The organism is Azospirillum halopraeferens DSM 3675 (assembly GCF_000429625.1).
In the GTDB taxonomy this organism is placed as follows: domain Bacteria; phylum Pseudomonadota; class Alphaproteobacteria; order Azospirillales; family Azospirillaceae; genus Azospirillum; species Azospirillum halopraeferens.
Genome location: NZ_AUCF01000028.1, coordinates 1 through 57,671, shown reverse-complemented (window position 1 = coordinate 57,671; position 57,671 = coordinate 1). Strand labels below are relative to the sequence as shown.

Genomic DNA, 57,671 nt, shown 5'->3' with positions numbered 1-57,671 from the left:
CCAACGAGGAGCTGCAGGCGACCAACGAGGAACTCCTCGCCTCCAATGAGGAGCTGCAAAGCACGAACGAGGAACTGCAGTCGGTCAACGAAGAGCTGTATTCCGTCAACGCCGAATATCAGGCGAAGGTGGAGGAACTGACCGAGATGACCGCCGATCTCGACAATCTGTTGCGCTCCACTGCCATCGGCGTGGTCTTCCTCGACGACGACATGGTCATCCGCCGCTTCACGCCGGCGGCGGCCAGCTTCATCAACATCATTCCCCGCGACGTCGGCCGGCCGATCGCGCATTTGTCCACCAACATCGACTATCCCGACTTTCTCCGCGACATCCGCGCCGTGTTCACGAATTCCACGCCCGTGGAACGCCACGTCCGGGTGGGCGACGGGCGATGGATCCAGACGCGAATCCTGCCCTATCTCAGCGAGAAGAACACCGTGGAGGGCGCCGTCATCACCTTCATTGACGTCACCGCCACCCGGAACGCGCAGGAGAGGCTTCGCACCATCATCGACAGCCTGCCCGAGCACATTGCCGTGCTGGACGCCGAAGGGACCATCACCATGACGAACGCGTCGTGGCAGCGTTTCGCTGCTGCCACGGCAACCGCTCCGCCGCCTGATGGCGGCGGCGACATGCCGTGCGGCCCGCCGGTTCCCGACGGCCCGAACGGGCTGGACCGGTCGCCCCTGCCGCCGGCCGTGCGCGACGGCTTGCGGCGCGTGGTGACGGGTGAGGCCGGGCAATACGGATTCGAGTACCCGTGCCGCAGCGCCGCCGGCTCCCACTGGTATCTGCTGACGGCGGTGCGCCTGACCGCACCCGTCTCCGGAGCGGTGGTCAGCCACATCGACGTGACCAACCGCAAGCTGCTGGAGCTGAGGCTGGCGGCCGACGACGACGTCGAAGGCCACGCCCCCGCTGCCGCTCCCGCCGGAGGGGACGCCCCATGAGCGAGGAGCGTCTCAGCGGGTTGCGACGGCGCGCCGAGGCGATCCTGACCGACGGCGCCTTCGCCACGTCGGACCTCTCCGCCGCCACCTTCCGCGAGGTGGTTCACGAGCTGTACGTCCACCAGGCGGAGCTGGAGATCCAGAACGAGGAGCTGCGCAACGCCCAGCAGACGCTGGAGGTGTCGCGGCGCGAGTATGTGCAGCTTTTCCGGTCGCTGCCGCTCGCCTGCTTCACGGTGAACGCCGCCGGCATCGTGGGGGAGGCCAACCCGGCGGCGGAACGGCAGTTCGGCCTGCCGCACCGCCAGCTCAGGGGGCGGCCCCTGACGCTGCTGGTCGCCACGTTCGACCATGGCCGGCTGCTCGCCTCCCTGGCGCGCCTGCGTGGCGGCGGCACCTGGATCCGCCAGGAGTTCATGTTCGTCGGTGCCGACGGCCCCATGGACGGGCTGACGGACGGGCGTCCGGTGGCCCTTGAGGATGGCGAGAAGGGGGATGTGTTGCTCACCGTCACCGACGTGAGCGAGCGCAACGCGTGGGTGCGGGAGTTGCAGGCCGCGCGCGACGAAGCCGACCGGGCGCGCGCCGCCTATCACCAGATCCTCCAATCGGTCGGTGAGGGGCTGTGCGGCGTCGACGAGGGCGGAACGGTCACCTTCGTCAACGCCGCCGCCCTGGCGATCACCGGGTTCACCGAGGCCGATCTGGTGGGCCGCCCCGCCGCCGCCCTGTTCGCCGTCCCGTTCATCGGGACCGGGTCCGCCGTCGCGGCGGCGCTGGCCCATCCGCCGGCGGACGGGGCACCGCTGATCCTGGCGCAACAGCCGATGCGCCGCCGTGACGGCGGCGTCTTTACGGCGGAGGTGAGCGTGTCGCGCCTGGCCGCCCCCGGCCGCGACGGCGGCGCGGTGCTCGCCTTCCGCGACGTGACCGCGCGGCTGGAGGCGGAAGCGGCGCTGCGTGTCAGCGAGCGGCGCCACCGCACGCTGGTGCAGTCCCTGCACGAGGGTGTGGCCATGCACGCCGCCGACGGCCGCGTCCTGGTGGCCAACGCCATGGCGGAACGGCTGCTGTCGGGACCGGCGGCGGCCCTGCTCGACCCGGGGGCCGAGGCGTTCAGGGACGGGATCGACGGCCATCCGGGGTGCCGCTACATCGCCGCCGACGGGGCGCGACTGCAGGGCCTGCCCCCGGCGGCACAGGCGCGCCGCGACGGCCGGCCGGTCATCGAACGGGTGATCGGCATCGCCCGCAGCGGCGTCGCAGGCGCGGCGGCCGGCGACGGGGCCACCTGGCTGCGCGTCAGCAGCCATCCCGTGACGGATGACGGCCCCGACGGGGCCGGCAGGGTGGAGGCGGTGGTGACCAGCGTCACCGACATCACCGCCATCAAGGCTATGGAGCGCGACCTCAATGTGGCGCTGGACGCCAAGGAGCGCTTCATGGCGTCGGCCAGCCATGATCTGCGCCAGCCGGTGCAGGCGCTGATGCTGTTCTCCGACCTGCTGCTGAAGGAATCGCTGTCCCCTGCCGCGCACCGCATCGCCGAGCAGCTTCGGGAGTGCGTCGGCTCCCTCGGTTCGCTGCTGGACTGCCTGCTGGACATTTCCAAGCTGGAGGCCGGCCTCATCGCGCCTGTCCCGGCGCGCGTCGAACTGGACGGGTTGATGCAGCGCCTGCACGCGGAGTTCGCGCCCGTGGCCGCGACCGCGGGGCTGCGTCTGACCACCGTGCCGTCCCGGCTGGTGTTGGAGACGGATGGCGGCCTGCTGGAACGGGTGTTGCGCAACCTGCTGTCCAACGCCCTGCGCTACACCCGGCAGGGACGGGTGCTGTTCGGCGTGCGGCGCAACGGCCGCACCATCCGGCTGGAGGTGTGGGACACCGGCATCGGCATTCCGGATAACCAAATCGACCGCATCTTCCAGGATTTCTACCAGGTCGCCAACCCGGCCCGCGACCGTCGTGAGGGGCTGGGCATGGGCCTGTCCATCGCCCGGCGGCTGATCGCCATGCTGGGCGGAACGATGGAGGTCCGCTCCGCGCCCGGCCGCGGGTCGTGCTTCGCCGTCCTGCTGCCGCAGGGAATGCCCGCCGACGCTCCGGCCCCCGCATCCGCAGACGGTGCCGACGATGACGGCAGCCATGCCGGAGCGCTCGTCCTGCTGGCCGAGGACGACGCCATCATCCGCATGGCCCTCTGCTTGCTGCTGGAGGGCTGGGGCTACCGCGTCGTGGAGGCGGGCAGCGCCGGCGAGGCGCTGACCCACCTGGACGAGGGGCTGGCGCCCGACCTGGTGCTGACCGACTACCGCCTGCCCGACGGCGAAACCGGCCTGATGCTGATGGACGCGGTGCGCCGCCGCCTGGGCGGCGACGTTCCCGGCATCCTGCTGACCGGCGACACCTCGTCGGACCGCCTGCGTGAGGCGTCGGCGGCACAGTGCGCGCTGCTGCACAAGCCGATCCAGCCCGCCGCCCTGGAAACCGCCGTGCGCGCCGCCCTGCGCCGCGCCGGCGACGCATAGGCCGCACGCACCGGTTTCACCCCCGCGGCGGCGCCAGCCGGTCGAGGCGCAGGCGGTGGCGGGAGTCGGTCAGCCGGGCGACCGCCGCCAGGGTGGCGGCCAGCACCGCCAGGCCGGTAGCGCCGGCGATCAGGAACATGATCAGGATCTGGTAGCGGACGGCCTCTGCCGGGGCGACGCCGGCGAGGATCTGGCCGGTCATCATGCCCGGCAGCGACACCAGCCCGGTGGCCGCCATGGCGTTGATGATGGGCATCAGGCCGGTGCGCAGGGCCTGGCGGTGCAGGGTACGCATGGCCTCCCACCGGCCGGCCCCCAGGGCCAGCCGCGCCTCCACCGCCGCCCGCTCGCGCCAGGCCGCCACGGTCAGGGCGTTCAGCGCCAGGCTGACGCCGCTCATGGCGTTGCCGAGGATCATTCCCAGCATGGGGATGGCGTAACGCGGGTCCCACCAGGGGTCGGGGCGCACCGCGGTGGACAGGGCCAGGATCAGCACCAGCGTCGCCGCGAACACCATGGGCGCCGTGCCCAGCCCGTAGGTCCACGGGCCGGCCAGCCGGCGCTCCTGCCGGGCCATGATCTCCTGCCCGGCGAACAGCGCCATGGCCAACGCCACCCCCAGCGTCAGCCAGGGCGAGCCCAGGGCGAAGATCCGCTCCAGCACCAGCCCGACGATGGCCAGTTGCACCACCATGCGCACCGCCGCCACCGCCAGCGGCCGTTCCAGCCGCAGGGCCAGGGCCAGGGAGATGGCGCCGTTCACCAGCAGCAGCGACGCCGCCAGCATCAGGTCGGGAATGCCGAGCGAGATCAGCGGCACGGCCGCACCTCCCCGTCGGCGACGACCCGCCCGGCTTCCACATACAGGGTGCGGACCGCCAGCCGTTCCGCCTGGGCGGGGTCGTGGGTGACCAGCAGCACCGCCGCGCCGCGGGCCAGTTCGGCGCGCAGGCACTCCTCCACCAGCGTCGTGGACCCGGCATCCAGCGGCCCCGTCGGCTCGTCCAGCAGCAGCACGGGCGGGCGCAGCACCAGGGCGCGCACCAGCGCCAGACGCTGGCGTTCGCCGGTGGACAGGCGGGCCACCGGCCAGTCCGGACAGTCCGCCGGCAGGCCCAGCGCCGCCGCCAGCCGCACCGCGGCGGCCGGATCCGCCATGTGGTCGCCCACCCGGTCGGCCCACCAGCCGGACTCGGCGGCGACGTAGACGACGCGCCGCCGCCATTGCGGCGCCGGCATCGCCTCGCGCGCGACGCCGTTCAGCCGCACGTCGCCGCGGCCGGGGTCCAGGTCGGCGACGGCGCGCAGCAGGGCGGACTTCCCGCCCCCCGACGGCCCGCGCACCGCCACGCACTCCCCCGCCCCGACGGTGAAGGAGGCGGGCTTCAGGATGGCGGAGTGCAGGCCGGAGACGGTCAGCATCGGGGCTCGCACGGGGACGGGGCGAAACAGGATGCGCGCCCCGCCCGCGCCCGGCAAGCCCGCCGCGCCGACGGGATCAGGCGACCGAGAGCCGCACGTCGATGTTGTTCTGCGTGGCGTGGGAATAGGGGCAGACCACGTGCGCCTTGTTCACCAGGTCGGTGGCCTTGTCCCGCTCGATCCCCGGCAGGGCGATGGTCAGGTCGACATCGATGCCGAAGCCGGTGCCGTCGTCGCGCGGGCCGATGCCGACGGCGGCGGTGACCGTGGTGTCTTCGGGCAGCTTCACCTTCTCCTTGCCGGCGACGAACTTCAGCGCGCCGAGGAAGCAGGCGGAATAGCCCGCGGCGAAGAGCTGCTCCGGGTTCGTGCCGGGGCCGCCGGCGCCGCCCAGTTCCTTGGGCGTGGAGAGCTGCACGTCCAGCACGCCGTCGGCGGTGGCGGAACGGCCGTCGCGGCCGCCCGTGGCGGTGGCGCTGGTCTTGTAGAGCACCTTCATATCGAACTCTCCCCTTCCTGGCTTGTTGAGGTGCGGCGGGCGTTCGCTCCGCCGCTGTGACGCCGCGGACCATGCCGCACAATTCGATTGCGCGCAATTTAATTCGGCGCATGACGGCTATGCAGGTCAATTGCGCGCAATCGAATTGCCCCGCCGCCGGAGAGCGCTAGGCTTATGTCGATGCGCATAGCCGAGAAGCCCCCGACCGTGACCGACGCCGCCTCCCCGTGCCTTCCCCCTCCCCTGCCGCTCGACGACCAGCTCTGCTTCGCCATCTATTCCGCGGCGCACGCCATGAACCGGGTCTACAAGCCGCTGCTGGAGCCGCTGGGGCTGACCTATCCGCAGTATCTGGTGCTGCTGGTGCTGTGGCAGACCGACGACGTCACGGTGAAGGACCTCGGCAGCCGCCTGTTCCTCGATTCCGGCACCCTGACCCCGCTTCTGAAGCGGATGGAGGCGGCCGGCCTGGTCACCCGCCGCCGCGACACCGCCGACGAGCGTCTGGTCCGCGTCACCCTCACCCCGGACGGCCGGGCGCTGCGCGACCGCGCCGGCGCGGTGCAGCAGGCGGTGGGCTGCGCCAGCGGCCTGGATGCCGCCGCCATGGGCGCGCTGCACCGGGCGCTCACCGAACTGCGCGACGGACTGAAGGGAACCTGACCCCGGAAGGACCGTCCGCCTCCGCCGGCTGTCCCCGCCCTTGCGTCCGGCCGGCGGGCGGCTATGGTGGGCGCTCCCCGCCGACGAGAGCCGGACTCCCCCATGCCGCCGTCCACCGCCGATCGCGTCACCTTCACCCATCGCGAGATCCTGGAGGTGTTCAGCGGCGTGGCGCTGGCCATGCTGATGGCGGCGATGGACCAGACCATCGTCGCCACCGCCCTGCCCACCATGGCGGCGGACCTCGGCAACCTCCGGGAACTGCCCTGGGTGGTGACGGCCTACATGCTGGCCTCCACCGCGACGACGCCGGTCTATGGCAAGCTGTCCGACCTCTACGGCCGCAAGCGCCTGTTGCAGATCGCCATCGTCCTGTTCCTGGCGGGCTCCGTCCTGTGCGCCCTGGCGCAGGACATGCTGCAACTCATCCTGTTCCGCGGTCTCCAGGGGCTGGGCGGCGGCGGGCTGATGGCGCTGGCCTTCACCATCATCGGCGACGTGGTGGAGCCGCGCGAGCGCGGCCGCTATCAGGGGCTGATCGGCGGCGTCTTCGCGCTGGCCAGCGTCGCCGGCCCGCTGGCCGGCGGGCTGATCACCGAATACGCCTCCTGGCACTGGATCTTCCTGATCAACCTGCCGATCGGCGCCGTGGCGCTGGTGATGACCAACCGGGCGCTGGGCCGGCTGCCGACCGGCGTCGCCCGGCCGCGGGTGGATGTGACGGGCGCGGTGCTGCTGATGGCGGCGGTCACCAGCCTGCTGATCGTCGTGTCGCGCGGCGGCAGCGTGCTGCCCTGGACGTCGGCGCCGGTGCTGGGGCTGGCGGCGGGGGGCGTGGTGCTGCTGGCCGTCTTCCTGTGGCACGAGCGCCGGGTGGCGGAGCCGATCCTGCCGCTGCGCCTGTTCCGCATCCCCGTGGTCGCCATCGCCAACCCGGTGGTGGCGGTGTCCGCCATGGTGCTGTTCGCCGGCATCGTCTTCCTGCCGCTGCACCTGCAACTGGCGCGGGGGACCGGCGCCACCGCCTCGGGCCTGCTGCTGCTGCCGCTGGTGCTGGGCATGACCCTGGGGGCGGTGGGCGGCGGCCGGCTGATCGCCCGCTCCGGCCGCTACAAGGTCTTCCCGATCGCCGGGCTGGCCCTGTCGGCGTCCATGTACCTGCTGCTGGGCCTGTTCGCCGGGGCGGCGGCGGACCCGCTGTTCTCCGTGCTGGTCCTGGTGCCGCTGGGGGTCGGGCTCGGGCTGGTCATGCCGGTGATGACGGTGGCGGTGCAGAACGCCGTGGACCGTGCCGACCTGGGGGCGGCCACCGCCTCCATCGGCTTCTTCCGCTCGCTGGGCGGGTCGGTCGGGGTGGCCCTGTTCGGCGCGGTGCTGAGCGCCGGCGTCACCGCCCGCCTCGCCGCCGCGGGCCTGCCCGGCCTCGACCCCCGCCAGGTGATGGACGGCGGGGTGGCGGTGCTGGACCAGCTTCCGGCGGCATCGCGCGCCGCCGCGCTGGCCGCCTTCGAAAGCGGGTTCGAGACCCTGTACCTGCTGGCCGCCGGCCTGGCCCTGGTGTCGCTGACGCTGGCCCTGTTCCTGCGGGAACTGCCGCTGCGCTCCGCCCGCACCGACGCGCAGGATTGATACCAACGGCACCTGAAGGGTGCCGTTGGTATCACCCTCTCGATCAATGCCAAGGCATTGATCTGCCGGGTTTCACGGCCGGAAAATGATGGAAGTGATCATTTTCCGGCCGTATGAGGGGCGGCGCTGGCGAGGGGGCGGCGGCGGCGCTATGTTGTGCAGGGAATCCCCATCTCCCGCACCCGCCGTTGGAGGAGGCACGCGCCATGTCCGGCACCTACGAGGGCGACTTCTACGCCTGGACCATGGAGCAGGCGGCCCTGCTGCGCGCCGGCCGGCTGTCCGAAGCCGACGTCGCCCACATCGCCGAGGAGATCGAGAGCATGGGGCGCAGCGAGCGGAACGAGCTGGTGAACCGCCTGGCCATCCTGCTGCTGCACCTCCTGAATTGGCAGCACCAGCCGAGCCTGCGCGGCAATTCGTGGCGCCTGTCCGTCAAGGAGCAGCGGCGTGCCGTCGCCCGTCACCTGCGCCAGAATCCGAGCCTGAAGGCGCGCATCGCCGGCATCATCGACGACGCCTATGGCGACGCGGCGATCAGGGCCGAACGAGAAACCGGCCTGCCGGAAGACGTGTTCCCGCCCGATTGCCCCTGGCCGTTCGACCGCATCATGGACGACGCCTTCTGGCCGGAGTGACGGGCGGCTACTACCGCACCATGCTCCCGCTGCGCCGCTCGCACCCGTTGCGCGTCAGGATTTCCGGTTCGCCGATGCTGAGCGTCAGGAAGCGGTGCAGGTCCTCGTCCGACCATCCCTTCGCTCTGGCGCTGGCCTGGATGTCGTAGCCCAGGCGCGAGACTCCGAGCCCGATCATCAGCCGCCGGCTGAGCGGTCCCCGCATGACCAGGCCGGTGCGTTCGTCCACCACCCGGTTGTCCTCGGTCACCCGGAAGCGCAGGTTGCCCAGGTTGAGCCCGACGTGGCGGCGCTCGACGTCGTCGCCGTCCCATTGGTGGAAGGTCTCGGGATAGACGCGCACCGTCACCTCCGACCCGCCGGCGCGCAGGTCGCCGGCGATGTCGCGGGCACGGCGGACCGACACGTTCTCGTCCAGTTCACCCAGCAACATCAGCACCGGAGCGCCGGTCGTCGCGGAATCGTCGAAGCGCGGCACCGAACAGCCGTAGTAGGAGGCGTGCGCGGCAAACGATAGCCCCTCGTCGGCGAACAGCTCGCGGATCTGCCGATAGGCGGCGGCCACGCTGATCATGCCGCCGTAGGAGAAACCCATCACCGCGATCCGCCGCGGATCGACGCGCGGGTGATCGGCCAGGAAGCGCAGGGCGGCGTGGGCGTCGGCCAGCATCATGGACTCGGTCACCCGCACGGCGCGGCGGTTGTGCCCGGCATCGGCCAGACCGCGCGGGCCGAAGCTGTCGACCACCAGCGCCACGTAGCCCTGGCGGGCCAGCCGCTCGCCATAGGCCGGTTCGCGGCACGCCTTGAGGCCGCCGAGCCCCTCCATCACCACCACAGCCGGCAGGTGGCGGGGCTGGCTGGGGCCGGGCGGCTCATACAACAGGCCGGCGCCGGCGATGGTTCGACGGCGCACGCGGGGGTTCGCGGCATCGCGCAGCACGTAGGGATTGTAGGTCGCAAAGCTCACCGGACGCATCGCCGCTCCTCCGTGGTTCGCAACAACGCCAACCGCGGGGAACGGCCGGGGTTCCGCCGCCCTCCGTCAGGGGGGGCGGTGGAACCGCGCCGCGGCGGGGCTCGTTCACCCCGGCAGCCACGCGCCCACCACACGGACCCTCCGGAACCGCATGCCAAAACAGACGACCGGATCTTCGCGAACGCGATCACTGCGAACGGCATGGGGGCTGGGGCGGCTGGCGGCCCGTGTCGTGCCGGCGGCCCTGCGCCGGGGGCCACCCCGGACGGTCACCGTTGCCGAACGCCTCCGGGCGGTGCCGACGCGCAACCTGCCGCTGCGCGCCCCCGTCACCATCCATTGGAACGAACACCATGTCCCCTTCATCGAGGCGGAGCATGACGCCGATCTTGCCGTCGGGCTCGGCGTCGTCCACGCCCACCTGCGGCTGGCCCAGATCGAGCTGATGCGCCGTGCCGCCTATGGCCGGCTGGCGGAGCTGCTGGGGCCGGTGGCGGTCGACCTGGACCGCACGCTGCGCACGCTGGACCTCACCCGGGCGGTGCGCCCCATCGTGGCCACCATGCCGGAGGCCACCTTCGACTGGCTGACCGGCTTCGCCCGCGGCATCAACGCCGTCATCGCCGGCCCCGGCGAGCTGCCGGAGGAACTGGCCCTGCTGGGCCACCGGCCGGAGCCGTGGACGGTGGAGGACCTGATGGCACTGGGCCGACTCGCCGCCACCGACTTCACCTGGCGGGTGTGGATCCCCCTGCTGCGCCTGCGCGCCCGCACCGACTGGCCCGACCTGTGGGAGCGGATGATGCGCGACAACGCCATGCCGGTGCCGGCGTTCGCGGGCGGCGGTGGCGGCGGGGTGGATGCACTGCTGTCCCTGCTGGGCGCCTTCGGCCGGCAGGGCAGCAACGCGTTCGCCGTGGCGGCGGAGCGCAGCGCCACCGGCAGCGCGCTCATCGCCAGCGACCCCCACCTCGGCATCATGCTGCCCAACACCTGGCTGATGGCCGGCCTGTCGGGGCCGGGGCTGAACGCGGTCGGGCTGATGATTCCCGGCGTGCCGGCGGTGGCGCTGGGGCGCAACCGCCGCATCGCCTGGGGCGGCACCAGCCTGCACGCCCAATCCAGCGAGCTGTTCGACGTCACCGACCTGCCCGAGGGAGAGATCGTCGAGCGCCGCGAAACCATCCGCGTGCGCTGGGGCAAGCCGGTCACCGTCACGGTGCGCGACACACCCTATGGCCCCATCCTGACCGACGCGCCGCTGCTGCCGGACGCCGGCGGCCGCCGCCTCGCCCTGCACTGGGTGGGGCACCTGCCCAGCGACGAGGTGACCGCCCTGCTGGGTGTCAACCGTGCCGCCGGCTGGGCGGAATTCCGCGACGCCCTCGACGGCTTCGCGGTGCCGGCCCAGAACATGGTCTACGCCGACGCCGACGGTCGCGTCGGCCAGTGCATGGCCGCCCGCCTGCCCTGGCGGCCGCCGCACCCGCCCGACGACCTGTTCGTGCCGCGCGACGCCCGCCGCCACTGGGAGCGCTTCGCCACCGCCGCCACCCTGCCGGCCGTACTGTCGCCGCCGCGCGGGTTCGTCGCCTCGGCCAACAACCGGCCGGAGGCGGCGGGCACCGTGCCGGTGGGGTTCTTCTTCTCCCCCGACGACCGGGTCCGCCGGCTGCGCGCCCTGCTGGGTCGTCCCGACCCCGTCGGGATCGCGGAGTTGCAGGCGGCGCAGCGCGACGTGCTCGTCCCCTCGGCGCCGGAGCTGCGCGACCGGCTGCTGGCGCTGGCCCGCGACGCCGGCCTCGACGCCGCATCCCCGGAGCGCCGCCGGTTCTGCGACGGGCTGCGCCCCTGGGACGGCCGCTACGACGCGGAATCGGCCGGTGCCCTGGGGTTCGAGCTGCTGCTCTACCACTTCGCCCTGGGGCTGCGCGGCAGGGCGGGACTGGAGGTCTACACCGCGGGGTGGGAGCCCTGGGCCTTCCTGCGCGACGACCTGGACCGCACCCCGCCCGATCGGCTGGCGGCGGCCCTGGGGCCGGCGCTGGACCGGGCGGCGGCGGAGGCGGGCCGGCACGGCACCTGGGGGGCGGTGCACCGCCTGCGCCTGGCCCACGTGCTGGGATCGGTGCCGGTGATCGGCCGGCGCTACCGCTTCGCCGACGTGCCGTCGTCCGGCGGCAACGAGACGGTGATGAAGACTGCGCACGGCTTCGCCGGCGGCGTCCACCGCGTGCGCATGGGGGCCAACGCCCGCCACATCTCCGACCTCGGCGATCCCGACGCCAATCGGTTCGTCCTGCTGGGCGGCCAGGACGGCTGGCTGGGCAGCACCACCTTCCTCGACCAGTTCGACCTGTGGCGCCGCGGCGAGTACGTGCAGATTCCCCTGCGCGCCGAAACGGCGCGCACCCTGTTCCGCTACAAGACGGTGCTGACACCCTGACGGACCCGCCATGCTCGACGCCACGCCGCTTCTGCGACTCTACGCCCGCGCCCGCCTGCGCCGCCTCGCCGACCGCCGGCCGGCGGCGGTCCAGGAGGACCAGCTCCTGCGTCTGGTGCGGAGGGCCGAGGCGACCCGCTTCGGCCGCGACCACGGCTTCGCCGGCATCCGCTCGGTGCGCGACTTCCGGGAACGGGTACCGCTGCGCCGCTACGAGGATTTCCGCAGGGACTACTGGTCCGACGGCTTCCCGGTGCTGACGGACGCGACCTGGCCGGGGACCATCCCCTACTTCGCCGCCACCTCGGGCACCACCACGGGAACCACCAAGTACATTCCGGTGTCGCGGGCGATGGTCCGCGCCAACACCCGCGCCGCCTTCGACCTGCTGGTCTTCCACGCCGCCAACCGGCCCGGCAGCCGGGTGATGGGCGGGCGCAACTTCATGCTCGGCGGCTCCACCGCCCTGGTGGAGGAGGCGCCGGGCATCTTCAGCGGCGATCTCTCCGGCATCGCCACGCGGGAGGTGCCGCGCTGGGTGCGCCGCTACACCTTCCCGCCGCCCGACCTCGCCCTGCTCAGCGACTGGGAGCAAAAGGTGGACCGCATCGGCCGCCGCTCCCTGGACGAGGACATCCGCACGCTGGGCGGTACCACGAGCTGGCTGCTGCTCTACCTCGACCGCCTGGCGGATCTGTTTCCCGACCGGCCGCCGACCCTGGCGGGCTTCTACCCGAACCTGGAGCTGCTGGTGCACGGGGGCGTCAGCTTCGAGCCCTACGCCGCCCGCTTCACCCGCTGGCTGGAGGGCGGCCGGGCGGAGCTGCGCGAGGTCTACCCCGCCAGCGAGGGCTTCCTGGCCGTCGCCGACCGCGGCCAGGGCGAGGGGCTGCGTCTGTTGCTCGACAACGGCCTGTTCTTCGAATTCGTGCCGCCGGAGGAGCTGGACGCCCCCAACCCCCGGCGCTTCTGGGTGCACGACGCGGAGCCGGGGGTGAACTACGCCGTGGTGCTCAGCACCTGCGCCGGCGCCTGGTCCTACGTGCTGGGCGACACGGTGCGCCTGGTCGACCGCGATCCGCCGCGCGTGCTGGTGACGGGGCGCACCTCCTACACCCTGTCGGCCTTCGGCGAGCACCTGATCGGCGAGGAGATCGAGCGCGCCGTCAGCGACGCCGCCGCCGCCATCGGCGCCGCCATCAGCGACTACTCCGTCGGCCCGGTCTTCCCCGAGGCGCCGGGAGAGCGCGGCGGCCACGTCTTCGTGGTGGAATGGGCGGGCGGCGTCCCCCCGCCCCCGGCCCTGGACGCCTTCGCGCAGGCGCTGGACGGCCGTCTGGCGGCGCTGAACGACGATTACGCGGCCCACCGGGCCGGCGGCTTCGGCATGGCGCCGCCGCGGCTGGAACCGGCGGCGCCCGGCACCTTCGCCGCCTGGATGCGCAGCCGCGGCAAGCTGGGCGGACAGAACAAGGTGCCGCGCATCATCAACGACCGGTCGCTTCTAGGGTCGCTGCGGCGCGCTGCGGCGCAGCGGCGGGGCGATCCGGTGCCGGGCGCCTGAGGCGGCGGCGCACGAACGGCCAGTTGGCGGCCAGGAACAGGATGTTCAGAACCGGCATGCCGAAGGCCTTGAAGGCCACCCAGTCGTCGGTGGGCAGCGTCCGCCACAGGATTTCGTTGAGCGCCGCCAGGACCAGGAAGAATCCGGCCACCCGCCAGGTGAGGGTCTTCCACGCCCGGTCGTCGACCCCGATGCCGGTGTCGAACACCGACTTCAGCAGCAGCCGGCGCATCGCCAGCCCGACCAGCAGGGCCAGCCCCGCCGCCAGGTTGTAGACGGTGGGGCGGATCTTGATGAAGGTGGCATCGTTCCACACCAGCGTGATCCCGCCGAACACCAGGGTGAAGGCCAGGCTGACCAGAGGGATCACCGGCACCCGCCGCGCCCGCGAGAGCGAGTACAGCACCGCCACGGCGGTGGCGGCCATCAGCGCCGCCGTGGCGGGGAGGATGCCCAGCCAGCGGCTGACCACGAAGAAGACGACCAACGGGCCCATCTCGATGAGCAGCCGTTCCAGCACCGGGCCGAGCGGGCGCGCCGCCGTCGGGATAGGCAATGCCATGCTCAGGTCCTTGCAACGGGGAATCCACGACCATCCACGGGGAACGGGACCGGGGGCGCCGGGTTTCGTCACCCCGCCCATAAGGACGTATCGCGCCTGAACTTTTTGTAATGCCGCGGCAAGGCGGGCGTCAGCGGCGGCTTTCTAAATAGGTAGGCACCGCCGGGACCGGCCCGGCGGCCCACGATACAGACGAACGCCAGCAACGGAGTCCTTCCGATGTCCAATCTCATGTCCGGGCGCGGAACGCCGACACGCCTCCTGCGGCGCGCCGTCGCCGCGGTGCTGCTCGGCACCACGGTGCTGGCCGGCGGCACCGCCCTGGCCACGGCGCAGCCGACCGCCCCCGCCGCCATCACCGCCCCCCTGCCCCCCAGCTTCGCGCCGCTGGTGGAGCGGGTGCAGCCGGCGGTGGTCACCATCACCGCGCGGCGCGAGGCGACCCCGGCGGCGGAGCGCCGCGCCGCCCCCTCCCTGCCCTTCCCGCCGGGCTCGCCGTTCGAGGAGTTCTTCCGCCGCTTCGGCGCTCCCTTCGGCGAACCCGACGCACCGCAGCCGCCGCGCGGGCGCGGCGGGTCCGCCGTGGGCTCGGGCTTCGTCATCGACGGCGAGGGGCACGTGGTGACCAACAACCATGTGATCGACGGCGCCACGGCCATCGCCGTCACCCTGACCGACGGCACCGAGCTGCCGGCCACCGTGGTGGGCCGCGACCCGAAGACCGACCTGGCCCTGCTGAAGGTGACCGGAGATCGGACCCTGCCCTATCTGGCCTTCGGCGACAGCGACGGCACGCGGGTCGGTGACTGGGTGGTCGCCGTGGGCAACCCCTTCGGCCTGGGCGGATCGGTGACGACGGGCATTGTGTCGGCGCGCGGCCGGCACATCAACGCCGGCCCCTACGACGACTTCATCCAGACCGACGCCGCCATCAACCGCGGCAATTCCGGCGGCCCCATGTTCAACCTGGCGGGGGAGGTCATCGGCATCAACACCGCGATCTATTCGCCCAACGGCGGTTCGGTCGGCATCGGCTTCGCCATCCCATCCAACCTCGCCCGCACCGTCATCGCCCAGTTGAAGGAGAGCGGGCGGGTCGAGCGGGGCTGGCTGGGCGTGCGCATCCAGGAGGTGACGCCCGAACTGGGCCAGGCCCTGGGCCTGGGTGAGGCGCGCGGCGCGCTGCTGGCCGACGTCACGGCTGATAGCCCGGCGGCCCGGGCCGGGTTGCGCCAGGGTGACGTGGTGCTGCGCTTCGACGGCAAGCCGGTCGGCGAGGTCCGCGACCTGAGCCGCGCGGTGGCCGAGGCCCGGCCCGACAGCACCGCCGAGGTGGTGGTGTCCCGCGACGGCCGCGAGCAGGCGCTGAGCGTGCGCGTCGGCGCCATGCCCGGCGAGGAGCGGGTGGCCGCCGCCCCTGACGGCTCCGGCGATGCCGCGACCGACACGGTGAAGGGGCTGCGGCTGGCCGCGCTGGACCGGAACGCCCGGGCCGGCCTCGGTCTGGACGACGGCGTCACGGGGGTGGTGGTGGCCGGCCTGGAGGACGGGGCGGGCGAGACGACCCTGCGCCCCGGTGACGTCATCGTCAGGGTCGGCGACCGCTCCGTCGCCACCCCCGCCGACGTGGCGAGCACGGTCGCCGAGGCGGAAAAGGCCGGCCGCAAGGCCGTGCTGCTGCTGATCAACCGCCGCGGCACCGAGAGCTTCGTGGCGCTGCGCCTGTCACAGGCATGACGGGATCGTCGGCGGGGACGGTGCGTTTGCCGGCGCGCCACCCCGCCGGCGCCTTGGCGCAACCCCCGCAGAGGTTTAGAATGCCGGGCATGAAGGTGCTGGTGATCGAAGACGACGCACGGGCCGCCGCCTACCTGGCCAAGGGGCTGAAGGAGGCGGGGCATGTGGTGGACGTGGCCAACGACGGTAAGGAAGGGCTGTTCCTCGCCGGGGCGGAGCATTACGACGTGCTGATCGTCGACCGCATGCTGCCCGGCCGGGACGGCCTGTCGCTGGTGGAGATCCTGCGGGCCACCGGCAACGACACGCCGGTGCTGTTCCTGTCGGCGCTGGGCAGCGTCGACGACCGGGTGAAGGGTTTGCGGGCGGGTGGCGACGACTATCTGACCAAGCCCTATGCCTTTTCCGAACTGCTGGCGCGCATCGAGGTGCTGGTGCGCCGGCGCGGCGCCGGCCAGCCGCAGACCCGCCTGTCGGTCGGCGACCTGGAGATGGACCTGCTGTCGCGCACCGTGCGCCGCGCCGGACGCGAGATCGAGCTGCTGCCGCGGGAGTTCGCGCTGCTGGAGTACCTGATGCGCAACGCCGGCAGCGTGGTCACCCGGACCATGATGCTGGAAAACGTCTGGGACTATCACTTCGATCCGCAGACCAATGTCATCGACGTGCACATCGCCCGGCTGCGCCAGAAGATCGACAAGGACTTTCCGACGCCGCTGATCCACACCGTGCGCGGCGCCGGCTATTCCCTGCGTGCGGCACCCGCGGCGTGACGCCCTTTCCCAAACTGCTGCGCACGACCACGTTCCGGCTGGCGCTGCTCTATCTCGGGATGTTCGGCGCGTCGGTGACGGTCATCCTGTGGGTGGTGTGGCGGACCACCGCCGGCTTCATGGAACAGCAGGTCGCCGACGCCATCGCCGCGGACATCGCCCTGCTGCGCCAGGAGTACCAGTTCGGCGGTCTGCCCCGGCTGATCGCCACGGTGCGCGACCGCAGCAACGATCCCCACACCAACGCCATGTACCTGGTGCTGTCGCCCCACGGCGTGCCGCTGGCCGGCAACCTGTCCGGGTGGCCCAAGGTGATGCCGGAGCAGGAGGGCTGGATGCATTTCCAGGTGGCCCCCAGCGGCGGCCCGCACGGCCAGCCGGCCACCGCCAGCGCCCAGGGCTTCGTGCTGCCCGGCGGGCTGAAGCTGCTGGTGGGGCGCGACATGAGCGTGCTCGACACCCTGCGCCACCGCATGGTGGCGTCGCTGGGCTGGGTGGTGGCGGTCACCGGCGCGCTGGGCGTGGCCGGCGGCCTGCTGCTCAGCCGGCGCGCGCTGGCGCGCATCGAGGCGATCAACCGCACCACGCGCCGCATCATCGACGGCGACCTGGCCGACCGCGTGCCGCGCACCGGGTCGGGCGACGAGATCGACCGGCTTGCCGCCAACCTCAACACCATGCTCGACCAGATCGTGCGGCTGATGGAGGGCATGCGCCACGTCAGCGAAAGCGTGGCGCACGACCTGCGCACGCCGCTGACCCGGCTGCGCTCGCGCCTGGAACTGGTGCTGATCGAGGACACCGACGACCCCGAGGTCTACCGAACCGCGCTACAGGAGACCATCGGCGAAGCCGACGCCCTGCTGGCCACCTTCCGCGCGCTGCTGTCCATCGCAGAGGCGGAGGCCGGCGGGCGGGCGGCCGATTTCCAGCCCGTCGACCTCGCCGCCATCGCCCGCACCGCCGCCGACCTGTACGAGCCGGTGGCCGAGGAGAAGGGGTTGACCTTCACCGCCGACGTGCCCGACGCCCCGGTGCCGGCGCGCGGCAACCCGCAACTGCTGTCGCAGGCGCTGGCCAACCTGCTGGACAACGCCATCAAGTACACGCCGGCCGGCGGGCGCATCGCCTTGCGGGTGGACGGGGCGGCCGGTCGGCTGGAGGTCGCGGACAGTGGTCCCGGCATCCCCGCGGACCTGCGCGAGCGGGTGCTCGAACGCTTCGTCCGGCTCGACGACGCACGGGCCACGCCGGGCAACGGGCTGGGGCTGGCGCTGGTGGACGCGGTGGCGCGCCTGCACGGCGCCCGACTGGAGCTGGGCGACGCCGCGCCGGGGTTGAGCATCGCGCTGACCCTGCCGCCGGCAGCCGAGGGCGGCGGCCCGTCCGCTCCGGCGAGCCGGGCCGGCGGTTGATGACATCCGATAACGAAGGGGCCCGCCGTGTGGCGGGCCCGGTAATGACATCAGCAAGAATGACTCCTTGGCATCGAAATCGATAAGGGGACGCCGGAGTCCTCGCGCATCAGCGAACCGGGATAACGCTTAAGCCATAGCTGGCAGCCCCACCGGTGGCGGACGGGGGCATCCGGCCAGGGGTGACGGGCCGACCGTGACCCGACCGGCCCGAAAACCGTTTCCCGTCGGAAGCGGGAGGGGAGCGGGCGGATGGACCAACCGACGGACACGAGCGGCCGGCCCCGGGGCGGCGCCTCCGGCGACACGGGGTTGCGGCCCTTCCTGTGGCGGGTGCTGATCGTCGCCGGTGTCGGCGCGCTGACCTTCCTCGCCTGGCGGGCGGCCGACGCCCTGCTGCTGGTCTTCGCCGGCGTGCTGCTGGCCATCCTGCTGCTGAGGCTGACCGGGATCGTCCGGCAATGGACCGGGCTGGGCCACGGGTGGGGGCTGGGGGTCGTGCTGGCGATGATCGTCCTGCTGGCGGTCGGCGGCGGCTGGCTGATGGGAACGACGATGGCCGGCCAGTTCGGCCAGTTGGGCAGCCGGCTCAACGAAGCGGTGGACGCCCTGCCGGACGACGTGCGCACCGCACTGTCGGAGAACGCGGCGAGCGCCCCCTGGACCAGCTACCTGCAATCGGCGGCCGGCCACCTCGTCGGTTTCCTGAGCTACCTGGTGATCGCCCTGTTTGTCGGGATCTACACCGCGGCGTCGCCCGCGGTGTACCGACGCGGCCTGGAGCTGCTCGTCCCCCGGTCGGGGCAGGCGCGCACCCGCGAGGTGCTGGATGCCTCCGGTGACGCCCTGTGGAAATGGCTCCAGGGCCAGCTTCTCTCCATGGCGGTGGTGGGGGTGCTGACCACCGCCGGGCTGATGATGCTGGGGGTACCGGCGGCGCTGGCCCTGGGGATCGTCGCCATGGTGCTGGAGTTCATCCCGCTGATCGGCCCCTTCCTGGCCGCGGCGCCGGCGGTGCTGATCGCCTTCGCCCAGTCGCCCACCCTGGCGATCTGGACCGCGCTGCTCTACCTGGCGATCCAGCAGGTGGAGGGGAACGTCATCATGCCCATCGCGCAGAAACGCGTGGTGCACCTGCCGCCGGTGATCACCATCGCGGCGATCACCGCCGGCGGCCTGCTGTTCGGCATCCTCGGCATGTTCCTGGCCACACCGCTGGCCGTCCTGATGCTGGTGTTGGTCAACCTTCTGTATGTGGAAGACCGGCTGGGGCGGAAGCGACGGTTTCCCGAGTAGCGCACTGCGCGATAACCGCGCACCCCCCCGCTACCACTTTCACGCGGCCGCGGGCGGCGGTAGGATGGTGGACGATGCAGCGGCCGGCGGCGGTGCCCGCCGTACACTCGGGACCGAGGCGCCCGGATGGGCCGCGGAGGAGGCATCATGGCCATCCCCGACGACAAACACCATGGGAGCATTGCTCCATACGACCGGCCGGCGGACATGGGCCGGTTCGACGTTCCCGCCCCCCTTACCGATGCCGAGGTCGCCGCCATCGCCGAGCATGAGCGGCTGACGCCGGAGGAGGCGGCCGTCCGGGGCGCCGCACTGATGGCGCAGCCGCACGGTGACGCGGCGCTGCGCCAGATCGTCTGGGACAACCTGGTGCGGGCCCGCCAGTTCCACGATACCGCCCGCATCACGGCCCTGGAGGAGCTGTACAGGGAAACCTGCCGGCGCCACCCCAACCCCTGCGACCGCCGCCTGGCACCGACGCGCATCACCCATCCCTTCAATCCGCCGCTCATCCAGTGATACGGCCGGAAAGAGATCCGTTCCAATGGTTTCCGGGCATGAAACCCGATCGATCAGTGCTTTGCATTGATCGATCGGGGCGGATCTGCGGCATCATTCTGACGCCGTCGGTATAATGTCGGGGCGCCGCCGCCCCGGTGTATCCTGCCGCCGGATTGCCGGCACGGAAAGGACACGGGATGGCGGGGGCGGTGGGGATCTACGCGGGCGCGGCGGTGGCGGAGATCGCCGGTTGCTTCGCCTTCTGGGCGTGGCTGCGCCTGGGAAAGTCGATGCTGTGGATCGGTCCCGGGGTGGCGAGCCTGATGCTTTTCGCCTGGCTGCTCACCCGGGTCGATGCGGCGTTCGCCGGCCGCGCCTTTGCGGCCTATGGCGGCGTCTACATCGCCGCGTCGCTGGTCTGGATGTGGGCGGTCGAAGGCACGCGCCCCGACCGCTGGGACCTGATCGGCGGCACCGCCTGCCTGCTCGGCGCCGCGGTCATCCTGCTGGGACCGCGCAGCGCCTGAACCTTGCCGGTGCCCTCACGCCCGCGGCAGCCGCGGCAAGCCGACGGCGCGACGCACCGCGTCGTTGCGGGTCTGACGGCGGCGCGCGAGCTGGCCGGGGCTGAGCAGCGTGGCCTCGCGGTAGGCGCGGTAGTCGGCAACCGTCTCGGACCACGCCGCCAGGAAGGTGTCGATCGCGCGCAGGATGCGGGACGGGGCGCGCTCGGCGCCGTTCTGGAAGAAAGTCGTGCTGTTCATGTCGTCCTCCTCACTTCGTATTGAAGTCAGGATAAACTGGTATACCCCATCCCACCACCGCCAATTTTGCATTGCAGTGCAGTCAAGGCACAGCATTCGCGAATTTTATTTGCTCCGCAAACAGATATACTGACTGTTGGTAGCTTCAGCATTTTGCATGCATATCTTCCATCGGCCGATCCGCCATCTCCGCCTTCAACGCGTCGGCGAGCCGGCGGAAGGTTTCCTTGCGGCCGGAGGTGCGGCGCCAGACCAGGCCGATGCGGCGGTAGGGGCGCGCGCCGCTCAACGGGCGCACGGCCAGGTCGAGACCGCGCAGGATACCGGTGTCGAGCGCCATCTGGGGCAGCAGCGTCACCCCCAGACCGTTGGCCACCATCTGCACCAGCGTGTGCAGGCTGGTACCCTGGAAGGCGGAATTGCGCCGCCCGGCCTCCAGGTCGCAGGCGGCCAGGGCATGGTCGCGCAGGCAATGGCCGTCCTCCAGCAGCAGCAGGTCGTCCACCGCCACATCCGCCGGGTCGGCCGCGGGCTTGCGGCACAGGCGGTGGCCGGGCGGGCAGACGACCCAGAAGCGGTCCACCGCGATGTCCACCGATTCCACGTCGCCCGACGGGTACGGCAGGGCCAGCAGGGCGGCGTCCAGCTCCCCCGAGTCGAGACGGTCGAGCAGGCGGGCGGTCTGATCCTCGCGCAGGAACAGCTTCAGGTCGGGAAAAGCGTCGCGCAGCGCCGGCATCAGGCGCGGCACCAGGAAGGGTCCGATCGTCGGAATGACCCCCAGGTGCAGCGGCCCGGCCATGGGGTCCTCCGTGGCGCGGGCGATATCCACCAGATCCTCCGCCGCCTTCAGCAGGTCGCGCGCGCGCGCGGCGATCTCGCGGCCCAGCGGGGTCGGCATCACCGACCGTTTGGTGCGCTCCAGCAGCGGCGTCCCCAGCAACTCCTCCAGTTCCTGGATGCCGGCGCTGAGGGTGGACTGGCTGACGTGGCAGGCTTCGGCGGCGCGGCCGAAATGGCAGCGGTCCACCACAGCGACGAGGTAGCGGAGCTGGCGCAACGTGGGAAGCGGTCTCATGGCCCGCCATATTAATCGACTGAGTCGATTAATGCGATCTGAATTTTCCGCTTCTTGGACCGGGCAATTCCCCCTATTTTCGCTGCGGGCAACGGGCCGACCAAGGAAAACCGCCCTCCCGATACAATAACGAATTCGGGATTGTGCGTGGTCCGAATTGTTTAACTTACGGAGCATCTCATGTCGTTGATCAACACCGAAGTCAAGCCGTTCAAGGCGACTGCCTTCAAGAACGGGAAGTTCATCGAGGTGAGCGACGCCGACCTGAAGGGCAAGTGGTCCGTGGTGTTCTTCTACCCGGCCGACTTCACGTTCGTCTGCCCGACCGAGCTGGAGGACCTGGCCGACAACTACGGCGCGTTCCAGAAGCTCGGCGTCGAGATCTACGCCGTGTCGACCGACACCCACTTCTGCCACAAGGCGTGGCACGACACGTCGCCGGCCATCGGCAAGATCGAGTACACCATGATCGGTGACCCGACCGGCACCATCACCCGCAACTTCGAGGTGATGATCGAAGAGGTCGGCCTGGCCGACCGCGGCACCTTCGTCGTCGACCCCAACGGCAAGATCCAGATCGTCGAGATCACCGCCGGCGGCGTCGGCCGTTCCGCCACCGAGCTGCTGCGCAAGGTCAAGGCCGCCCAGTACGTCGCCGCCCACCCCGGCGAAGTCTGCCCGGCCAAGTGGGAGGAGGGCCAGAAGACCCTCGCCCCGTCGCTGGACCTGGTCGGCAAGATCTGATCCGGCCGGACACCGGCCACATCTGATCCGGCCGGACACCGGCCACATCTGATTTGGCCGGACACCGGCCACGGCACCGTGAACGGTGGACGCAACCGGGGCCCGGCATCGTCCGGGCCCCGGAGTCCATCCGGGCCGCACCATCCGGCCCGCCCGACACAACAAAAGCCGCGGGGGACCATCACCATGTTGGACGATTCCGTAAAGGGCCAGCTCAAGGCCTATTTCGAACGCATCACGCAGCCGGTCGAACTGGTCGCCAGCCTGGATGACGGCGCCAAGTCGCAGGAGATGAACGAACTCCTGCGGGAGATCGCGGATCTCAGCGACAAGATCACCCTGGTCCGCCGCGACGACGACGCCCGAAAGCCCTCCTTCGCGATCAACCGCGCCGGCACCGGTATCGGCGTGCGCTTCGCCGGGCTGCCCATGGGGCACGAGTTCAATTCCCTGATCCTGGCCCTGCTCCAGGTCGGCGGCCACCCGCCCAAGGAGTCGCCGGAGGTGATCGAGCAGGTGAAGGCGCTGGACGGCGACTTCCTGTTCGAGACCTACTTCTCCCTGTCGTGCCAGAACTGCCCCGACGTGGTGCAGGCGCTGAACCTGATGAGCGTGCTGAACCCGCGCATCCGCCACGTCGCCATCGACGGCGCCCTGTTCCAGGGCGAGGTGGAGCAGCGCAAGGTGATGGCCGTCCCGTCGATCTACCTGAACGGCGAGCCCTTCGGCCAGGGCCGCATGGGACTGGAACAGATCCTGGCGAAGATCGACACCGGTGCGGTGGCCCGCGCCGCGGAGAAGATCAAGGCCAAGGAGGCGTTCGACGTGCTGGTGGTCGGCGGCGGCCCCGCGGGTGCGGCGGCGGCCATCTACGCCGCACGCAAGGGCATCCGCACGGGCATCGCGGCCGAGCGCTTCGGCGGCCAGGTGCTGGACACCATGGCCATCGAGAACTTCATCTCCGTTCCCCACACCGAGGGGCCCAAGCTGGCCGCGGCGCTGGAGCAGCACGTCAAGGACTACGAGGTCGACGTGATGAACCTGCAGCGGGCCGAGGCGCTGGTGCCCGCGGCAACCCCCGGCGGGCTGATCGAGGTGAAGCTGGCCGGCGGCGCCTCGCTGAAGGCGAAGACGGTGATCCTGTCCACCGGCGCGCGCTGGCGGCAGATGAACGTCCCCGGCGAGGACGAGTACCGCAACAAGGGCGTGGCCTATTGCCCGCACTGCGACGGCCCGCTGTTCAAGGGCAAGCGCGTGGCGGTGATCGGCGGCGGCAACTCCGGCGTCGAGGCGGCCATCGACCTGGCCGGCATCGTCGCGCACGTCACGCTGATCGAGTTCGACAGCCAGCTCCGCGCCGACGCCGTGCTCCAGCGCAAGCTGCGCAGCCTGCCCAACGTCACCGTCCTGACCTCCGCCCAGACCACCGAGGTCCACGGCGACGGCACCAAGGTGACCGGCCTGACCTACAAGGACCGGGCCGGCGGCGAGCTGCACCGGGTCGACCTGGAAGGCATCTTCGTGCAGATCGGCCTGGTGCCCAACACCGAATGGCTGAAGGGGTCGGTGGCGCTCAGCCCGCGCGGCGAGATCGAGGTGGACGCCCGGTGCCAGACCTCCGTTCCCGGCGTCTTCGCCGCCGGTGACGCGACGACGGTGCCCTACAAGCAGATCGTCATCGCCATGGGCGAGGGGTCCAAGGCCGCGCTGTCCGCCTTCGACCACCTGATCCGCATGGTCCCCGCCAACGACGCGGTGGCGGCCTGACCCGACCGGGATGGCGGCCCGGTTCCGGCCGGGCCGCCATCCCTCCACGCCACGTCAGGGCGCCGGCGCGGTGTCCCTGGCGTTGAGCTGAAGCCACGCCTGAAGCACCGCGGCCTCGTCCCCGTTGATCGGGGTCATCCGCTTCATGGCGTTGAGATTGCCGATCCAGGTGTTGGCGGCGTAGGCGTCCGGCGCGTAGGGCGCGTGGCAGAAGGTGCAGTTGGCGTCGTAAATCTCCGCCGCATAGCCCCACAGGGTGGCAAGCGCGGGGACATAGCCGTCGGCGCGCGTCCACACCGGCAGGCGGACCCGCGTCCAGGTCTGGCCGGTGTCGGCGTCCTCCACCTCGCCCAGGGGTTCCAGCCGCGCCGCCGCCGCATCGGACAGCGTCGCCAGCGGGATGCGCTTGCCCTGGAGCGCGAACAGGGTCCGGTGCGACGTGCCGCGGTACCAGCCCGTGATCTCCCCCCGCAGGAAGCCATCCTCGACCGCGGCGACCGTCACCGCCGTGGACGGTGCCAGCGTGCCGTCCCCCGCGGCGTCCGCCGTCGGCCGCTCCAGGTGCAGCGGCATGCCCGACAGGGCGTAGAGGGTGGTGCCCGGCCGGGGCTCCAGGGCCGCGGCGGCCCCGGCGAGCGCTGCGAAGCTGCGGCGGTGGCCGGCGGTGATGTCCGGCAGGGTGTGGGCGACGCCCTTGTGGCAATCGATGCAGGTCTTGCCCGCCTTCATGGCGGATTCCATGGCGGTGGCCGCCTTGGCCGTCTGCTTGTGGAAGTCCATCGCCTCGAAGGAGTGGCAGTTGCGGCACTCCCGGCTGTCGGAGGCGCGCATGCGGTCCCACTCGTTGCGGGCCAGCCGGTAGCGCCTGTCCTCGAATTTTTCGGGCGTGTCGATGGTGCCCACCGCCCAGTGGTACAACTCCCTGGTGGCCGCGACCTTGCGGATCACCTTGTGCGTCCAGTCGCGCGGCACATGGCAGTCGGCGCATTCGGCGCGGACCCCCGACGCGTTCCGGAAATGCACCGATGTCTTGTATTCCTCGTAGACGGTGCTGCGCATCTCGTGACAGGAGATGCAGAACGACGTTTGGTTGGTGGCTTCCATGACGGTGTTGAAGCCGCCCCAGCCGACGACCCCGACCACCACGCCCACCGCACCCACCAGCGCCAGCGCGCCCAACCCGCGCCGGCGCGCCTCGCGCCAAACCATTGCCATCCGCTCCCGAACCGTGTGCCCGAAGGGCCGGAGGGCGGCTGCGCCCCCCGGCCCCCTTGGCCGTATCAGTCGAACGGCTTCGGCGGCGGCGTCGTGTCGGACGACGGCGGCAGGATGGGCAGCCTGAAGTCGGGCTGTTCACCGGTCAGCGTCTTGAGGAACGCCACGATCTTGGCGTTCTCGGACTCGGAGAACTTCTTGCCCAACTGGATGCGGCCCATGACGTCCACGGCCTGCGCCAGCGTCTGCGCCTCGCCGTCGTGGAAGTACGGGTAGGTCAGTTCGACGTTGCGCAGCGTCGGCACCTTGAAGCTGAAGCGGTCGGCCTCCTCCTTGGTGACGGCGAAGCGGCCCTCGGCCGGATTGTTGGTCATGTAGGGCTCGACGATGCCCATCTTCTGGAAGGTGTTGCCACCCGCCGCCGAGCCGTTGTGGCAGGCGGTGCAGCCGGCATCCTTGAACAGCTCGTAGCCTTCCAGCTCATCGCCGGTGAGCGCCGCCTTGTCTCCTTTCAGCCACTTGTCGAAGCGGGAGTTCGGCGTGACCAGCGTCTCCTCGAAGGCGGCGATGGCCCGGGTCACCTCCTGGATGGAGATGGTGTCGTGGCCGAAGACGGCCTTGAACTCGCTCACATAGCCGGGGATCGACTGCAGCATCGACACTGCCAGCTCGTGGGTGAAGGCCATCTCGCCGGGGTTGGCGATCGGACCCGCGGCCTGGTCCTGCAGCGTCATCGCCCGGCCGTCCCAGAACTGGGCGACGTTCAGGCTGGCGTTCAGCACCGTCGGCGAGTTGATCGGGCCCTGCTGCCAGTTGTGGCCGATCGAAGTCTTCAGATTGTCCGACCCGCCCATGGACAGGTTGTGGCACGAGTTGCACGAAATGAAACCGGACTTCGACAGCCGAGGATCGAAGAACAGCTTCTTACCAAGTTCGACCAGCGCCGGGTCGGATACCGTCGCCGGCTCGATCGGCTGGATCGGTTCGTCCAACGCGGCCAGGGCGGCGCCGGTTCCGCCGACCGCGAGAGCCAGCACGGCTGCCACCGAGAGTGCGTGACGCTTGGACATGGATTGCTCCCCATTTGGTTTTAAGGCACTTCAACAAAAACCCTGATACGTTGGGACATTAGACCGATTCCAATGGTATGACCGCTCGACGACATGCCGCGCGTCAACTTGCCTCACCCCGCTCCCGCGGTTATCGCACGGGCGGCGTTGCCGGCGCGTCGCAACGTTATGAAATTAATAGCTATTCGCAAGTCGCGGCCCGCCGGCGCCTTCGGCACCGCCGGAGCGGCCGCCAGGCCGGCGGCAGATGAGACCTTTCGCCGCATTGCCCACCCCCTGCGCTTGGGTGTGAGTTTCAATCGCAAGTTCGCGCCACTCATCCGGCGCGGACGTTCCGACAGTCCGCCGGCACCGCGACCACCGCCCGCCCGCCTCCCGCAGGCCCGGCGGACATCGGCGTCGCGCCCCGGGTCAGGGGGTCTTCATGCGTTCCATTCCCGTCAGTCAGGCCGGCTCCGGCGCGTTGCGCGTCATCGGCCTTCTTCTGCCCCCCGATCAGGCCAGCCGCCTGAGCGACCTCGGCCTGCGGCCCGGCGCGGTCGTCCGCGTGCTCCGCCGGGGTGCCGACGGCGGCACGGTCGTTGCCTGCGGTGACACGCGCCTGGCGCTGGACGGCGGCACCGCCGCCCGGGTCCGCGTGGTCGCCGAAGACGGAGCCGCGCCATGAGCATCAGCGCCATGAAGCCGGGCGACCGCGCCCGCATCACCGGATTCGAGAAGGGCCGGCGCGACTACCGCGAAAAGCTGCTGTCGATGGGCATGGTTCCCGGCACCGAATTCGCCCTCACCCGCATCGCCCCGCTGGGCGATCCGGTGGAAATCCGCGTCCGCGGCTTCGCCATGAGCCTGCGCCGGCAGGAAGCCGATGCGCTGAAGGTGGAGGTGCTGTGATGAAGACCGTCGTCGTCGGCGTGGTGGGCAACCCCAATTGCGGCAAGACCACCCTGTTCAACGCCCTCACCGGTTCCACGCAGCACGTCGGCAACTGGCCAGGCGTCACGGTTGAGAAGAAGTCCGGCTCCTACCGCCTGGACGGGACGGAGTACCGGGTGGTCGACCTGCCCGGCGTCTATTCCCTCAGCCTGGTCTCCCACACCTCGGAGGACGAACGGATCGCGCGGGAGTACGCGCTGTCCGGCGAGGCGGACCTGATCGTCAACATCGTCGACGGCTCCAACCTGGAACGCAACCTGTACCTGACGTCGCAGCTTCTGGAGATGCGGGTGCCGGTGGTGGTAGCCGTCAACATGATGGACATCGCGCGCGACCGCGGCATCGCCATCGACACCGACGCCATGGCCGAACGGCTGGGCTGCCCGGTGGTGCCGCTGGTGGCCAGCCGCCGCCGTGGCCTGGACGCGCTGCACCGGGCGGTGGCGGCGATGGCGGCGGCCCCCCGCCCGCCGGACGCCACCATCCCCGCGCCCGAGGCCATGGAACCCCACCTGGCCGGGCTGGCCGCCGCCGTGGCGGAGCGCCTGCCGCCGGCCGCCGGCGATCCCCGCTGGATCGCCACCAAGCTGCTGGAAGGGGATCTCGGCGCTGGCGCCCTGATCCGCGGCCATGGCCTGGACGACCGGGTCGTCGCCGCCATTGCCGCCGTGGAGGAGGCGTGCGGCGACGAGGCCGACATCATCGTCGCCGATGCCCGGTTCGGCTTCATCACCGATCTGGTGGCGGCCTGCGTGCGCCGGCCGCGGGTCGCGTCGCGCACCCTGTCCGACAGCATCGACCGGGTCGTTCTCAACCGCGTGCTGGGCATCCCCGTGTTCCTGGCGGTGATGTACGCGATGTTCCTGTTCACCATCAACATCGGCGGCGCCTTCATCGACGCCTTCGAACAGGTGTTCGGCGCCCTGCTGGTGGACGGGCTGGGCGGAGCGCTGCGCGACGCCGGCGTGCCGGAGTGGCTGGTGGTGCCGGTGGCCGACGGCATGGGCGGCGGCATTCAAACGGTGGCCACCTTCGTGCCGGTCATCGGCGCCCTGTTCCTCTTCCTGTCGGTGCTGGAGGATTCCGGCTACATGGCGCGGGCGGCCTTCGTCATGGACCGCGCCATGCGGGCCATCGGCTTGCCCGGCAAGGCTTTCGTCCCGCTGATCGTCGGCTTCGGCTGCAACGTCCCGGCGATCATGGCCACCCGCACGCTGGAGAACCGGCGCGACCGGGTGGTGGCGGTCATGATGGCGCCGTTCATGTCCTGCGGCGCCCGTCTGCCGGTCTACGCCCTGTTCGCTGTCGCCTTCTTCCCCGTGGGCGGCCAGAACGTCGTCTTCGCCCTCTACCTGATCGGGCTGGCCTTCGCCGTCGCCACCGGCTTCCTGCTGAAGTCGTCCCTGCTGAAGGGGGACGCGGCACCCTTCGTGATGGAACTGCCGCCCTACCACCTGCCGACCGCCGGCACGGTGGTGCGCCGCGCCTGGGACCGGCTGAATGCCTTCATCCTGCGCGCCGGCCGCTTCATCGTGCCGATGGTGATGGTGCTGAGCGTCCTCAGCGCCATGGGCACGGACGGCACCTTCGGCCACCGCGACAGCCGCGACTCCGTTCTGGCCACCGCCGGCCGCACCATCATGCCGGCCTTTGCGCCCATGGGCCTGACGGAAGACAACTGGCCGGCCGGCGTCGGCCTGTTCACCGGCATCTTCGCCAAGGAGGCCGTGGTCGGCACCCTGAACACCCTGTACAGCCGCATGGGCGGCGAGGAGGAGGAGGCCGCGGAGGACAAGACCCTGGGTGAGGCTCTGCTGGCCGCCGTGGCGACGATCCCGGAGAATCTCGCCGGCCTCGCCACCGCGTTGGGCGACCCGCTGGGCCTCGACCTGTCCTACACCGCCGATCCGGAAGCTGCGGCGGAGGAACTGGAGGTCGGCGTCGCCGCCTTCGGCGCCATGGTCACGGCCTTCGACGGCGCCGCCGGGGCGTTCGCCTACATGCTGCTGATCCTGCTGTACATGCCCTGCGTCGCCGCGCTGGGCGCCATGTACGACGAGGTGGGCTGGCGCTGGGCCATGTTCAGCGCGGTGTGGACCACCGGGCTGGGCTACACCGCCGCCGTCATCTTCTACCAGGCGAGCCGGCTGTCGGTCGATCCCGCGTCCGCAATCCTGCGAATCGCCGTGGCGCTGGCCGTCGTGGCCACCGCCGGCCTGACGATGTGGCTGATCGGCAACCGGCGCACCGCCGCCGCCCCGCCGGTTCCGGCGGAATGATCCCGGACGCGCCGACCGTATGAAGCCCGGTCGCGCCGACCGTATGAAGGAGGACGCCATGGCCACCTTGTCCGACGTGCGCCGCTACCTCAGCGAGCGGCACCGTGCCTCCCTGGCGGACATCGCGCCGGGCGTCGGCACCACCGCCGACGCCGCCCGCGCCCTGCTCGATCATTGGGCGGCGCGGGGCCGCGTCCGCCACCTCACCGCCGCCTGCGACGGCCGGTGCGGCAAGTCCTGCTGCGACGGATCGGCGTACGCCGAGATCTATGAATGGGTGGACCGGCCACCGGCGGCCTGATCCCCGGCCGTTCCGCCTATCCCGATGCGCCGCAACGGTTGCGGTGGCGGGGATCGGCGCAGCGTCTATATTCCCTTGACCGGTGAACCGCGGCCAGGGGCGAAGGGGATGGTGGGTTGAAGGGGATGCGACGTGTCCTTCCGGCGGCGGCCGGTCTCGTCCTGCTGGCCGCGGCGGCCCTGGCGCAGGACGACGCCGGCGGGCGCAGCGGCGTGCGGGGCTGGATCGCCTCCACCATCGAACGGCTGGTGTCCGGCCCCGACCTTCAGGTGCGCATCGGTGAGATCAGCGGCTTCGTGCCGCTGAACTTCCGGGTGTCCGAGATCACGGTGGCCGACCGCGAAGGCGTCTGGATGCGCCTGGACGACCTGCACCTCAACCTCGCCCCGACCGCGCTGTTCTCCGGCCGCCTCGGCGCCAACGCCCTGGAAGCGGCGCGCGTGTCGGTGGACCGCGCGCCCGTCGGCTCGGCCGATCCCGCCCCGCCCCCCGAGGAGCCGGTGGGACCGGTATCCCTGCTGCCGGACCTGCCCATCGGCGTGGCCATCGACCGGCTGGCGGTGCAGGAATTGCGCCTGGGCGCCGATCTGGCGGGGGGGGAGCCGGTGGCGCTGCGGGTCGCCGGCGAGGACATCGTGCTCAGCTCCCGAGGGGCGGCCCTGTCCGCCCGGCTGGAGGTGGAGCGCCTCGGCGACCGGCCGGGCCAGGCGACGCTGGCGGCCGCCTTCCGCCCGCAGGACGAGACGCTGGACATCGCACTCCAGGCGTCGGAGCCGGCCGGCGGCGTCATCGCCCGTACCCTGGGCCTGCCCGGCCTGCCGCCGGTGGAGATCCGGGTGGACGGCGGCGGCCCGCTCAGCGATTGGGGAGGCACCCTGGTCGCCGCCGCCGGCGACCTGCTGGTCAACGCCGACGCCGGGATCCGCGCCGCCGAGGGCGGCCACCTCGTCACCGTGACGGCGGGCGGCGCCCTGGCACCGCTGGTGGAAGCCTACGCCGGGTCCGCGGCGGTGCCCCTGGTGGGCGACGAGCCGGTGCTGCGGGCCGAGGTGCTGATCGCCCCCGACGGCGGGCTGACGCTGCGCCCCCTGACCCTGGACGTGGCAGCGGGCAGCGCGCGGGTGAGCGGCACCGTCGCCGCCGGCTTCGACCGGGTCGATGTCGATTACCGGCTGGAGGTCGCCCCCGGTTCCCCCCTGCTCGCCGCGGCACCCGGCCTCGCCGGGGCCGACGCGGTGGTCACCGGCACCGCCGCCGGCCCCCTCGATGCGCTGGCGGCCACCCTGGCCGCGCGTGCCACCGGCATCGCCACCGGCGACCCGGCGCTCGACCCGCTGCTCGGCGACGCAGTGGAGGTGGCGGCGGCGGCCACCGTCGACACCGGCCGCGGCCTCATCGCGCTGGATCGCGCCACGGTGAGCGCGGCGGCCGGAACCGTCACCGCCCGGGGCACGGTCGGCAACTGGGGTGAGACGGTGGACGCCGTGCTGGCCCTCGCCCTGCCCGACCTGGCGCGGCTGTCCGATCTGGCCGGCCAGCCGCTGGCCGGCGCCGCGGACCTGGAGGGGCCGGTCGCCGTCGCCGCCGACGGCGCGGTGCGGGCGGATCTCTCCGGAACGGTGCGCGGCCTGGTCACCGGCACCCCGGCGGACCCGCTGCTGGGCGACACGGCGCAACTCGCCGTGACCGCCGCCGTGGGGACCGACGGCGTGATGCGCGTCGAGCGGCTGGCCGTGGACGGCGCCCACGCCGCCCTCACCGGCCGGGCGGAGCTGGCGGGCGACCGCCTCGACGCCGCCGCCCGCATCACCCTGCCCCGGCTGGCCGTGGTGGGCGACGCGGTGGGCACGCCCATGCAGGGGGCGGCGACGGTGGACGCCGTCGTCGCCGGGCCGCTGGACGCCCTGGACACCCGCGCCACCATCGACGCCCGCAACCTGGTGGTGGCCGAGCGCCCCCTGGGCAACACCACGCTGACGGCGACCGCCGCCGGCCTGCCGGAGCGCCCGAGCGGCCGGCTGGAGGCGCGCGCGCAGCTCTCCGGCGTCGGCCTGCGCCTGGACACGGCCTACGCGCTGGACGGATCGACGCTGCGGCTGTCGGATCTGGCGCTGGCCGGTGGCCGCAACCGGGTTACCGGCGCGGTGGCGGTGTCCCTCGACACGCTGACCGCCGACGGCCGCCTGGAGGGCGCGCTGCCCGATCTGCAAGCCCTGTCGGAGCTGGCCGGGGTGCCCCTGCGCGGCGACGCCTCCTTCACCCTGGCCCTCGACGCCACCGGCGGCGACCAGGCGGCGACGGTGGAGGCGCGCGCGGCCAACCTGCGCGTGGCACCGGAGGGGGACGAGGTGCTGACCGCCCGCCGCCTCACCCTGTCGGGGCGGGTGGAGCAGGCGTTGAGCGCACCGTCGGGCCAACTGCGCCTGCGCCTGGACGACGGCGCCCTGGCCGGCACGCCGGTGACGCGCCTGACCGCCGAGGCCGACGGCACCGCCGCCCGGGCCACCTTCCGCGCAAACGCCACGGCCCCCGGCCCGCAGGGCCTGAACGCCGAGCTGGCGGGCGCCGTCGACGCCACCGGCCCGATCACCCTGGTGCGGCTGGATCGGCTGCGCGGCAGCCTGCACGGCGAGAGCTTCCGGCTGACCCAGCCGGCGCGGCTGGAGGCGGGGCCGGACCATTACGTGATCGCCGGCCTGCGCCTGGCCAGCGGCGAGGCGCGCCTGATCGCCGACGCCTCGCTCACCAGCGGCCGGCTGGGCGGTGCGGTGCGGCTGGAGCGCGTGCCGCTGGCGCTGGCCCGCCTGGCCGCGCCGGACCTGCCCCTGGAGGGCACGCTGAACGCCGGCGCCGACCTGGGCGGCACGATCGCCGCCCCGCAACTGGATGCCGACGTCCGGGTGGCCGACCTGCGGGCACAGCAGATCGCGCAGGCCGGCATCCGCGGCCTCGACGCCACCCTTCAGGCGCGCTGGCGCGACAACCGGCTGGGCTTCACCGGCACGGTGGTGCCGCAGGGGCGCGAGGGGCAACTGGCCGTGCGCGGCTCCCTGCCTCTGGTCATGGACCCGCAGACCATGGTGCCCGCCCTGCCGCCGGACGGACGGCTGGAGGCGGCGGCCACCGGCTCGGTCCGGCTGGTTCAGTTCAACGATCTGCTGGCGGCCAGCGGCGATCGCATGGCCGGACGGCTCGACCTGAACGTGACGGCGGGCGGCACGCTCGGGCAGCCGGTGCTCGGCGGCACCATCACGCTGGCGGACGGCCGCTACGAAAACCGCGCGTCGGGTGCGGTGCTGACCAACGTGGCCGCCCGCATCGTCGGGTCCGGCGACGTGTTCCGGGTGGAGCGGCTGGACGGGCGCACCCCCGGAGGCGGGCGCTTCCGCGTCACCGGCGCGGTGGCACCGGGGGCGGAGCAGCCCCTGGACCTGAGGATCTCCCTCGACAACGCGGCGCTGCTGCAGACCGACCTGGTGACCGCCGCCCTCGACGCCAACCTGACCCTGACCGGCACGTTCGAGCAGGCGCGGCTGGCCGGGCCGGTGCGGGTGGTGCGGGCCGAGGTGCGCATCCCCGGCTCATCCCCGCCCGAAGTGGTCGAACTGGAGGTCATCGAGATCGGCCGCGGCCGCACCCCGCCCGCCGCCGCCACCGAGGCAGAGGCCGCGGGCGGCGGAACGACCATCGTGCTCGACATGGCGGTGACGGCGCGCAACACCATCTTCGTGCGCGGGCGCGGGCTGGACGCCCAGTTCTCGGGCGATCTGGCGGTCGGCGGCACGACGGCGCGCCCGGCCGTGAACGGCCGGCTGACCATGGTGCGCGGCGAGTTGGACGTGCTCGGCCGGTCCTTCGACTTCCGCCGCGGCATCATCAGCTTCGACGGCAACTGGCCGGTGGACCCGCGCCTGGATCTGGTGGCGGCGGCCACCGCCAACGAGGTCACCGCCCAGATCGAGGTGACCGGCACCGCCGGCCGACCGCGCATCGGCCTGACCTCGCCCCAGGGGCTGCCGCAGGACGAGGTGCTGTCGCGCGTGCTGTTCGGCAAGCCGCTCAGCCGCCTCAGCGCCTTCGAAGCGATCCAGATGGCCCGCTCCGCCGCCGATCTGGCGGGCGTGGGCGGCGGGGCGGGCTTCGTCGACCAGCTCCGCGAGGGGCTGGGCATCGACCGGCTGGAGTTCGTCCAGGGCACCGACGGCGGCCCCGGCGCGGTGGAGGCCGGCCGCTACGTCAGCGACCGGGTCTACGTCGGCGTCGAACAGGGATTGGGCGACACCGGCAGCGGTGCCCGCGTGGAGGTGGACATCACCGACACCATCAAGGCAGAGGCCCGCGTCGGCGCCGACGCCAACACCCGCTTCGGCGTCACCTTTGAATGGGACTATTGAACGCGGCGTCCGCCATCTGCACCTCCGCCTGATCGTACGCCCGGCGGGCTCGCAGGATGGATTCGATGTTCTCCTCCGCCCAGCGGCGCAGCGGGGTGACGGTGTCCGCCAGTGACGCGCCGATCGGGGTGATGGCGTATTCCACGGTGACCGGAACGGTCGGATAGGCGGTGCGGACCACCAGCCCGTCGCGCTCCAGGCTCTTCAGGGTCTGGGACAGCACCTTCTGGGAGATCCCCTCGACCCTGCGGCGGATCGCGTTGAAGCGCATCGGCCCGTCGCACAGCAGCCCGAGGATGAGGACCGTCCATTTGTCGGCGATGCGGTCCAGCGCCTGCCGGGTCGGGCAGAGCGCGGCGTAGGCGTTCCAGTCCATGTGATTCATGCCCGCGGGCCCCGTGGTGCGCACCGCCGCCGGTAACGCCGCGGTGACCTGGTGAGCAAAAAGTGCCTTCTTCACACCAGTACCATGTTTCGCTACCTGGTTTCCATTGGATACCGGTTACAGACACCAAAAGGGAGCCAGGGATCATGAACGTCGCACTCATCGGCGCCTCCGGGAACGCCGGCAGCCGCATCCGGGCCGAACTGGTCCGCCGCGGCCACCGCGTCACCGCCATCGCCCGCCATCCCGAGCGCATCGCCGCCGACGACGCGGTCACCGTCCGCGCCGCCGACGCGTCGGACGGCGCCGCCCTGTCCGGCCTGCTGGCCGGCCACGACGCGGTCATCAGCGCCCTGCCGTTCCGCGGCAGCGACCCGGAAACGCTGATCGGCGCGGTGAAGGCGGCGGGGGTGAGCCGCTATCTGGTGGTCGGCGGCGCCGGCAGCCTGGAGGTGGCCCCCGGCGTGCGGTTGATCGACACGCCGGAGTTCCCCGACGCCTACCGCACCGAAGCCGCCGCCGGCGCCGCTTTCCTGGAGCGGCTGCGCCGGGAGGACGGCCTGGACTGGACGTTCCTGTCCCCCTCGGCCATGTTCGTCCCCGGTGAGCGCACCGGCCGCTTCCGCCTGGGCACCGACTCGCTGCTGGCCGACGACACCGGCACCAGTTCCATCTCGTTCGAGGATTACGCCATCGCCCTGGTTGACGAACTGGAAACCCCCCGGCACGTCCGCCGGCGCTTCACCGTGGGCTACTGACCCGCGGCCGCCTACCGCTCCGCAACCAGCGTGCGCGGCGCACGGTCCGCGCCGCTGGCCAGGGGCCGGCCGGGATCGCCGATCCACTGGACGATGTCGGCCATCACCACATGCCCCTGCAGATCGCGCAGCAGCATGTGGTAGCCGTCGGGGTAGACGGCGACGCGGTGGCGGCCGGTGGCGTCGAACCGCTCCATGGCGCCCTTCACCGGACGGGGCGGCAGCACCTCCTCGCGGGCGCCGTAGAGCACGAGGGCCGGCGTCTCCAGCCGCGCCGTGGCATCGAAGGCGCGGCCCATCAACTCGGTCAGGCCGTGCAGGGTATCGACGCGCGATCCTTTGATCACCAGCGGGTCGCGGCCGAGGGCACGCAGCATCTCGATGTTGTCGGAGGGGCGGATGTTGAGTTCCCTCGGCGCGGTGACCGTCCAGCCCGGAACCAGGTTGTAGGACAGCCACAGGGCGGCGCGGGGGAAGAAGCCCATGGTTTCCGTGCCCCACACCGCGGGGGCAACCAGGATGGCCCCGTCGATGGCCGGCGCGTCCGCCCGGTCGAGGGTGGCCAACACCACCGCACCCCCCATGCTCTCCCCCAGGACGTACAGGGGAAGGCCGGGGTGGCGCGCCCGCAGCACGCCTATGGCGGTGCGCAGGTCGGCGATCAGCGTCTCGGCCCCCGGCCAGATGCCGGGATCGCGGGTGGCACCGAAGCCGCGCTGGTCGTAGGCGTAGGTGACGATTCCCGCTGCGGCGAACGCCTTGCCCGCCCCGTCGAAGGCGTTGGAGTAGTCGTTGAAGCCGTGCAGCGCCAGCACCACCGCCTGCGGGGCCCCGCCGGGCGGCAGCCAGACCCGCGTCGGCAGGGTGTAGCCGTCGGCGGCGACCAGCGTGCGTTCGACCATCTGCGGGATTGCGACGGGTTCACCCATGGGCTGGAACCGGGCGGTGCAGGCGCCGAGCGCCAGGAGAAGGGCGACAGCCGCGACGAGGGCGCGCCGGCGGGGCGGACGGCGGCGCGCCGGCCGCTCAGCCACCCCCGCCCCCCGCAGCCGGCTGCGGCACCGCGTCGTGGGCGCCGGCGGTCAGTTGCAGGAAGATGTCCTCCAAATCCGACTCCTCGGTCGTCAGGTCGACGACGCCCAGCCCGGCCTGCGCCACCGCCGCCAGGATGGCGTCGACCCGCTGGCGGCTGGGCTGGTAGCGAACGACGAGGCGCCGCGGTTCCGGCAGCTCGGCGGTCATGGCGGCCAGCGACGCGGGCACCGCGTCGAGGTCGCGGTCGACCAGGATGGTCAGCGCCTTGGCGTCGATGCGGCGCAGCAGCGTGCGCGTGGGTTCGCAGGCGACCACGTCGCCGTGGTTGATGATGGCGATGGTGTCGCACAGCTCCTCCGCCTCCTGGAGGTAGTGCGTGGTCAGCAGCACCGTGGTGCCGGCGCGGTTCAGGGTGCGCACATGCTCCCACAGCAGGCGCCGCAGTTCGATGTCGACGCCGGCCGTGGGTTCGTCCAGCACCAGCACCGGCGGGGTGTGGACCATCGCCTTGGCCACCATCAGGCGCCGTTTCATGCCCCCCGACAGGGTGCGGGCGTAGGCGTTGGCCTTGTCGGCCAGCCCGACCGCCTCCAGCAGGGCATCGGTGCGGCGTTCCGCCTTGGGCACCCCGTAGAGGCCGGCCTGCAACTCCAGCATCTCGCGCGGGGTGAAGAAGGGGTCCATGTTCAGTTCCTGCGGGACCACGCCGATGGACGACCGCGCCTGGCGCGGGTCGGCATCGATGTCGGCCCCCCAGATGACCACCTGCCCGGCGGTCTTGTTGACCAGGCCGGCCATGATGTTGATCAGGGTCGACTTGCCGGCGCCGTTGGGTCCCAGGAGGCCGAACAGCGATCCCCGCGGGATGGCCAGGTCGATGCCCTTCAGGGCGTGCTTGGGCCCGGTGCGCCCGGAGCCCTTGTAGACCTTGGTGAGGCCGCGGATCTCCACGGCGTGGGCCGGCAGGGACACGGCGGTCGGGGTGGCGGGGTGTGCAACCATGGCGTCGAATGGGGCTCGTTCTGCTTCAATCCCGTTGATCGGCGCGGCGCGTCGGGTATCATCCCGCCGCCCCGCCGCCGATCCTAACGGTGCGACGAATGGGCGTTGTGAGTCAAAAGGAAGGATGACGGCGATGCAGCCCATCGAGACCATTGAGGTGGAAACGGCCGAGGTCGGTTGCGACGGCGGCGGCGGTGCGCTCGGCCACCCGCTCGTGTACCTGACGCTGGGCCGCGAGGGCCGGGTGGACTGCCCCTACTGCTCGCGCCGCTACGTCCTGAAGAAGGGGGCGAAGACCGGCACCCACGGGCATTGATCCGGCCACCGGGCCGGTTGACTCCGCGGCGTCCGGCTTATATCACGCACCCGGCCCTTCGCCGTGCCGCCGGGGCCGGGCGCCCGGCCGCCGGTCCGCGGGCCGGGATTGAACGACGCATCCGGGAGGCGGACAACCGTGCATGAACTGGTGGTGCTGCTGCAGGGAATCGTTCTGGGCATCGCCATCGCTGCGCCCGTCGGCCCCATCGGTCTTCTGTGCATCCGCCGGACGCTGGAACACGGGCCGTTCATGGGGTTCGCCACCGGCATGGGGGCGGCCATCGCCGACACCTTCTACGGCGCCATCGCCGCGTTCGGCGTGTCGGCCGCGCTGGATTTCCTGACCGGCCACGAATTGATGTTCCGCATCGTCGGCGGCGTGTTCCTGCTGGTGGTGGCGGTGCGCACCTTCCGCCAGCAGCCGCAGGCGGAGGAGCGCGAGGCCGCCGCCGCACCGGACAGCCGGACCGCCCTGGGCGGCTTCCTGACCGGCCTGTCGCTGACCCTGACCAACCCCGCCACCATCCTGGCCTTCATCGCCATCTTCGCCGGCTTCGGGCTGGGCGCCGACCTCGGCAGCTTCGACGCGGCCACCATCGTGCTGGGTGTCTTCATCGGCTCGGCAAGCTGGTGGCTGGCCCTGTCGATGGGCGTGGCCGCGGTGCGCCACCGCATCTCCCACCAGCGGCTCAGCCTGCTCAATCACTGCACCGGGCTGGCGCTGGGCGGCTTCGGACTGTGGGCGCTGACCACGGGGTTCACCGGCATGGTCGCGGCGGCGATGGGCTGAAGGGCGGCTGCGCCGCCGCCCGTCCCCTGCCGGGCGCGCCCGCGGGAGCAGAAGAACCGGACGAGGCGCACGACGTAGGCGCCGACCAGCCCCACCACCAGGGCGGCCGTGGCGTAGGCGACCCAATCGACCGCCGCCGGCCAGGTCGCCAGCGTGTAACCGGCCCACGCCAGCACCAGCGTCCACAGCACCGACCCCGCGGCCGAGGCCAGCGCGTAATGCCACACCGGCATGCGGCAGGCGCCGGCGGGGATGGAGATCAGGGTGCGCAGCCCGGGGATCGGCTGGCAGAAGAATACGGCGATGCCGCCGTGGCGCTCGAACCAGCGGGTGGCCTGCTGCACCTTGTCGGGCCGGATCGTCAGCCAGTGTCCGTGGCGCTCCAGGAAACCGTGCAGCCGCTCGCGCGACGCGAAGCGGGCGGGAGCGTACCAGACGAACTGCCCGGCCAGCGATCCCAGCCCCCCGGCCAGCGCGATCCCCATCAGGCTGTAATCCCCTTTTGCCGCCGCCAGACCGGCCAGGGGAATGACGCTCTCGGCCGGGATGGGCGGGATCACACGGGCGAGCACCAGCAGCAGGAATATGCCGACGTAGTGCATCGAGTGCAGCACCTGCACCAGCCACTCGGTCATGGACCTCCCCGATCGCAAGGGATCTCTCGCCGGAACGGCTCCGGCCCGACGGCAACGCCGCCGGCGGCCCGGCGGTTCCCGAGGCGTTCCCTGCGACGACCCGCCGCACCATCCGTGTTGCCGTTTGCAATCAGCGCGCGGATTGTCGCAGATTAGCACGCCGCCATGCGACGGATCGTTGCGCGGCGGACGGAGGAATCCGCACCAAACGAAAACAAAGGGACGCCCCGATGAGTCAGACGTCAGCCGCCACGTTCGATGCGATCCACGCCCGTTCGCTCGACGACCCCGAGGGATTCTGGGGTGAGGCCGCGGAGGAGATCACCTGGATCAAGCGCTGGGACACGGTCCTGGACGACAGCAACCCGCCCTTCTACCGCTGGTTCCGCGGCGGCGTCCTCAACACCTGCTACAACGCGGTCGACCGCCATGTGGAGGCGGGGCGCGGCGGCCAGGCGGCCATCATCTACGACAGCCCGGTGACCGGCACCGTCCAGACCATCACCTATGCCGAGTTGAAGGACCAGGTGTCCCACTTCGCCGGGGCGCTGCGCCGGCTGGGCGTGGAGAAGGGCGACCGCGTCATCCTCTACATGCCGATGATCCCGCAGTCGCTGGTGGCCATGCTGGCGTGCGCCCGGCTGGGCGCGGTGCACTCCGTGGTGTTCGGCGGCTTCGCCCCGCACGAGCTGGCGACCCGCATCGACGACGCCAAGCCGCGCGTCATCGTCTCCGCCTCCTGCGGCATCGAGCCCAACCGCATCGTCAAGTACAAGCCGATGCTGGACGCCGCCATCGATCAGGCCACCCACAAGCCGGAGCGCTGCATCGTCTACCAGCGCCCGCAGGAGCAGGCGGCCCTGGTGTCCGGGCGCGACGTCGACTGGAACGAGGCGGTGGCCAGCGCCCAGCCGGCCGAGTGCGTGCCGGTCGAGGCGACCGACCCGCTGTACATCCTCTACACCTCCGGCACGACCGGCCAGCCCAAGGGCGTGGTGCGCGACAACGGCGGCCACGCCGTGGCGCTGACGTGGACGATGAGGAACATCTACAACGTCCAGCCCGGCGAGGTGTACTGGGCGGCGTCCGACGTGGGCTGGGTGGTCGGCCACTCCTACATCGTCTATGGCCCGCTGCTGAACGGCAACACCACCCTGGTGTTCGAGGGCAAGCCGGTCGGCACGCCCGACGCCGGCACCTTCTGGCGGGTGATCCAGCAGCACAAGGTCGGTACCCTGTTCACCGCCCCCACGGCCTTCCGCGCCATCAAGCGCGAGGACCCCAACGCCGCGCTGCTGAAGAACTACGACCTGTCCTGCCTGCGCGCCCTGTTCCTGGCGGGCGAGCGGTCGGACCCCGACACGCTGCACTGGGCGGAGGACAATCTGAACGTCCCCGTCATCGACCACTGGTGGCAGACCGAGACGGGCTGGGCGATCTCCGGCAACCCGCTGGGCGTGCACCTGTTCCCCATCAAGTACGGCTCCGCCACCCGGCCCATGCCGGGCTGGAACGTGCAGATCCTGAACGCCGAGAACAAGGAGGTGCCGCGCGGCGACATCGGCGCCATCTGCGTCAAGCTGCCGCTGCCTCCCGGCACCCTGCCCACCCTGTGGAACGCCGACGAGCGCTACAAGAAGTCCTACCTGACCGAGTATCCCGGCTATTACCAGACCGGTGACGCGGGCTTCATCGACGACGACGGTTACGTCTACATCATGGCCCGCACCGACGACATCATCAACGTCGCCGGCCACCGCCTGTCGACGGGTGCCATGGAGGAGGTGCTGTCCTCCCACCCCGACGTGGCGGAATGCGCGGTCATCGGCGTCGCCGACCAGCTCAAGGGCCAGGTCCCGCTGGGCTTCGTGTGCCTGAAGGCCGGCGTCACCCGCCCCCACGAGGACATCGTGAAGGAGGTCGTGGCCCTGGTGCGCGAGCAGATCGGCCCGGTCGCCGACTTCAAGCGGGCGCTGGTGGTCGACCGCCTGCCCAAGACGCGCTCCGGCAAGATCCTGCGCGGCACCATGCAGAAGATCGCCGACGACCAGGAGTACAAGATGCCGGCGACCATCGATGATCCCGCCATCCTGCCGGAGATCGCCGAGGCCCTGAAGTCGCTGGGCTACGCCAAGGCCCACGGGGAAGTGGTGTAAGGTTTCCCGTTCCGCGCTGACGTCTCTCTCCCCCGCCTCCGGGCGGGGGAGAGAGAGGGGCACAACCGGTTCCGTCGCCGCGCCGCTGTCGGCAGCGCAAAGCCTTCACCGGGACGGCGCCGCTCTCACAAACCGGAGAGGCCGGTCAACTCCGCGTCGTGACCTCCCGGGATGGCACTACGACCGCCGACCTCGACCGCCAGGCGTGTGCCGCACATTCTGACCATCTTCTGACCATCAGGCGTTTCGCGCGACCGATCGCGCCCGGGTGTCGTCGTCGCCCTCCGGATGGACCCGGGTGAGGCTCAGGATCGGCCATGCCCGGCCGGGCAGGCGAAGGTACGCCTCGTCGATGACGAAGGCCGTGGCCATGTCGCGTCGCGCGTCAGTGTGCCGGTACCGACGGTCCGCCTGCCCGGTGTCTTGATGTGGGCGCCCGACATGGCGCCGCGCATCGTCATGGAACGCCCCCACCGGCCCCATCCTCGTCGTCCCGAAGATCGACGAAGACCTCGTCGAACACCCGAGGTACGGACCCGGCCGCCGCCGGTGCCCCTGTTTCGACACGGCCAAGGCGGAGGAGCACCTCGACATCCCGTGCCCGCGGCGGCGAGCAGGGATAATGCCGGTGCCGGTGCCCCCGGCCCGCTTCGCATTCCCTTCGCAACGCATCCTGCGCGGTCCTGTTGGTCGGAACGCATCCGTCCACACCCCAACCCGGCCGGCTTCGCCTGACCGGCGTCCGGCCCTGCCAAGGAGGACCGCCATGCGCTGCAAACGCACCGCATCCGTCGCCGCCGTTCTGGCCGCCTTTGCCCTCGCCGCCCCGGCGGGCGCGCAGGATACGTCCGGCCTGCCCGACGGAGCCGACAGCATCGAGACCATGGCCGGCCCCATTCAGGTGGAGGTCTTCGCCGACGGGTTGGAGCACCCGTGGGCCATTGCCTTCCTGCCCGACGGCCGGGCGCTGGTGACGGAGCGGCCGGGCCGGCTGCGCATCCTGGATGGCGACGGCGGGCTGTCCGACCCGCTGGAGGGCACGCCCGAGGTGTTCGCCCAAGACCAGGGCGGCCTGCTGGACGTTGCCATCGCCCCCGACTTCGACGAGAACCGGTACGTCTACCTGTCCTACGCCGAACAGGGCGAGGGCGGCACCGCGGGCACGACGCTGGGCCGCGGCACACTGGCCGATGACCGCATCGAGAACTTCGAGGTCATCTTCCGCCAGGAGAAGGTGGAAGGAACCAAGCACTTCGGCAACCGCATCGTCTTCACCGACGACGGGCACCTGTACCTGACGCTGGCCGAACGCTTCCTGTTCGATCCCGCCCAGGACCGCACCAACACGCTGGGCGCCATCGTACGCCTCGCCCGCGACGGCTCGATTCCCGAGGACAATCCCTTTGTCGGCGATGCGGACGCCCACGACGCCATCTGGTCGTACGGGCACCGCAACATCCAGTCGGCCGGCATCCATCCCGAAACCGGCGCGCTCTGGGTGGCCGAGATGGGGCCAATGGGGGGTGACGAGTTGAACAAGCCCGAAGCCGGTCAGAACTTCGGCTGGCCGATCGTCAGTTCCGGCCGCCACTACGACGGGCGCGCGATCGCCGATCCGTCCACCCGGCCGGAGTTCGCGCAGTCGGCCCTGATCTGGACGCCGGTGATCTCGCCATCGGGCATGGCCTTCTACCGGGGCGACCGCTTCCCCGAATGGCAGGGCAGCGCCCTGATCGGCGGGTTGAGCGGCAACACGGTGGTGCGGCTGACCTTCGACGGCGACACCCCGAGCGAGGCGGAGCGCATTCCCCTCAGCGCGCGCATCCGCGACGTGGCCGAGGGGCCGGATGGTGCCGTGTACGTGGCCATCGACCAGGAGAACGGCGCGGTCTGGCGCATCACGCCCATGGAGCCGGGCGACGAGACCGCGCAAGACTGAGCACCTCCGGGGGCGCCCCCATCGGCGCCCCCCTTTTGCGGCGAGATGAGGCAATTTTCGGTATGCCAACCCGCCGCACCACGATTTCGCCGAAATTTTGCTGCACGGGCACCAAGGTCTGGAATAAACGTGGATGACGCGCGTTCGTCGGGGTGACACCGGTTCCCGGCCGACGGTACGGGATCTCCGGCAACCCGGAACGAACGCCGCGTCTTCCTACCTGCGGGTGAGCCGTCCGCTTCGGCGGCGGATCGCCTGAACCGATCGGGTGCGCGGTTGAGCAAATTCGGGGTCGAGCTGGAAGTCCACATCGCGTCGCTCCGCCGCTACGCGCGTGCCTTGCTGCGCAATCGTACGGACGCCGAGGACCTGGTGCAGGAGGCGTTGACCCGTGCCGTGGCACGGGCGGACACCTTCAAGGCGGGGACGAACCTGCGGGCGTGGCTGTTCACCATCCTGCACAACGTCCATGTCAATCAGGTCCGCGCCCGCGCCGCCCGGCCGGACGAGGTGCCGGTCGAGGCCGTCGAGTCCCGCCTGGTCACCCCGGCCCGGCAGGAGGAACGGGTCGAGGTGCGCGATATGATGCGTGCCCTCGACCAACTGCCCGACGAACAGCGGCAGGTTCTGCTGCTGGTGGCGCTGGAAGGCCTGAAATACGAGGAGGTCGCCGCAACGCTCGGCGTCCCCATCGGCACGGTGATGTCGCGCCTGTCACGGGCGCGTGACGCCGTACGGGCGAAGCTGGCCAACGACGGATCGGTGGCCCTGCGAAGGGTGAAGTGATGGACGCGCACAGGGTGAAGGACGAGGAACTGCACGCCTACGTGGACGGACGCCTGGACGGCGACCGGCGCCTGGCGGTCGAACGGTGGCTGGCCGAGGACGCCGAGGCGGCCCGCCGGGTGGAGGACTACCGCGCCCAGGCGGCCCTGCTGCACGAGATGTTCGACAGCGTCCTGCGCGAAGAACCGCCGCGCGGCGTCAACGACCTGACCCAGCAGCTCAAAGGTCGCTTCGCCGGCAACGACAATGTTCCGACCTGGCACGCCCGCCCCTTGGTCCGCGTCGCCGCTGCGGTCATGCTGCTGGTGGTCGGCGCCGCCGGCGGTTATCTGGGTCACGGCGCCATGGTCCCGGTGGAGGTCGCAAAGGCACCCGCACCGGCGCCCGACCGGCCGACCCTGCAGACCTTCGCCGCCGAGGCCGCCAAGGCCCATCGGTTCTACACCGCCGACGAGCGGTTCCAGGTGGAGATGGGGGCCGAGGATCAGGGGGCGCTGGACAGTTGGCTGTCCCACCGCGTCGGCCGCTCCATCTTCGGGCCCGACCTGTCCGGTGCCGGATACCGCCTGATCGGCGGCCGCTCCCTGCCCACCGAGACCGGGCCGGGCGCCCAGTACATGTACCGCAACGACCAGAGCAAGCGGATCACCCTGTTCGTCGGCCAGCCGCCGGCGGGGCAGGAGGCGTCGTTCAGCTTCGCCCAGAACGGCGACGTCGCCACCTTCTACTGGGTGGAAGGCGGCTTGGCCTATGCGCTGATCGGCCGGCTGTCGAAGGACGAGCTGCTGGGCATCACCAAGGCCGTGTACGAGGACGTCAAGGCCGGCCGCAAGCCGCGCCAGCCCGCCCCGCAGCCGCAGGCGCAGCAGCCGGTGCAGCAGCCCGCCGAACAGCCCCAGCCGCAGATGCAGCACCAGGAGCAGAACCCGGTCCAGCCGGTGAGCGACACGCTGAAGCCAAAGGATAGCTGACGGCCCCGTGGACACGGCGATACCGGCGGCATCCTCCGGAAGCCGCCGGTATCAAACCACGATGTTGAGGTTCCGGCCGCGGGTCTCGGTCACCGTGCCGTCGGACGCCGGTCCTCCCGTAGCCCCCGCATCGGTGGAACCGCCGAGCAGAGCGGTTACCGCGTCCTGCTGCTGGCGCGCCGTCTGGTTCAGGGCGGTGATGCCGAAATTCATCTGCCCGAACGCCTGACGCATGGCCACGGCGGCACCGGTGACGGATGAGGCGGCGGGATCGACGGACATGGGACGGAAACTCCGTTCAGATCACCAGATCCACACGGCCGCCATTCCCGCCCGGTGAGGACACCGGGGACGACGTCGCGCCGGGGACGGGCGAGGTCGCCACAGCGGGCGACGGGGCGGCCGTCGCTCCGCCCGTACCCGGAGGGGGCGCACCTGCGGCAGTCGGGCTTGTGGACACACCGGATTCCGTGCGGCGCCCGGACGGTCGGCCGGGTTCGCCGGAACCCTGTTCGGGGCCGCCGACCACCAGGCGCAGATTGGGATTGCGGGCATCCCGCTCCTTGCGCTGCGCCTCTTCGTACTGCTTCAGCGCAACCTCGGAGGGAATCTGCGACAGCGTATCGCCGGTGGCCGGGTCACGATAGAGAAGGACGAGCTTGGATGCGTCGGCGTTGAAGGAGAAGGCGATGACCGGATACCGGCCGACGATCGGTTCCTCCTCCGCGCCCGGCACGCCGGTGGTGCGCTGAGGCTCCGAAGCGCCGTCCTTGGGAAGGACGCGGCCGTCCGGGCGTTCGCCGACGGGGAAGCCGCCGCGAGCCGCCGGGAAGGCCGCTGCCGAAGGCACGGCGTATGCGGCATTGGCCACGTACATATCCGTCGGTCCGGTCTGGAGCAATCAAAGGCCAGTTTACCGCGAATCCACGGCTCCGTAAAGGTTTTGTTCACGATTGCAGAGCACGCGTTGATTCACCCGGATTCAGCAGACGGCCCGAATTGGCGCACGAGTGCTTGCCCGCGATTCACGACGCAGCGATTCCGATTATCGCTTCTTTCGTAATAGGCATAAAAGAAGTGTCGGTATTCTGATCGTCGGTGTTTTCCGGTGCTTCCTCAGGTCCGGCGGCGGGCGGTAACCACCAGCCCCTCGACGGGGTGGCCGCCTTCATGACGCAGGACGGCACGAGTCATGCGAGGGTCGACCAGGCGGGCCGCCGCCAGCGCGCCGTCCACATGGGCCTCGGCGTGGGCATAGCGGCCATTCGGGTTGAGGCGGTGACCGGGGCCGTCCCCCGCCGCCGCACCGTCGGCCAGACGCTCCACCGTGAAGGCCAGCAGACCACCGGGCATCAGGGCCGCCGCGGCGCGGGCCAGCACCGTGTCCAGGGGGCCGAAGTAGCACAGCACGTCCGCCGCAACGATCAGGTCGAAGGCGGCCGGCCGGCCGGCCAGGAACGCCTCCAGTTCGGCCTCCGTCAGGGCGTCGTAGAGGCCGCGGGCGCGGGCGTGCTCCAGCATGCCCGGCGACAGGTCGACCCCTTCCAGCCGGCGCGCCAGGGGACGCAGGAAGGGTGCGCACAGGCCGGTGCCGCAGCCGGCGTCCAGCACGGTCCACCCGCCGTCGCCGTCGCCTCCCGTCCGCTCCGCCACCGCGGCCGCCAGCAGGGCCGGGGCACGGTAGTCCAGTTCGGCCAGCCGGTCCTCGAACTCCCCGGCGAAGCGGTCGAACAGCACCCGCACATAGCCGTCGGGGGCGCGCGCCTCGCCGCCGGCCCCGGTCAGCGCCGCCGCGGTGTGACGGGCCAGCGGCTGGTCGGGGTTCTCCGCGAGCCAGTCCGCGGCGATGCGCGCCGCGGCGTCCGCCGCCGCCGCACCGCGCTCATGCAGGAGATAGAGGGTGCTGCCCAGATTCTCGTGGGCCGGGGCCGAGCCGGCGTTCAGGCGCACGGCCCGCCGGTAGGCGGCGACCGCCGCCGCGGGATCGTCGGCGTCGCGCAGCAGGTTGCCCAGGTTGTTGTGGGCGTCGGCGTAATCGGGGGCGAGCGCCAGGGCGCGGCGGAGACGGGCGGCCGCCTCCTCCGGCCGGCCGGCCCGGCGCAGCGCCGATCCCAGATTGTAGTGCACCGCCGGGTGGTCGTACCGAAGCGCCAGCACCCGCCGGTAGAGAGCCACGGCGGCGCCATGGTGCGCCTGCGCATCGAGCACGCCGGCAAGATCGTTCAGGGCACGGGCGTGGGCGGGGTCCAGCGCCACCACGCGCCGGTACGCCGCCTCCGCCTCAGCCGGCCGCCCGGCGGCGACGAGGGCCCCCGCGGCGGCCAGCAGCCGATCGGCGGGGGAGGCGCGCAGGGAGGTGGGCCGTGGGGACAAGGGCGCTGGCCTCGGCATCGGGGGAGCGGGAGTCCCTATGTAGCGGCACTTGCGCGCGATGGCACGGCCATGTTGCCATGCGCACGACGGATCGGCGTGCGGCAGGGGCGGACGGAAGCATGGCGGAGGATCGCAACGGGGGCGGCGGGGCGGCGCGGGACGTGTCGGCACGGCTGGCCGAGGCGGTGGCGCACCACCGGGCCGGCCGTTTGCAGGACGCCGCCCGCGCCTACGACGCCGTGCTGGCGCTTCAGCCGCGGCACGCCGATGCCCTGCACCTGCTGGGTGTGCTGGCCATCCAGGCCGGCCAGCCCGCCACCGCTGTCGAACTCATCGGCCGCGCCATCGCGCAGGCCGGCGACATCGCCGACTACCACGACAATCTGGGCAGCGCGCTGGCCGCGGCCGGACGCCCCGCCGACGCCGTGGCGGCGCACCGGCGCGCCCTGGCGCTCCGCCCCGACTCGGCACCGGCCCGCTTCAACCTGGGGAATGCCCTGCACGCGGCGGGACGGCCGGACCGGGCGGCGGCCGCCTTCCGCGGCGCGCTCGCCCTGCGCCCCGACTACACCAAGGCGTGGTACAACTGTGGCAACGCGTTGCGCGATGCCGGCGACGCCGCGCGCACGGTGACCGCCTTCGCCCGCGCCGCGGCCCTGGAGCCGGGCATGGCGGAGGCGCGCAACAATCTGGGCGACGCGCTGGCGGCGGTCGGCCGGCTGGACGAATCGGTGGCGCAGCACCGCGCCGTCGTCCACCTGCGCCCGGACGACGCCACCGCCTGGTACAACCTGGGCACCGCCCTTCAGCAGAAGGCCGCGTACGAGGAGGCGGAGATCGCCTACCGCGAGGCACTGCGCCGCGCCCCCGGCCATGTGGGCGCGCTCAACAACCTGGGCAGCGTGCTGAAGCGGCTGGGGCGCCCCGACCAGGCCGAAGCGTGCCACCGCCTGGCGCTGAAGCACAGGCCGGACTTCGCCGAAGCCCTGTACAACCTGGGCAACGCCCTCCAGGCCCAGGGCAAGCTGGCACAGGCCGCCGAAACCTACGAGGAGGCCCTGGCCCGCAAGCCGGACCTCGCCACCGCCAGCTACAACCTGGCCCTTCTGGCGCTGCACCATGGCGATCTGCCGCGCGGCTGGTTCGGATACGACCGCCGCTTCGCCGCCGGCGAGGCGCGGCCGGACCGCCGCATCCCCCTGCCCCGCTGGCGCGGCGAGCCCATGGACGGCCGCCGCCTGCTGGTGTGGCGCGAGCAGGGGGTGGGCGACGAGATCCTGTTCGCCTCCTGCTATGGGGAGTCCGCGGCCACAGGCGGGGCCGTCGTCATCGAGGCGGACCGCCGCCTGGTATCGCTGCTGGCCCGCTCCTTCCCGGCCGCTACCGTGCGCGCGGAACGCTGCGACGCCGCCGGCGCGGAACCGGCGGAACCGCCCGATGCCGACGCGCAGGTGCCGGCGGGCACCCTGCCGCGCCATCTGCGCGGCAACCTCGCCCGCTTTCCGGCCCGCCCGTCCTGGCTGGTGCCGGACCCGGCGCGGATGGCGGCGTGGCGGGAGCGGATGGCCGCGGCGGGGCCGGGGCTGAAGGTCGGCATCGGCTGGCGCAGCAGCCTGATGACGCAGGAACGGCGCGGTGCGTACACCGCACTGGCCGACTGGGGCGCCCTGTTCGCGGTTCCCGGCGTGGAGTGGGTGAACCTTCAGTACGATGACTGCGCGGCGGAGATCACCGATGCCGAGGCGCGCTTCGGCGTGCGCATCCATCGTTGGGCGGACCTGGACCTGAAGGATGATTTCGAAGCGACGGCGGCGCTGATGGCGAATCTGGACCTTGTGATCTCGCCGGCCATGTCGGCGGGGGAACTGGCCGGGGCGCTGGGGGTGCCGGTGTGGCGCTTCGGGGCACCGGACTGGACCTGGCTGGGCACCGGGGTGCGGCCGTGGTTCCCGTCCATGCGCGTCTTCGCCCCGCGCCCGGGTGAAGGGCTGGTCGCGGTGCTGTCCCGCATGGCCACGGCGTTGCGCAGCCTCGCCGGGACGCCGCGGCACGGTACGCCGGAGCCCGCTGCGGCCATGCCGCCGACGGCGGCGGACGACGGGCAGGCGGAGGCGCACCTGACCGCGGCGATGGCCGCGCACCGGGCCGGCCGGCTGGCCGATGCGGAGGCCGGCTATCACGCCGTGCTGCGGCTGCGCGGCGACCATGCCGACGCCCTGCACCTTCTGGGGCTGGTCTATCACCAGGCCGGCCTGCACTCCGACGCGCTGGCCTGGCTGGACAAGGCGCTGGGCGTGGAACCCGACTTCCCGCTGGCCTGGAACCACCGCGGCCTCGTCCTGCAGGCCCTGGGCGACCGGGCGGCGGCGCAGGAGGCCTTTGCCCGGGCGGTGGCGCAGCGTCCGGACTTCGCCGACGCGCTGACCCATCTGGGCCTGCTGGTCCAGGGGCGCGGGGCGTGGGACGCCGCGGAGCGTTGGCACCGGCGCGCCATCCGGCTGCAGCCCGACAACGCCGCCGCCCACGCCAATCTGGGCTATGTGGACGAACAGCGCGGCCGGTTCGCCGCCGCCGACGGGCACTACCGCCGCACGCTCGCCCTGCGGCCGGACCTGCCCGACGCCCTGAACAACCGCGGCACCATGGACCGCGTGCTGGAACGGCCGGGCGACGGCGTCCGCTATCTGGAGCGGGCGCTGCGCGTGGACCCCGGCTTCGCCCTGGCGGGATGGAACCTCGGGCTGCTGCACCTGGCCCGCGGCGACCTGGCGCAGGGCTGGGACGGGTACGACCGCCGCTTCTCCGCCCGCCAGCTCCAGAAAGCCCGGCAGATCCCGGTGCCGCGGTGGACGGGCAACCGTCTGGCCGGACGCCGCCTTCTGGTCTGGAACGAACAGGGGCTGGGCGACGAGATCCTGTTCGCGTCCTGCTACCGCGACCTGGAGCGGGCCGGCGGGCCGGTGGTGCTGGAATGCGACCGCCGGCTCGTATCCCTGTTCGCCCGCGCCTTTCCCCGCGCCACGGTGCGGGCGGAGACGGTGGACGCCCGGGGCGGCGAGACCATCGACCCGCCCGACGTGGACGTGCAATGCCCTGCCGGCTCCCTGCCCCGTCTGCTGCGCGACCGGCCCGACCGCTTCCCGGCCGCCCCCGCCTTCCTGGCTCCCGACCCGGAGCGGGCCGCCCTGTGGCGCGAACGGGTGGCGGCCACCGGCCCCGGCCTGCGCGTCGGCATCGCCTGGCGCAGCCAGGTGGTCACCGCCCATCGGGAACGCTCCTACATCAGCCTGGGGGACTGGGCGCCCGTTCTGGCCGTGCCGGGCGTGCAGGCGATCACCCTCCAGTACGGCGACTGCGCGGCGGAGATCGCCGACGCCGAAGCCCGGTTCGGCGTACGCATCCACCGCTGGGCGGACCTGGACCTGAAGGACGACCTGGAAGGGGTGGCGGCGCTGGTGGCGAACCTGGACCTGGTGCTGACGCCGTCCATGGCGATCGGCGAACTGGCGGGCGCGCTGGGGGTCCCCGTATGGCGGATCGGCGTCCGGGATTGGACGTGGCTGGGGACCGGGGTGCGGCCGTGGTTCCCGTCCATGCGCGCGTTCGCGGCGCGTCCCGGCGAAGAGTTGAGAGACGTGCCGCGGCGCATCGCCCGTCTGTTGACGGCTATGGCCGGAGGGCCGACAGGCAGCGGGCCATGGCGACCAGCGCCGCCGGCAGCGGTTCGCCCCGACCGGGGGTGAACAGGCGCATGGACGGAAACCACGGCCGCACCGCCTGCCCGAGGGCGCTCCAGTCACCCGCCCCGGCGAAGCGCCAGACCGGCACGCCCAGGGCGCCGGCCAGTTCGCCGACCGCGGTCGCCGGGGTCAGCACCAGATCCAGGTTCGCCACCAGTGCCGCCACTCCTTCCAGGTCGTCCTTCAGGTCCAGGTCGTCCCACCGGTGAACGGACACGCCGTACGTCTTTTCCGCCGCCCGCAGTTCCGCCGCGCAGTCCCCGTACTGAAGGCTGACGAACACCACGCCGGGAACGGCGAACACGGCGCCCCAGTCGGCCAGCGCGGTGTACGCGTCCAGCCGGTCCGGCGTCATCAGCCCGCTGCGCCAGGCGATGCCGACGCGCAGGCCCGGCGCCAGCGCGGCCAGGCGATCCCGCCAGGACGCCACGCACCCGGGATCGGGCCGCAGGTAGCCGGCTCCGGCGGGGAAAGCCCCCGGCCCCGGTCTCAACCGGCGCGGAAGGGAGCCGGCGGCGGCGTGCCAGTCCACCCGCACCCCGGACGCCGGGCCGCCGTGCGTCGCGGCGCCGTGCACGTCGGCTGCCGGGAAGGAGCGGGCGAACAGCGGGACCAGCCGCGGGTCGCACTCCACGACCACGCGCCCGGCCCGGGCGATCAGGTCGGGCAGGCAGGAGGCGAACAGGATCTCGTCACCGACCCCCTGCTCGCGCCACACCAGGATGCTGCGGCCGGTGAGGTCCTCGCCCTGCCACGGCGGCGCATCGATCGGCCGGACAGCACCGGCCAGCGCGCGGGCGCGGAAGCGATGGTCGTAGCCCGCCCAGCCCGCGGCCGTATCGCCCGCGGCCAAGCGCAGCATGCCCAGGGTGAAGTGGGCAGCGGCGTGGTCCGGATCGACCGTCAGCGCCCGGCCGCACCAGCGCTCCGCCGCGGCGGCACGCCGGTCCTCCCGGTGCAGGCGCCCGAGGTTGGCCAGGGCATCGGCGAGATCCGGCGCCAGGGCCAGAGCGCGGCGGCAGGCGGCGAACGCCCCCTCCCGGCGCCCCAGCCGGCGCAACGCCACCCCCAGGTTCACCCACGCCGCGACCAGCCCGCGGTCGCGAACCAGGGCCGCCCGATGCAGGACCTCCGCCTCCGCCGCCCGGTCGAGGCGCAGCAGCACCGCTCCCAGATTGTCGCTGGCCGCGGCGAGGCCGGGGTCCGTCGCCAGCGCCCGGTGGTGGCACAGCGCCGCGGCGTCCAGCGCGTGGCAGGCTTCCAGCGCGTTGCCGAGATTGGTCAGCGCCGCGGCGTCGTCCGGCCGCAGCGCCAGGGCGCGGCCCAGAGCGGCCGCCGCCGCCGCCGGGCGGCCAAGGGCCAGCAGGGCACAGCCGAGGCTGACCCGGGCCGCCGCGAAGTCGGGCCGGCGGGCCAGCGCCGCGGTGATGCGGTCGACGGCACCCCCGTGGTCCCCTCCCTGGTGCGCCAGCAGGCCCGAGAGGTGGAGCGCCACCGGATCACCGGGACGCCGGTCGAGCACCCGCGCGTACAGGTCAGCCGCGGCGTCCCGGCGGCCGTGGCGGTGGTGCTCCGCTGCCTCCTCCAGCATGCGGTCGGTCTGCGGATCGCCATCGGGAGGAACCGGCACCGGCGGGTGGGAGAGGCGGCGCAGCGCCGCGGCCATGCGGGCCGGCACATCGGCCAGCCCCTCGCCCGGCCCGGGGGCGAAGACGCGCATGGAGGGGAACCACGGCCGCACCCCGGTGCCCAGCCACGTCCAGTCCGCCGCCCCGAAGCGCCACACCGGCACCCCCAGCGCCCCGGCCAGTTCCCCCGCCGACATGGCCGGCGAGATCACCAGGTCCAGATTTGCCATCAGCGCCGCCGCCGCCTCGAAGTCATCCTTCAGGTCCACGTCCGTCCAGCGGTGGATGCGCACGCCGAAGCGCGCCTCGGCATCGGCGATCTCCGCCGCGCAATCGTCGTACTGAAGGTTCACCCACTCCACGCCGGGAACCGCGAACAGTGGCCCCCACGCGTCCAGGCGGATGTATGCCCGGCTGCGCTCCTGCGTCATCAGACCGCTGCGCCAGCCGATGCCGACCTTCAGCCCCGGGCCCGCCGCCGTCAGCCGCTCCCGCCACGCCGCCACCCGCGCCGGGTCCGGAACCAGCCAGGCCGGGCGGGTCGGAAAGCGGGCGAGGTCGCCGCGCAGATAGCGCGGCAGCGTACCCGCCGGCACCTGCGCGTCGGCGTCCCGCGGATCGGCCGACACCGGCCGCACGGTGGCGCCGGGAAAGGAGCGGGCGAACAGGGACACCAGCCGGCGGTCGCATTCGATGACCACCCCGCGCGCCCGCGCCGTCAGGTCGGCGTAGCAGGAGGCGAACATCACCTCGTCTCCCACGCCCTGCTCCCGCCACACCAGCAGCCGCGCCGCGGCGAGATTGCCGCCGCGCCACGGCCGCGCCGCGAGCCGCCGGCCCTGGCCGCGGAACTGGTCGGTGGCGAAGCGCCAGTCGTGCTCGGCCCAGCCCTCGCGCAGCGCCCCGCGCTCCAGCAGCAGGTGGGCCAGGTTGTAATGGGCGCCGGCATGCCGCGGCGCCAGCGTCAGGGCCGCGCGATAGGCGTCCTCGGCCTCCGCCGCCCGGCCGATCCGGCGCAACAGGTGGCCCAGGTTGGCATGGGCGTCGGGCGACGCGCCGTCCAGGGCCAGAGCACGGCGATGGCAGGCTTCGGCCTCCACCGCCCGGCCGCCGGCGGCGCAGGCGCTGCCCAGGTTGGTCCATGCGGCGGCGCTGCGGTCGTCCAGCACCAGCGCGCGGCGCAGGCTCGCCTCGGCGGCGGCGTACCGCTCGGCCCCGTTGTGGGTTGCGCCGAGGTTGACGTGGGCCTCGACCAGAGCGGGGTCAACGGCCAGGGCCCGGCGGTGGCCGGCCGCCGCCGCGGCTGCGTCGCCGCGCCCCGCCGCCAGCGTGCCGAGCCGGCTGTGCGCCGGGGCCAGATAAGGCTTCAGCAGGACGGCGCGCCGCGCGCACCATGCCGCGGCCTCCGGCTCGCCCAGCAGCGCCAGCAGGGCGCCGCGGTTGTGCCAGTGCTCGGCCCCGTCGGGCTCGGCGGCCACCGCGTTGGCCGCCGCCGCCGCCGCCGCGGGCAGCCGTCCCAGCGCCTGCAAGGCACCCGCCATCCCGGCATGGGCGGCGGCGGTGCCGGGGTCGCCGGCGGCGGCCCGGCCGAAGTGATCCGCCGCCGCCGCCGCGTCGCCGCGCCGCTTCAACAGGACCGCCAGCAGATGGTGGGCGACGGGGTGATCCGGCTGCGTCTCCAGCACCGCGCGTACGCTGCGTTCCGCCGCGGCCGCGTCGCCGGCGCGGTACAGGGCCACCGCCTCCGCCACCGCCGCCGGGTCGGGCGGGGGGAGCGGCGGCGGCGATTCCGGCGGGCGGGCCAGGCGGCGCAGTTCCGCGGCCATGCGAGCCAGCACCTCCACCAGCCCCTCGCCCGGCCGCGGGGCGAAGACGCGCATGGAGGGGAACCACGGCCGCACCCCGGTGCCCAGCCACGTCCAGTCCGCCGCCCCGAAGCGCCACACCGGCACCCCCAGCGCCCCGGCCAGTTCCCCCGCCGACATGGCCGGCGAGATCACCAGGTCCAGATTTGCCATCAGCGCCGCCGCCGCCTCGAAGTCGTCTTTCAGGTCCACGTCCGCCCAGCGGTGGATGCGCACGCCGAAGCGCGCCTCGGCATCGGCGATCTCCGCCGCGCAGTCATCGTACTGAAGGTTGACGTACACTACGCCGGGGATGGCGAACAGCGGCCCCCACTGGTCCAGCCGGGTGTACGCGCGGCGCCGGTCCGTGGTCATACGGCTGCTGCGCCAGCCGATGCCGACCTTCAGCCCCGGGCCCGCCGCGGCCAGCCGTTCCCGCCACGCCGCCAGCCGCACCGGGTCGGGCACCAGCCAAGCCGGCCGGGACGGGAAGTCCCCGAGGCGCTCCCGCACCAGCATGGGCAGCCGGCCGGCCGGCACCTGGACGTCGCAGTCGGGCAGAATTATCGTTTCCCGGCCGTCCGCACCGGCGCTTTCCGGCCGCACCGTCGCCTCCGGAAACGAGCGGGCAAACAGGGACACCAGCCGGGCGTCGCACTCGATGACGGTGCGCCCGGCCCGGGCCGCCGCGTCGGCGTAGCAGGAGGCGAACATCAGTTCGTCCCCCACGCCCTGCTCGCGCCACACCAGGAGCGTACGCCCCGCCGCGGAGGGCTCGTCCCAGAGCGGCGCGTCGATGGCGCGATCCACATAACCGCGGCTGCGAAACCGCCACTGGTAGTCGCGCCACCCCGCCTCCAGATCGCCCAGCGACAGGCGGATCAGACCGCGGTTGAAGCGGGCGACCGCCTGTCCGGCATCCAGCCTCAGGGCGCGCACCATCGGTGTTTCGGCGTCCGGCGCGGACGTCCGCGACCATCGGGCCAGACCGAGGTTGGCCAGCGCGTCGGCGTAGGCCGGTTCCACCGTCACCGCCATGCGGTGCAGACGCTCGGCCTCCTCGAATCGGCCGTGAATCTGCATGACCAGGCCGAGGTTGGTCAGAGCCTGGACATGGCCGGGGTTCAGGCGCAGGGCGCGGCGCTGCAACCGTTCGGCGGCGTCGAGCCGGTCCCGCCCCTGGTGGATCAGGCCCAGATTGGCCCAGGCATCGGCAAAATCGGGTTGCAGGGCCACCGCCCGGCGGCGCAGCGCTTCGGCCGGCCGCGACCGCTTGCGCGCGGCATGGATGCTGCCGAGGTTGTTCACGGCCCGGGCGTGGTCCGGACGCAGGCGCACGGCACGGCCGTAGGCGACACCGGCGTCGTCGAGGTGCCGCGCATCCTCCAGCCCGGTTCCGAGATTGTTGAGCGCCGTGGCGTCATCGGGACGCAACACCAGGGCCCGGCGCAGAACCGCCTCGGCCACGGCCGGCCGGTGCAGCCCGAACAGGGCGATGCCAAGGTTGTTGAGGGCCGCACCGTAGCCGCCGTCGAGCGTCAGGCAGCGGCGGAAGACGGCAACCGCTTCGGCAAGCTTTCCTTGCGCCTGCAACACGCTGCCCAGGGCGAACAGCAGCCGCGGCCGGTCGGGGGCCGCCGCCGCCGCCGTGCGCAGAGCCGGCTCCGCCGCAGCATGGCGCCCGCTTTCCAGCAGCAGGTGTCCCAGCCGGGTGTTCAGGTCCGGATCACCCGGCGCGTCGGATCGGGCCCGCCGCAGCGCCAATTCGGCGTCGGGGTGGCGCAGCGTGGTCAGGGCCAGGGCCAGGGCTCGCCAAGCCGCGGCGTGGCCGGGGGCCCGCACCACCACCTCGCCCAGATGCGGAGCCGCCAGGTCCGGCTGCCCGGCATCGGCGTAGATCATGCCCAGGCGATAGCGGGCGTCGATGTGATCGGGCCGCAGGGCCAGGGCCGCGGTGTAGGCGCGCTCCGCCTCGCCGTGGCGCCCGATGGCCTGAAGGGATCGTGCCAGATCGTAGTGCAGGTCGGCATCGCCGGGGTCCAGCGTCGCGGCCCGGCGGAAGCGGGCCGCGGCGGCCGGCGCGTCACCGCGCGCGGCCAGCAGCACGGCCAGGCTGCGCCACGCCGGCGCAAGGGCCGGGTCGGCCGCCAGGGCCGCGGTGATGCGCACCGACGCCCGTTCCGCGTGCTTCATCTGGAAGGCGAGCACGCCCGCGAGGTGCAGCGCCTCGGCGTTTCCGGGATCGGCCGTCACGGCCCGGCGGTAGAGCGCCTCCGCCTCGTCCATCCGGCCGGCGCGGTGCAGCGCGACGGCGTCGGCGAACGCGGCACCGGCCCGGATCTCCGGACCGGTCACGGCACCGGATCGGTGTGCGGGTCGCCTCCGTCATCGCCATCGGGACCGCTCGCGGCCATGCCGCCGGTCCCGCCGGACCGGAACAGCTTCCGGCAGATCTTCAGCGCCCGGTAATAGTTCTGCGCCCTCACCAGCCGCTCGATCTCGTCCAGGTCCCGAAGGCTGTCGGGACGGGCGGCGCGCGTTTCATCGAGAATGGCGCCGAACCGGGTCAGGTTCAGCTCCGCATCTTCGGGGAAGATGTAGATGAGCTGTATGACGAAGTAGAGCTTCTTCTCGATGCAGTCGATCTGCTCTTCCTTCAACACCTCCCGCCCGCGCAGGAAATTGGCGGTGTTGTAGAGGAAGAAAGAGCCCGGCCGATCGCCGGCACCGATGACGGCACCGTTGATGATGACTTTTTCGTTGGGACGAAGGACGAACTTCAAAGGCATGAGAGACTACCCGGGGCCTGCCGAACGACGTGTCGCCGCCACGGGTCTCACCGCCCGGCACGCGCCGCACCACCAAAGAAAACGGGCGGCGGCTCGCGCCGCCGCCCGCCCGGGGCGATCCTACCCCAACCCGCCGGTTTAGAACAGCCGCAGGATCGACTGCTGCGACTGGTTGGCCAGCGACAGGGCGATGGAGCCCAACTGCTGCTGCGTCTGCAGGGCCAGCAGCTTGGCGCCTTCCTCGTTCTGGTCGGCCAGCGTCAGCTTGTTCGCACCTTCCACCAGCACGTCGCTGAACTCCTTGGTGAAGCTCTCGCGGGTGGTGATGACGTTCAGGTTCGTCGACAGCGTCTGCGAGGCCGAGCGCAG

48 protein-coding genes (1 of these 48 running past the window's edge) are annotated in these 57,671 nt (G+C 72.2%); 28 read left to right on the top strand and 20 right to left on the bottom strand.

Translation table 11 applies throughout. From position 1 onward, the window contains the following. Together G472_RS34515 and G472_RS0120150 are read left to right on the top strand one after the other, a co-directional pair. Positions 1-956 carry the 3' portion of a chemotaxis protein CheB gene (locus tag G472_RS34515; RefSeq protein ID WP_084536800.1) on the top strand. Its footprint begins 2,056 nt before the window's first position, so the window shows 956 of its 3,012 coding nt (coding positions 2,057-3,012); the start codon falls outside the window, past its left edge; the stop codon is at positions 954-956. After that, entirely contained in the window at positions 953-3,484 is a 2,532-nt protein-coding gene (locus G472_RS0120150) for a hybrid sensor histidine kinase/response regulator (RefSeq protein ID WP_029009817.1), read from the top strand. The genes G472_RS34515 and G472_RS0120150 overlap by 4 nt, the downstream gene beginning before the upstream one ends. A 16-nt stretch (positions 3,485-3,500) precedes the next feature. On the opposite strand, the gene G472_RS0120145 is transcribed toward G472_RS0120150, so the two are convergent. The 3 genes from G472_RS0120145 to G472_RS0120135 form a co-directional block, all read right to left on the bottom strand. Further along, entirely contained in the window at positions 3,501-4,304 is an 804-nt protein-coding gene (locus tag G472_RS0120145) for an ABC transporter permease (protein WP_029009816.1), read from the bottom strand. Beyond that, complete coding sequence (locus tag G472_RS0120140) at positions 4,295-4,906, bottom strand: ABC transporter ATP-binding protein (protein WP_029009815.1); 612 nt, start codon at positions 4,904-4,906, stop codon at positions 4,295-4,297. Before G472_RS0120140 ends, G472_RS0120145 begins: the two co-directional genes overlap by 10 nt. Positions 4,907-4,982: 76 nt before the next feature. Beyond that, positions 4,983-5,405, bottom strand: coding sequence for an organic hydroperoxide resistance protein (locus G472_RS0120135; protein WP_029009814.1), 423 nt, complete (start codon positions 5,403-5,405; stop codon positions 4,983-4,985). A gap of 174 nt (positions 5,406-5,579) precedes the next feature. Here G472_RS0120135 and G472_RS0120130 point away from each other — a divergent pair, with 174 nt between their 5' ends. From G472_RS0120130 to G472_RS0120120, 3 genes are all read left to right on the top strand, one after another. Next, on the top strand, positions 5,580-6,068 hold the full coding sequence (locus G472_RS0120130) for a MarR family winged helix-turn-helix transcriptional regulator (RefSeq protein WP_084536799.1): 489 nt from the start codon (positions 5,580-5,582) through the stop codon (positions 6,066-6,068). A gap of 102 nt (positions 6,069-6,170) precedes the next feature. Then, positions 6,171-7,697, top strand: coding sequence for an MDR family MFS transporter (locus G472_RS0120125; RefSeq protein WP_029009812.1), 1,527 nt, complete (start codon positions 6,171-6,173; stop codon positions 7,695-7,697). Positions 7,698-7,903: 206 nt separating this feature from the next. Then, positions 7,904-8,335: a DUF29 domain-containing protein gene (locus G472_RS0120120; protein WP_029009811.1), complete on the top strand. Its 432-nt coding sequence runs from the start codon at positions 7,904-7,906 to the stop codon at positions 8,333-8,335. Positions 8,336-8,345: 10 nt separating this feature from the next. Here G472_RS0120120 and G472_RS37430 read toward each other — a convergent pair whose 3' ends face one another. Further along, positions 8,346-9,314: a dienelactone hydrolase family protein gene (locus G472_RS37430; RefSeq protein WP_051341072.1), complete on the bottom strand. Its 969-nt coding sequence runs from the start codon at positions 9,312-9,314 to the stop codon at positions 8,346-8,348. 295 nt (positions 9,315-9,609) lie between these two features. Between G472_RS37430 and G472_RS34505 the strand changes: the two genes are divergently transcribed. Then, positions 9,610-11,760, top strand: a complete 2,151-nt coding sequence (locus G472_RS34505; RefSeq protein ID WP_051341071.1) for a penicillin acylase family protein — start codon at positions 9,610-9,612, stop codon at positions 11,758-11,760. A 10-nt stretch (positions 11,761-11,770) separates the two neighbouring features. Further along, positions 11,771-13,324 carry a GH3 family acyl-acid amido synthetase gene (locus G472_RS0120105; protein WP_029009810.1) on the top strand — a complete coding sequence of 518 codons (1,554 nt, stop codon included), beginning with the start codon at positions 11,771-11,773 and terminating at the stop codon, positions 13,322-13,324. Here the strand turns inward: G472_RS0120105 and G472_RS34500 are convergent. Next, complete coding sequence (locus G472_RS34500; RefSeq protein ID WP_051341070.1) at positions 13,248-13,886, bottom strand: inner membrane-spanning protein YciB; 639 nt, start codon at positions 13,884-13,886, stop codon at positions 13,248-13,250. The genes G472_RS0120105 and G472_RS34500 overlap by 77 nt on opposite strands. A 219-nt stretch (positions 13,887-14,105) precedes the next feature. On the opposite strand from G472_RS34500, the gene G472_RS0120095 reads away from it, so the two are divergent. The 6 genes from G472_RS0120095 to G472_RS0120070 all read left to right on the top strand — a co-directional run bounded on the left by G472_RS0120095 (position 14,106) and on the right by G472_RS0120070 (position 20,135). After that, on the top strand, positions 14,106-15,623 hold the full coding sequence (locus G472_RS0120095) for a DegQ family serine endoprotease (RefSeq protein WP_029009809.1): 1,518 nt from the start codon (positions 14,106-14,108) through the stop codon (positions 15,621-15,623). 89 nt (positions 15,624-15,712) lie between these two features. After that, positions 15,713-16,396, top strand: coding sequence for a winged helix-turn-helix domain-containing protein (locus G472_RS0120090; RefSeq protein ID WP_029009808.1), 684 nt, complete (start codon positions 15,713-15,715; stop codon positions 16,394-16,396). Then, positions 16,393-17,811 carry a sensor histidine kinase gene (locus G472_RS0120085; RefSeq protein WP_029009807.1) on the top strand — a complete coding sequence of 473 codons (1,419 nt, stop codon included), beginning with the start codon at positions 16,393-16,395 and terminating at the stop codon, positions 17,809-17,811. Before G472_RS0120090 ends, G472_RS0120085 begins: the two co-directional genes overlap by 4 nt. Positions 17,812-18,063: 252 nt before the next feature. Then, positions 18,064-19,107 (top strand): AI-2E family transporter, encoded by a 1,044-nt coding sequence (locus tag G472_RS0120080; RefSeq protein ID WP_051341069.1) that lies wholly within the window; start codon positions 18,064-18,066, stop codon positions 19,105-19,107. Between the two features lie 147 nt (positions 19,108-19,254). Continuing rightward, entirely contained in the window at positions 19,255-19,626 is a 372-nt protein-coding gene (locus G472_RS34495) for a hypothetical protein (RefSeq protein WP_245593537.1), read from the top strand. 179 nt (positions 19,627-19,805) lie between these two features. Then, the gene (locus G472_RS0120070; protein ID WP_029009805.1) at positions 19,806-20,135 is read left to right on the top strand and encodes a YnfA family protein; all 330 of its coding nucleotides are present in this window, start codon (positions 19,806-19,808) and stop codon (positions 20,133-20,135) included. A gap of 15 nt (positions 20,136-20,150) precedes the next feature. Here the strand turns inward: G472_RS0120070 and G472_RS0120065 are convergent, their stop codons facing one another. After that, complete coding sequence (locus G472_RS0120065; RefSeq protein ID WP_029009804.1) at positions 20,151-20,372, bottom strand: hypothetical protein; 222 nt, start codon at positions 20,370-20,372, stop codon at positions 20,151-20,153. 145 nt (positions 20,373-20,517) lie between these two features. After that, positions 20,518-21,450, bottom strand: a complete 933-nt coding sequence (locus G472_RS34490) for a hydrogen peroxide-inducible genes activator (RefSeq protein WP_051341068.1) — start codon at positions 21,448-21,450, stop codon at positions 20,518-20,520. A gap of 180 nt (positions 21,451-21,630) precedes the next feature. Between G472_RS34490 and ahpC the strand changes: the two genes are divergently transcribed. Together ahpC and ahpF are read left to right on the top strand one after the other, a co-directional pair. After that, a complete protein-coding gene (gene ahpC / locus G472_RS0120055; protein WP_029009803.1) occupies positions 21,631-22,194 on the top strand; it encodes an alkyl hydroperoxide reductase subunit C in 564 nt (187 codons plus the stop codon). A 186-nt stretch (positions 22,195-22,380) separates the two neighbouring features. After that, positions 22,381-23,961, top strand: coding sequence for an alkyl hydroperoxide reductase subunit F (ahpF, locus tag G472_RS0120050; RefSeq protein WP_029009802.1), 1,581 nt, complete (start codon positions 22,381-22,383; stop codon positions 23,959-23,961). A 54-nt stretch (positions 23,962-24,015) separates the two neighbouring features. On the opposite strand, the gene G472_RS0120045 is transcribed toward ahpF, so the two are convergent. Next, positions 24,016-25,170: a NapC/NirT family cytochrome c gene (locus G472_RS0120045; RefSeq protein WP_156927188.1), complete on the bottom strand. Its 1,155-nt coding sequence runs from the start codon at positions 25,168-25,170 to the stop codon at positions 24,016-24,018. A gap of 71 nt (positions 25,171-25,241) precedes the next feature. Then, complete coding sequence (locus G472_RS0120040) at positions 25,242-26,246, bottom strand: cytochrome-c peroxidase (RefSeq protein ID WP_029009800.1); 1,005 nt, start codon at positions 26,244-26,246, stop codon at positions 25,242-25,244. A 424-nt stretch (positions 26,247-26,670) separates the two neighbouring features. On the opposite strand from G472_RS0120040, the gene G472_RS0120035 reads away from it, so the two are divergent. The 5 genes from G472_RS0120035 to G472_RS0120015 all read left to right on the top strand — a co-directional run bounded on the left by G472_RS0120035 (position 26,671) and on the right by G472_RS0120015 (position 34,153). Continuing rightward, positions 26,671-26,913 carry a FeoA family protein gene (locus G472_RS0120035; RefSeq protein WP_051341067.1) on the top strand — a complete coding sequence of 81 codons (243 nt, stop codon included), beginning with the start codon at positions 26,671-26,673 and terminating at the stop codon, positions 26,911-26,913. Further along, positions 26,910-27,137, top strand: a complete 228-nt coding sequence (locus G472_RS0120030; RefSeq protein WP_029009798.1) for a FeoA family protein — start codon at positions 26,910-26,912, stop codon at positions 27,135-27,137. The genes G472_RS0120035 and G472_RS0120030 overlap by 4 nt, the downstream gene beginning before the upstream one ends. Beyond that, a complete protein-coding gene (gene feoB, locus G472_RS0120025; protein WP_029009797.1) occupies positions 27,137-29,458 on the top strand; it encodes a Fe(2+) transporter permease subunit FeoB in 2,322 nt (773 codons plus the stop codon). The genes G472_RS0120030 and feoB overlap by 1 nt, the downstream gene beginning before the upstream one ends. 58 nt (positions 29,459-29,516) lie before the next feature. Further along, positions 29,517-29,759 (top strand): FeoC-like transcriptional regulator, encoded by a 243-nt coding sequence (locus G472_RS0120020; RefSeq protein ID WP_035693204.1) that lies wholly within the window; start codon positions 29,517-29,519, stop codon positions 29,757-29,759. Positions 29,760-29,884: 125 nt separating this feature from the next. After that, the gene (locus G472_RS0120015; protein ID WP_029009795.1) at positions 29,885-34,153 is read left to right on the top strand and encodes a translocation/assembly module TamB domain-containing protein; all 4,269 of its coding nucleotides are present in this window, start codon (positions 29,885-29,887) and stop codon (positions 34,151-34,153) included. On the opposite strand, the gene G472_RS34485 is transcribed toward G472_RS0120015, so the two are convergent. Beyond that, positions 34,131-34,538 (bottom strand): winged helix-turn-helix transcriptional regulator, encoded by a 408-nt coding sequence (locus tag G472_RS34485; RefSeq protein ID WP_051341066.1) that lies wholly within the window; start codon positions 34,536-34,538, stop codon positions 34,131-34,133. The two genes, G472_RS0120015 and G472_RS34485, sit on opposite strands and share 23 nt — an antisense overlap. Positions 34,539-34,684: 146 nt before the next feature. Here G472_RS34485 and G472_RS0120005 point away from each other — a divergent pair, with 146 nt between their 5' ends. Next, positions 34,685-35,296, top strand: coding sequence for an NAD(P)-dependent oxidoreductase (locus tag G472_RS0120005; protein WP_029009794.1), 612 nt, complete (start codon positions 34,685-34,687; stop codon positions 35,294-35,296). A gap of 11 nt (positions 35,297-35,307) precedes the next feature. Here G472_RS0120005 and G472_RS0120000 read toward each other — a convergent pair whose 3' ends face one another. Then, positions 35,308-36,330: an alpha/beta hydrolase gene (locus G472_RS0120000; protein WP_051341065.1), complete on the bottom strand. Its 1,023-nt coding sequence runs from the start codon at positions 36,328-36,330 to the stop codon at positions 35,308-35,310. Next, positions 36,323-37,333 (bottom strand): ABC transporter ATP-binding protein, encoded by a 1,011-nt coding sequence (locus G472_RS34480; protein ID WP_051341064.1) that lies wholly within the window; start codon positions 37,331-37,333, stop codon positions 36,323-36,325. Before G472_RS34480 ends, G472_RS0120000 begins: the two co-directional genes overlap by 8 nt. 133 nt (positions 37,334-37,466) lie before the next feature. On the opposite strand from G472_RS34480, the gene G472_RS0119990 reads away from it, so the two are divergent. Beyond that, positions 37,467-37,649 (top strand): zinc-finger domain-containing protein, encoded by a 183-nt coding sequence (locus G472_RS0119990; RefSeq protein ID WP_051341063.1) that lies wholly within the window; start codon positions 37,467-37,469, stop codon positions 37,647-37,649. 138 nt (positions 37,650-37,787) lie between these two features. After that, positions 37,788-38,441 carry a LysE/ArgO family amino acid transporter gene (locus tag G472_RS0119985; protein ID WP_035693188.1) on the top strand — a complete coding sequence of 218 codons (654 nt, stop codon included), beginning with the start codon at positions 37,788-37,790 and terminating at the stop codon, positions 38,439-38,441. On the opposite strand, the gene G472_RS34475 is transcribed toward G472_RS0119985, so the two are convergent. After that, the gene (locus G472_RS34475) at positions 38,354-39,076 is read right to left on the bottom strand and encodes a DedA family protein (protein ID WP_051341062.1); all 723 of its coding nucleotides are present in this window, start codon (positions 39,074-39,076) and stop codon (positions 38,354-38,356) included. The two genes, G472_RS0119985 and G472_RS34475, sit on opposite strands and share 88 nt — an antisense overlap. A gap of 230 nt (positions 39,077-39,306) precedes the next feature. On the opposite strand from G472_RS34475, the gene G472_RS0119975 reads away from it, so the two are divergent. Beyond that, positions 39,307-41,232, top strand: a complete 1,926-nt coding sequence (locus tag G472_RS0119975; RefSeq protein WP_029009790.1) for a propionyl-CoA synthetase — start codon at positions 39,307-39,309, stop codon at positions 41,230-41,232. Between the two features lie 237 nt (positions 41,233-41,469). Here G472_RS0119975 and G472_RS40660 read toward each other — a convergent pair whose 3' ends face one another. Further along, the gene (locus tag G472_RS40660) at positions 41,470-41,604 is read right to left on the bottom strand and encodes a hypothetical protein (protein WP_281173357.1); all 135 of its coding nucleotides are present in this window, start codon (positions 41,602-41,604) and stop codon (positions 41,470-41,472) included. 394 nt (positions 41,605-41,998) lie between these two features. Between G472_RS40660 and G472_RS0119965 the strand changes: the two genes are divergently transcribed. The 3 genes from G472_RS0119965 to G472_RS0119955 all read left to right on the top strand — a co-directional run bounded on the left by G472_RS0119965 (position 41,999) and on the right by G472_RS0119955 (position 44,928). Then, on the top strand, positions 41,999-43,171 hold the full coding sequence (locus G472_RS0119965) for a PQQ-dependent sugar dehydrogenase (protein ID WP_029009789.1): 1,173 nt from the start codon (positions 41,999-42,001) through the stop codon (positions 43,169-43,171). Between the two features lie 276 nt (positions 43,172-43,447). Continuing rightward, a complete protein-coding gene (locus G472_RS0119960) occupies positions 43,448-43,957 on the top strand; it encodes a sigma-70 family RNA polymerase sigma factor (protein WP_029009788.1) in 510 nt (169 codons plus the stop codon). Further along, positions 43,957-44,928, top strand: coding sequence for an anti-sigma factor family protein (locus G472_RS0119955; RefSeq protein WP_029009787.1), 972 nt, complete (start codon positions 43,957-43,959; stop codon positions 44,926-44,928). Before G472_RS0119960 ends, G472_RS0119955 begins: the two co-directional genes overlap by 1 nt. A 51-nt stretch (positions 44,929-44,979) precedes the next feature. Here G472_RS0119955 and G472_RS0119950 read toward each other — a convergent pair whose 3' ends face one another. The 3 genes from G472_RS0119950 to G472_RS34470 all read right to left on the bottom strand — a co-directional run bounded on the left by G472_RS0119950 (position 44,980) and on the right by G472_RS34470 (position 47,301). Next, positions 44,980-45,210, bottom strand: coding sequence for a hypothetical protein (locus G472_RS0119950; RefSeq protein ID WP_029009786.1), 231 nt, complete (start codon positions 45,208-45,210; stop codon positions 44,980-44,982). A 16-nt stretch (positions 45,211-45,226) separates the two neighbouring features. Further along, entirely contained in the window at positions 45,227-45,799 is a 573-nt protein-coding gene (locus G472_RS0119945; RefSeq protein ID WP_156927187.1) for a hypothetical protein, read from the bottom strand. Positions 45,800-46,044: 245 nt separating this feature from the next. Next, positions 46,045-47,301, bottom strand: coding sequence for a class I SAM-dependent DNA methyltransferase (locus G472_RS34470; protein WP_035693185.1), 1,257 nt, complete (start codon positions 47,299-47,301; stop codon positions 46,045-46,047). Positions 47,302-47,420: 119 nt separating this feature from the next. Here G472_RS34470 and G472_RS40655 point away from each other — a divergent pair, with 119 nt between their 5' ends. Next, on the top strand, positions 47,421-51,044 hold the full coding sequence (locus G472_RS40655; protein WP_084536795.1) for a tetratricopeptide repeat protein: 3,624 nt from the start codon (positions 47,421-47,423) through the stop codon (positions 51,042-51,044). Here the strand turns inward: G472_RS40655 and G472_RS40650 are convergent. The 3 genes from G472_RS40650 to G472_RS34450 form a co-directional block, all read right to left on the bottom strand. After that, positions 50,968-56,868: a tetratricopeptide repeat protein gene (locus G472_RS40650; RefSeq protein ID WP_156927186.1), complete on the bottom strand. Its 5,901-nt coding sequence runs from the start codon at positions 56,866-56,868 to the stop codon at positions 50,968-50,970. The genes G472_RS40655 and G472_RS40650 overlap by 77 nt on opposite strands. Continuing rightward, a complete protein-coding gene (locus G472_RS34455) occupies positions 56,865-57,302 on the bottom strand; it encodes a flagellar biosynthesis repressor FlbT (protein ID WP_051341060.1) in 438 nt (145 codons plus the stop codon). Before G472_RS34455 ends, G472_RS40650 begins: the two co-directional genes overlap by 4 nt. A 138-nt stretch (positions 57,303-57,440) precedes the next feature. Continuing rightward, on the bottom strand, positions 57,441-57,671 hold a 231-nt coding region (locus G472_RS34450; protein ID WP_035693182.1), incomplete at its 5' end, for a flagellin.

Bases quoted from the DNA above. Each gene is read 5' to 3' on its own strand.
- G472_RS0120120 (WP_029009811.1), top strand. From the start codon at position 7,904: ATGTCCGGCACCTACGAGGGCGACTTCTACGCCTGGACCATGGAGCAG.
- ahpC (WP_029009803.1), top strand. From the start codon at position 21,631: ATGTCGTTGATCAACACCGAAGTCAAGCCGTTCAAGGCGACTGCCTTC.
- G472_RS34475 (WP_051341062.1), bottom strand. From the start codon at position 39,076: ATGACCGAGTGGCTGGTGCAGGTGCTGCACTCGATGCACTACGTCGGC.
- G472_RS0120135 (WP_029009814.1), bottom strand. From the start codon at position 5,405: ATGAAGGTGCTCTACAAGACCAGCGCCACCGCCACGGGCGGCCGCGAC.
- G472_RS0120105 (WP_029009810.1), top strand. From the start codon at position 11,771: ATGCTCGACGCCACGCCGCTTCTGCGACTCTACGCCCGCGCCCGCCTG.
- ahpF (WP_029009802.1), top strand. From the start codon at position 22,381: ATGTTGGACGATTCCGTAAAGGGCCAGCTCAAGGCCTATTTCGAACGC.
- G472_RS0119950 (WP_029009786.1), bottom strand. From the start codon at position 45,210: ATGTCCGTCGATCCCGCCGCCTCATCCGTCACCGGTGCCGCCGTGGCC.
- G472_RS34495 (WP_245593537.1), top strand. From the start codon at position 19,255: ATGGCCATCCCCGACGACAAACACCATGGGAGCATTGCTCCATACGAC.
- G472_RS40660 (WP_281173357.1), bottom strand. From the start codon at position 41,604: ATGGCCACGGCCTTCGTCATCGACGAGGCGTACCTTCGCCTGCCCGGC.
- G472_RS0119990 (WP_051341063.1), top strand. From the start codon at position 37,467: ATGCAGCCCATCGAGACCATTGAGGTGGAAACGGCCGAGGTCGGTTGC.
- feoB (WP_029009797.1), top strand. From the start codon at position 27,137: ATGAAGACCGTCGTCGTCGGCGTGGTGGGCAACCCCAATTGCGGCAAG.
- G472_RS0120140 (WP_029009815.1), bottom strand. From the start codon at position 4,906: ATGCTGACCGTCTCCGGCCTGCACTCCGCCATCCTGAAGCCCGCCTCC.
- G472_RS0120095 (WP_029009809.1), top strand. From the start codon at position 14,106: ATGTCCAATCTCATGTCCGGGCGCGGAACGCCGACACGCCTCCTGCGG.
- G472_RS0120020 (WP_035693204.1), top strand. From the start codon at position 29,517: ATGGCCACCTTGTCCGACGTGCGCCGCTACCTCAGCGAGCGGCACCGT.
- G472_RS34480 (WP_051341064.1), bottom strand. From the start codon at position 37,333: ATGGTTGCACACCCCGCCACCCCGACCGCCGTGTCCCTGCCGGCCCAC.
- G472_RS0120045 (WP_156927188.1), bottom strand. From the start codon at position 25,170: ATGGTTTGGCGCGAGGCGCGCCGGCGCGGGTTGGGCGCGCTGGCGCTG.
- G472_RS34485 (WP_051341066.1), bottom strand. From the start codon at position 34,538: ATGAATCACATGGACTGGAACGCCTACGCCGCGCTCTGCCCGACCCGG.
- G472_RS0120035 (WP_051341067.1), top strand. From the start codon at position 26,671: ATGCGTTCCATTCCCGTCAGTCAGGCCGGCTCCGGCGCGTTGCGCGTC.
- G472_RS0120030 (WP_029009798.1), top strand. From the start codon at position 26,910: ATGAGCATCAGCGCCATGAAGCCGGGCGACCGCGCCCGCATCACCGGA.
- G472_RS0120065 (WP_029009804.1), bottom strand. From the start codon at position 20,372: ATGAACAGCACGACTTTCTTCCAGAACGGCGCCGAGCGCGCCCCGTCC.
- G472_RS34490 (WP_051341068.1), bottom strand. From the start codon at position 21,450: ATGAGACCGCTTCCCACGTTGCGCCAGCTCCGCTACCTCGTCGCTGTG.
- G472_RS0120090 (WP_029009808.1), top strand. From the start codon at position 15,713: ATGAAGGTGCTGGTGATCGAAGACGACGCACGGGCCGCCGCCTACCTG.
- G472_RS37430 (WP_051341072.1), bottom strand. From the start codon at position 9,314: ATGCGTCCGGTGAGCTTTGCGACCTACAATCCCTACGTGCTGCGCGAT.
- G472_RS0120130 (WP_084536799.1), top strand. From the start codon at position 5,580: ATGTCGATGCGCATAGCCGAGAAGCCCCCGACCGTGACCGACGCCGCC.
- G472_RS0120015 (WP_029009795.1), top strand. From the start codon at position 29,885: ATGCGACGTGTCCTTCCGGCGGCGGCCGGTCTCGTCCTGCTGGCCGCG.
- G472_RS0119975 (WP_029009790.1), top strand. From the start codon at position 39,307: ATGAGTCAGACGTCAGCCGCCACGTTCGATGCGATCCACGCCCGTTCG.
- G472_RS0120040 (WP_029009800.1), bottom strand. From the start codon at position 26,246: ATGTCCAAGCGTCACGCACTCTCGGTGGCAGCCGTGCTGGCTCTCGCG.
- G472_RS0119965 (WP_029009789.1), top strand. From the start codon at position 41,999: ATGCGCTGCAAACGCACCGCATCCGTCGCCGCCGTTCTGGCCGCCTTT.
- G472_RS0119955 (WP_029009787.1), top strand. From the start codon at position 43,957: ATGGACGCGCACAGGGTGAAGGACGAGGAACTGCACGCCTACGTGGAC.
- G472_RS0120125 (WP_029009812.1), top strand. From the start codon at position 6,171: ATGCCGCCGTCCACCGCCGATCGCGTCACCTTCACCCATCGCGAGATC.
- G472_RS0120005 (WP_029009794.1), top strand. From the start codon at position 34,685: ATGAACGTCGCACTCATCGGCGCCTCCGGGAACGCCGGCAGCCGCATC.
- G472_RS0120070 (WP_029009805.1), top strand. From the start codon at position 19,806: ATGGCGGGGGCGGTGGGGATCTACGCGGGCGCGGCGGTGGCGGAGATC.
- G472_RS40655 (WP_084536795.1), top strand. From the start codon at position 47,421: ATGGCGGAGGATCGCAACGGGGGCGGCGGGGCGGCGCGGGACGTGTCG.
- G472_RS34455 (WP_051341060.1), bottom strand. From the start codon at position 57,302: ATGCCTTTGAAGTTCGTCCTTCGTCCCAACGAAAAAGTCATCATCAAC.
- G472_RS0120080 (WP_051341069.1), top strand. From the start codon at position 18,064: ATGGACCAACCGACGGACACGAGCGGCCGGCCCCGGGGCGGCGCCTCC.
- G472_RS0120150 (WP_029009817.1), top strand. From the start codon at position 953: ATGAGCGAGGAGCGTCTCAGCGGGTTGCGACGGCGCGCCGAGGCGATC.
- G472_RS34500 (WP_051341070.1), bottom strand. From the start codon at position 13,886: ATGGCATTGCCTATCCCGACGGCGGCGCGCCCGCTCGGCCCGGTGCTG.